Source organism: Streptomyces sp. NPDC026659, assembly GCF_040638245.1.
In the GTDB taxonomy this organism is placed as follows: domain Bacteria; phylum Actinomycetota; class Actinomycetes; order Streptomycetales; family Streptomycetaceae; genus Streptomyces.
Window position 1 is genome coordinate 283,522 of sequence record NZ_JBEZXY010000007.1, and the last position, 55,008, is coordinate 338,529.

At 72.3% G+C, this 55,008-nt stretch carries 55 protein-coding genes and 1 other RNA gene (2 of these 56 cut by a window edge); 31 read left to right on the top strand and 25 right to left on the bottom strand.

Annotated features, from left to right (window positions below; translation table 11 throughout):
• Positions 1-257: the end of a globin domain-containing protein gene (locus AB0E91_RS19700; RefSeq protein WP_361783131.1), read on the top strand. It extends 928 nt beyond the left edge of the window; only the last 257 of its 1,185 coding nucleotides appear in the window; the start codon falls outside the window, past its left edge; the stop codon is at positions 255-257.
• 43 nt (positions 258-300) lie between these two features.
• On the opposite strand, the gene AB0E91_RS19705 is transcribed toward AB0E91_RS19700, so the two are convergent.
• Positions 301-747, bottom strand: a complete 447-nt coding sequence (locus AB0E91_RS19705) for an Rrf2 family transcriptional regulator (protein ID WP_361783557.1) — start codon at positions 745-747, stop codon at positions 301-303.
• A gap of 141 nt (positions 748-888) precedes the next feature.
• On the opposite strand from AB0E91_RS19705, the gene AB0E91_RS19710 reads away from it, so the two are divergent.
• The 4 genes from AB0E91_RS19710 to AB0E91_RS19725 all read left to right on the top strand — a co-directional run bounded on the left by AB0E91_RS19710 (position 889) and on the right by AB0E91_RS19725 (position 6,206).
• Entirely contained in the window at positions 889-1,599 is a 711-nt protein-coding gene (locus AB0E91_RS19710) for a DUF3105 domain-containing protein (RefSeq protein ID WP_361783134.1), read from the top strand.
• On the top strand, positions 1,596-2,222 hold the full coding sequence (locus AB0E91_RS19715) for a DUF305 domain-containing protein (protein WP_361783137.1): 627 nt from the start codon (positions 1,596-1,598) through the stop codon (positions 2,220-2,222). Before AB0E91_RS19710 ends, AB0E91_RS19715 begins: the two co-directional genes overlap by 4 nt.
• Before the next feature lie 203 nt (positions 2,223-2,425).
• On the top strand, positions 2,426-4,369 hold the full coding sequence (locus tag AB0E91_RS19720) for a S53 family peptidase (protein ID WP_361783140.1): 1,944 nt from the start codon (positions 2,426-2,428) through the stop codon (positions 4,367-4,369).
• 82 nt (positions 4,370-4,451) lie between these two features.
• Entirely contained in the window at positions 4,452-6,206 is a 1,755-nt protein-coding gene (locus AB0E91_RS19725; protein WP_361783143.1) for an NAD+ synthase, read from the top strand.
• An 89-nt stretch (positions 6,207-6,295) separates the two neighbouring features.
• Here AB0E91_RS19725 and AB0E91_RS19730 read toward each other — a convergent pair whose 3' ends face one another.
• The 5 genes from AB0E91_RS19730 to AB0E91_RS19750 form a co-directional block, all read right to left on the bottom strand.
• Entirely contained in the window at positions 6,296-7,069 is a 774-nt protein-coding gene (locus tag AB0E91_RS19730) for an MHYT domain-containing protein (protein WP_361783146.1), read from the bottom strand.
• A gap of 173 nt (positions 7,070-7,242) precedes the next feature.
• A complete protein-coding gene (locus AB0E91_RS19735; protein ID WP_361783149.1) occupies positions 7,243-8,484 on the bottom strand; it encodes an MFS transporter in 1,242 nt (413 codons plus the stop codon).
• Positions 8,485-8,609: 125 nt separating this feature from the next.
• Positions 8,610-9,659, bottom strand: a complete 1,050-nt coding sequence (locus AB0E91_RS19740; protein ID WP_361783152.1) for an endonuclease/exonuclease/phosphatase family protein — start codon at positions 9,657-9,659, stop codon at positions 8,610-8,612.
• 181 nt (positions 9,660-9,840) lie between these two features.
• Positions 9,841-10,476, bottom strand: a complete 636-nt coding sequence (locus tag AB0E91_RS19745; protein ID WP_361783155.1) for a TetR/AcrR family transcriptional regulator — start codon at positions 10,474-10,476, stop codon at positions 9,841-9,843.
• Positions 10,477-10,613: 137 nt separating this feature from the next.
• On the bottom strand, positions 10,614-12,200 hold the full coding sequence (locus AB0E91_RS19750; protein ID WP_361783158.1) for an MFS transporter: 1,587 nt from the start codon (positions 12,198-12,200) through the stop codon (positions 10,614-10,616).
• Between the two features lie 219 nt (positions 12,201-12,419).
• Here AB0E91_RS19750 and panB point away from each other — a divergent pair, with 219 nt between their 5' ends.
• Positions 12,420-13,283 carry a 3-methyl-2-oxobutanoate hydroxymethyltransferase gene (panB, locus tag AB0E91_RS19755; protein ID WP_361783161.1) on the top strand — a complete coding sequence of 288 codons (864 nt, stop codon included), beginning with the start codon at positions 12,420-12,422 and terminating at the stop codon, positions 13,281-13,283.
• 109 nt (positions 13,284-13,392) lie between these two features.
• Here panB and AB0E91_RS19760 read toward each other — a convergent pair whose 3' ends face one another.
• The gene (locus tag AB0E91_RS19760; protein WP_361783164.1) at positions 13,393-14,127 is read right to left on the bottom strand and encodes a helix-turn-helix domain-containing protein; all 735 of its coding nucleotides are present in this window, start codon (positions 14,125-14,127) and stop codon (positions 13,393-13,395) included.
• A gap of 246 nt (positions 14,128-14,373) precedes the next feature.
• Here AB0E91_RS19760 and AB0E91_RS19765 point away from each other — a divergent pair, with 246 nt between their 5' ends.
• The 3 genes from AB0E91_RS19765 (at position 14,374) to AB0E91_RS19775 (ending at position 16,780) form a co-directional block, all read left to right on the top strand.
• Positions 14,374-15,039: a DUF4097 family beta strand repeat-containing protein gene (locus tag AB0E91_RS19765; RefSeq protein ID WP_361783560.1), complete on the top strand. Its 666-nt coding sequence runs from the start codon at positions 14,374-14,376 to the stop codon at positions 15,037-15,039.
• A gap of 172 nt (positions 15,040-15,211) precedes the next feature.
• Positions 15,212-15,655 carry an ankyrin repeat domain-containing protein gene (locus AB0E91_RS19770; protein WP_361783167.1) on the top strand — a complete coding sequence of 148 codons (444 nt, stop codon included), beginning with the start codon at positions 15,212-15,214 and terminating at the stop codon, positions 15,653-15,655.
• Between the two features lie 132 nt (positions 15,656-15,787).
• Positions 15,788-16,780, top strand: coding sequence for a helix-turn-helix domain-containing protein (locus AB0E91_RS19775; RefSeq protein WP_361783170.1), 993 nt, complete (start codon positions 15,788-15,790; stop codon positions 16,778-16,780).
• Between the two features lie 93 nt (positions 16,781-16,873).
• On the opposite strand, the gene AB0E91_RS19780 is transcribed toward AB0E91_RS19775, so the two are convergent.
• A complete protein-coding gene (locus tag AB0E91_RS19780; protein ID WP_361783173.1) occupies positions 16,874-17,371 on the bottom strand; it encodes a hypothetical protein in 498 nt (165 codons plus the stop codon).
• Positions 17,372-17,632: 261 nt separating this feature from the next.
• On the opposite strand from AB0E91_RS19780, the gene AB0E91_RS19785 reads away from it, so the two are divergent.
• Both AB0E91_RS19785 and AB0E91_RS19790 read left to right on the top strand, forming a co-directional pair.
• The gene (locus AB0E91_RS19785) at positions 17,633-18,664 is read left to right on the top strand and encodes an ATP-binding cassette domain-containing protein (RefSeq protein WP_361783176.1); all 1,032 of its coding nucleotides are present in this window, start codon (positions 17,633-17,635) and stop codon (positions 18,662-18,664) included.
• Positions 18,661-19,485, top strand: a complete 825-nt coding sequence (locus tag AB0E91_RS19790; protein ID WP_361783179.1) for an ABC transporter permease — start codon at positions 18,661-18,663, stop codon at positions 19,483-19,485. The genes AB0E91_RS19785 and AB0E91_RS19790 overlap by 4 nt, the downstream gene beginning before the upstream one ends.
• An 11-nt stretch (positions 19,486-19,496) precedes the next feature.
• On the opposite strand, the gene AB0E91_RS19795 is transcribed toward AB0E91_RS19790, so the two are convergent.
• A complete protein-coding gene (locus AB0E91_RS19795; RefSeq protein ID WP_361783182.1) occupies positions 19,497-22,778 on the bottom strand; it encodes a BTAD domain-containing putative transcriptional regulator in 3,282 nt (1,093 codons plus the stop codon).
• Positions 22,775-23,239, bottom strand: a complete 465-nt coding sequence (locus AB0E91_RS19800) for a DUF6578 domain-containing protein (RefSeq protein WP_361783185.1) — start codon at positions 23,237-23,239, stop codon at positions 22,775-22,777. Before AB0E91_RS19800 ends, AB0E91_RS19795 begins: the two co-directional genes overlap by 4 nt.
• A 169-nt stretch (positions 23,240-23,408) precedes the next feature.
• Between AB0E91_RS19800 and AB0E91_RS19805 the strand changes: the two genes are divergently transcribed.
• Positions 23,409-24,209, top strand: a complete 801-nt coding sequence (locus AB0E91_RS19805; RefSeq protein ID WP_361783188.1) for a site-2 protease family protein — start codon at positions 23,409-23,411, stop codon at positions 24,207-24,209.
• On the opposite strand, the gene AB0E91_RS19810 is transcribed toward AB0E91_RS19805, so the two are convergent.
• Together AB0E91_RS19810 and npdG are read right to left on the bottom strand one after the other, a co-directional pair.
• The gene (locus tag AB0E91_RS19810; RefSeq protein ID WP_361107641.1) at positions 24,199-24,384 is read right to left on the bottom strand and encodes a hypothetical protein; all 186 of its coding nucleotides are present in this window, start codon (positions 24,382-24,384) and stop codon (positions 24,199-24,201) included. The two genes, AB0E91_RS19805 and AB0E91_RS19810, sit on opposite strands and share 11 nt — an antisense overlap.
• A gap of 75 nt (positions 24,385-24,459) precedes the next feature.
• A complete protein-coding gene (gene npdG, locus AB0E91_RS19815) occupies positions 24,460-25,185 on the bottom strand; it encodes an NADPH-dependent F420 reductase (RefSeq protein ID WP_361783191.1) in 726 nt (241 codons plus the stop codon).
• A 116-nt stretch (positions 25,186-25,301) separates the two neighbouring features.
• Here npdG and AB0E91_RS19820 point away from each other — a divergent pair, with 116 nt between their 5' ends.
• The gene (locus AB0E91_RS19820; protein ID WP_018545419.1) at positions 25,302-25,898 is read left to right on the top strand and encodes a hypothetical protein; all 597 of its coding nucleotides are present in this window, start codon (positions 25,302-25,304) and stop codon (positions 25,896-25,898) included.
• Positions 25,899-25,940: 42 nt separating this feature from the next.
• Here AB0E91_RS19820 and AB0E91_RS19825 read toward each other — a convergent pair whose 3' ends face one another.
• Positions 25,941-26,180: a hypothetical protein gene (locus tag AB0E91_RS19825; protein ID WP_361783194.1), complete on the bottom strand. Its 240-nt coding sequence runs from the start codon at positions 26,178-26,180 to the stop codon at positions 25,941-25,943.
• Positions 26,181-26,238: 58 nt separating this feature from the next.
• Between AB0E91_RS19825 and map the strand changes: the two genes are divergently transcribed.
• On the top strand, positions 26,239-27,096 hold the full coding sequence (map, locus tag AB0E91_RS19830; RefSeq protein WP_361783197.1) for a type I methionyl aminopeptidase: 858 nt from the start codon (positions 26,239-26,241) through the stop codon (positions 27,094-27,096).
• A gap of 6 nt (positions 27,097-27,102) precedes the next feature.
• Here map and AB0E91_RS19835 read toward each other — a convergent pair whose 3' ends face one another.
• Both AB0E91_RS19835 and AB0E91_RS19840 read right to left on the bottom strand, forming a co-directional pair.
• On the bottom strand, positions 27,103-27,735 hold the full coding sequence (locus tag AB0E91_RS19835; RefSeq protein ID WP_361783200.1) for a 2'-5' RNA ligase family protein: 633 nt from the start codon (positions 27,733-27,735) through the stop codon (positions 27,103-27,105).
• A 12-nt stretch (positions 27,736-27,747) separates the two neighbouring features.
• The gene (locus AB0E91_RS19840) at positions 27,748-29,139 is read right to left on the bottom strand and encodes an XRE family transcriptional regulator (protein ID WP_361783203.1); all 1,392 of its coding nucleotides are present in this window, start codon (positions 29,137-29,139) and stop codon (positions 27,748-27,750) included.
• A gap of 433 nt (positions 29,140-29,572) precedes the next feature.
• Between AB0E91_RS19840 and AB0E91_RS19845 the strand changes: the two genes are divergently transcribed.
• The 3 genes from AB0E91_RS19845 to AB0E91_RS19855 are packed head-to-tail and all read left to right on the top strand — an operon-like array spanning position 29,573 to position 31,528.
• Positions 29,573-29,731: a hypothetical protein gene (locus tag AB0E91_RS19845; RefSeq protein WP_361783206.1), complete on the top strand. Its 159-nt coding sequence runs from the start codon at positions 29,573-29,575 to the stop codon at positions 29,729-29,731.
• 41 nt (positions 29,732-29,772) lie between these two features.
• Positions 29,773-30,357 (top strand): hypothetical protein, encoded by a 585-nt coding sequence (locus tag AB0E91_RS19850; protein WP_361783209.1) that lies wholly within the window; start codon positions 29,773-29,775, stop codon positions 30,355-30,357.
• A gap of 1 nt (position 30,358) precedes the next feature.
• Complete coding sequence (locus AB0E91_RS19855; protein WP_361783212.1) at positions 30,359-31,528, top strand: methyltransferase domain-containing protein; 1,170 nt, start codon at positions 30,359-30,361, stop codon at positions 31,526-31,528.
• 128 nt (positions 31,529-31,656) lie between these two features.
• On the opposite strand, the gene AB0E91_RS19860 is transcribed toward AB0E91_RS19855, so the two are convergent.
• Positions 31,657-32,301 (bottom strand): PhzF family phenazine biosynthesis protein, encoded by a 645-nt coding sequence (locus tag AB0E91_RS19860; RefSeq protein ID WP_361783215.1) that lies wholly within the window; start codon positions 32,299-32,301, stop codon positions 31,657-31,659.
• A gap of 213 nt (positions 32,302-32,514) precedes the next feature.
• On the opposite strand from AB0E91_RS19860, the gene efeO reads away from it, so the two are divergent.
• From efeO to AB0E91_RS19880, 4 genes are read left to right on the top strand one after another with little or no spacing between them, the layout of a single operon-like run.
• Positions 32,515-33,651, top strand: a complete 1,137-nt coding sequence (gene efeO, locus AB0E91_RS19865; protein WP_361783218.1) for an iron uptake system protein EfeO — start codon at positions 32,515-32,517, stop codon at positions 33,649-33,651.
• Positions 33,652-33,677: 26 nt separating this feature from the next.
• Positions 33,678-34,937, top strand: coding sequence for an iron uptake transporter deferrochelatase/peroxidase subunit (gene efeB, locus AB0E91_RS19870; RefSeq protein WP_361783221.1), 1,260 nt, complete (start codon positions 33,678-33,680; stop codon positions 34,935-34,937).
• Positions 34,938-34,940: 3 nt separating this feature from the next.
• Positions 34,941-35,789 carry an iron uptake transporter permease EfeU gene (efeU, locus tag AB0E91_RS19875; RefSeq protein ID WP_361783224.1) on the top strand — a complete coding sequence of 283 codons (849 nt, stop codon included), beginning with the start codon at positions 34,941-34,943 and terminating at the stop codon, positions 35,787-35,789.
• Between the two features lie 32 nt (positions 35,790-35,821).
• Positions 35,822-36,805 (top strand): hypothetical protein, encoded by a 984-nt coding sequence (locus AB0E91_RS19880; protein WP_361783227.1) that lies wholly within the window; start codon positions 35,822-35,824, stop codon positions 36,803-36,805.
• Between the two features lie 33 nt (positions 36,806-36,838).
• On the opposite strand, the gene AB0E91_RS19885 is transcribed toward AB0E91_RS19880, so the two are convergent.
• The 5 genes from AB0E91_RS19885 to AB0E91_RS19905 all read right to left on the bottom strand — a co-directional run bounded on the left by AB0E91_RS19885 (position 36,839) and on the right by AB0E91_RS19905 (position 42,861).
• Entirely contained in the window at positions 36,839-37,582 is a 744-nt protein-coding gene (locus AB0E91_RS19885) for a bifunctional DNA primase/polymerase (protein WP_361783230.1), read from the bottom strand.
• A gap of 143 nt (positions 37,583-37,725) precedes the next feature.
• The gene (locus tag AB0E91_RS19890) at positions 37,726-38,730 is read right to left on the bottom strand and encodes a small ribosomal subunit Rsm22 family protein (RefSeq protein ID WP_361783233.1); all 1,005 of its coding nucleotides are present in this window, start codon (positions 38,728-38,730) and stop codon (positions 37,726-37,728) included.
• Positions 38,731-38,776: 46 nt separating this feature from the next.
• Positions 38,777-39,907, bottom strand: a complete 1,131-nt coding sequence (locus AB0E91_RS19895; protein ID WP_361783562.1) for a serine hydrolase domain-containing protein — start codon at positions 39,905-39,907, stop codon at positions 38,777-38,779.
• Entirely contained in the window at positions 39,904-41,253 is a 1,350-nt protein-coding gene (locus AB0E91_RS19900; RefSeq protein WP_361783236.1) for a multidrug effflux MFS transporter, read from the bottom strand. Before AB0E91_RS19900 ends, AB0E91_RS19895 begins: the two co-directional genes overlap by 4 nt.
• Positions 41,254-41,538: 285 nt before the next feature.
• Complete coding sequence (locus tag AB0E91_RS19905; protein ID WP_361783239.1) at positions 41,539-42,861, bottom strand: serine hydrolase; 1,323 nt, start codon at positions 42,859-42,861, stop codon at positions 41,539-41,541.
• Between the two features lie 285 nt (positions 42,862-43,146).
• Here AB0E91_RS19905 and AB0E91_RS19910 point away from each other — a divergent pair, with 285 nt between their 5' ends.
• Genes AB0E91_RS19910 through AB0E91_RS19920 form a run of 3 tightly spaced genes read left to right on the top strand, consistent with a single transcriptional unit; the run spans position 43,147 to position 44,827 of the window.
• A complete protein-coding gene (locus AB0E91_RS19910) occupies positions 43,147-43,692 on the top strand; it encodes a DoxX family protein (RefSeq protein ID WP_361783242.1) in 546 nt (181 codons plus the stop codon).
• Between the two features lie 59 nt (positions 43,693-43,751).
• Entirely contained in the window at positions 43,752-44,078 is a 327-nt protein-coding gene (gene cutA, locus AB0E91_RS19915; RefSeq protein WP_361783245.1) for a divalent-cation tolerance protein CutA, read from the top strand.
• Positions 44,075-44,827 (top strand): hypothetical protein, encoded by a 753-nt coding sequence (locus AB0E91_RS19920; protein ID WP_361783248.1) that lies wholly within the window; start codon positions 44,075-44,077, stop codon positions 44,825-44,827. The genes cutA and AB0E91_RS19920 overlap by 4 nt, the downstream gene beginning before the upstream one ends.
• A gap of 66 nt (positions 44,828-44,893) precedes the next feature.
• Here AB0E91_RS19920 and rnpB read toward each other — a convergent pair.
• An RNA gene (gene rnpB, locus AB0E91_RS19925) (RNase P RNA component class A) lies at positions 44,894-45,296 on the bottom strand.
• A 196-nt stretch (positions 45,297-45,492) separates the two neighbouring features.
• Between rnpB and yaaA the strand changes: the two genes are divergently transcribed.
• The gene (gene yaaA, locus AB0E91_RS19930) at positions 45,493-46,275 is read left to right on the top strand and encodes a peroxide stress protein YaaA (RefSeq protein ID WP_361783249.1); all 783 of its coding nucleotides are present in this window, start codon (positions 45,493-45,495) and stop codon (positions 46,273-46,275) included.
• Between the two features lie 65 nt (positions 46,276-46,340).
• Entirely contained in the window at positions 46,341-46,979 is a 639-nt protein-coding gene (locus tag AB0E91_RS19935) for a bifunctional 4-hydroxy-2-oxoglutarate aldolase/2-dehydro-3-deoxy-phosphogluconate aldolase (protein WP_361783252.1), read from the top strand.
• 34 nt (positions 46,980-47,013) lie between these two features.
• Here AB0E91_RS19935 and AB0E91_RS19940 read toward each other — a convergent pair whose 3' ends face one another.
• From AB0E91_RS19940 to AB0E91_RS19950, 3 genes are all read right to left on the bottom strand, one after another.
• Entirely contained in the window at positions 47,014-48,516 is a 1,503-nt protein-coding gene (locus tag AB0E91_RS19940) for a bifunctional RNase H/acid phosphatase (RefSeq protein WP_361783255.1), read from the bottom strand.
• 70 nt (positions 48,517-48,586) lie between these two features.
• Positions 48,587-49,330: a C4-type zinc ribbon domain-containing protein gene (locus tag AB0E91_RS19945; protein ID WP_361783565.1), complete on the bottom strand. Its 744-nt coding sequence runs from the start codon at positions 49,328-49,330 to the stop codon at positions 48,587-48,589.
• The gene (locus tag AB0E91_RS19950) at positions 49,327-50,193 is read right to left on the bottom strand and encodes a Nif3-like dinuclear metal center hexameric protein (protein ID WP_361783258.1); all 867 of its coding nucleotides are present in this window, start codon (positions 50,191-50,193) and stop codon (positions 49,327-49,329) included. Before AB0E91_RS19950 ends, AB0E91_RS19945 begins: the two co-directional genes overlap by 4 nt.
• A 198-nt stretch (positions 50,194-50,391) precedes the next feature.
• Here AB0E91_RS19950 and AB0E91_RS19955 point away from each other — a divergent pair, with 198 nt between their 5' ends.
• From AB0E91_RS19955 to AB0E91_RS19975, 5 genes are all read left to right on the top strand, one after another.
• Positions 50,392-51,594, top strand: coding sequence for a hypothetical protein (locus AB0E91_RS19955; protein ID WP_361783261.1), 1,203 nt, complete (start codon positions 50,392-50,394; stop codon positions 51,592-51,594).
• A 103-nt stretch (positions 51,595-51,697) separates the two neighbouring features.
• Positions 51,698-51,892 carry a hypothetical protein gene (locus AB0E91_RS19960; protein ID WP_361783264.1) on the top strand — a complete coding sequence of 65 codons (195 nt, stop codon included), beginning with the start codon at positions 51,698-51,700 and terminating at the stop codon, positions 51,890-51,892.
• A gap of 320 nt (positions 51,893-52,212) precedes the next feature.
• Positions 52,213-53,481: a sensor histidine kinase gene (locus AB0E91_RS19965; protein ID WP_361783267.1), complete on the top strand. Its 1,269-nt coding sequence runs from the start codon at positions 52,213-52,215 to the stop codon at positions 53,479-53,481.
• Positions 53,482-53,506: 25 nt separating this feature from the next.
• Positions 53,507-54,118, top strand: coding sequence for a response regulator transcription factor (locus AB0E91_RS19970; protein WP_361783269.1), 612 nt, complete (start codon positions 53,507-53,509; stop codon positions 54,116-54,118).
• A 138-nt stretch (positions 54,119-54,256) separates the two neighbouring features.
• Positions 54,257-55,008, top strand: the 5' end (the start) of a protein-coding gene (locus AB0E91_RS19975; RefSeq protein WP_361783272.1) for an MFS transporter. The gene runs 994 nt beyond the window's last position; the window shows 752 of its 1,746 coding nt (coding positions 1-752); it begins with the start codon at positions 54,257-54,259; the stop codon falls past the right edge of the window.

Here is a 55,008-nt window from a genome sequence, read left to right on the forward strand (position 1 = left end):
CCGACCACGAGGCGTACACCGCCAAGCTGCCCGACGCGGCCTGCCACTTCTTCTACGAGAACGACGCCCCCGCGAACGCCCGCACCGGCCGGGTCGACCTCACCGGCATCCCCGTGGCCTCCGGGACGCGCGCGTACCTGTGCGGTCCGCTGCCCTTCATGCGCGCGGTGCGCGCCCAGCTGCTCGAGAGGGGCGTGGCCCCGGCCGACATCCACTACGAGGTGTTCGGCCCCGACCTCTGGCTCGCGCAGGGCTGAGCCCCGGCACGTCCGGGGCGGCTCCCCCGGCGCTCGCGCCCCGTCAACTCCTCGGCGGGCCGCTGGAGATGCCCAGCAGGACGGGCCCGGTCGGGTCCGCCACCATGTCCTCTATCGTCAACGGGTCCAGCGAGGCGAAGAACGCCTCCTGGGCCCGTCGCAGTGCGCCCCGCAGCCGGCACGCGGAGTTGAGGGGGCAGGGGGTCGGGCCCTCGCACTCGACCACGTCGCCGTCGCCCTCGAAGACACGGACCACCGAGCCGACGGACGCCTTGCGGCCGCGCTCGGTCAGGGTGAGCCCGCCGCCCCGGCCCCGGCGGGCGTCGACCAGGCCGAGGTGCTGGAGTTCGGCGACGACCTTGGTGGTGTGCGTGTAGGGGACGCCCATGTCGGTCGCGACCTCGCGGGTCGTGGGGTTCGCGTCGGCACCGGCGACCGCGAGTCGCATCAGGACCCGCAGCGCGAGATCGGTGGAGCGCAGCAGCCGCATACCGGAAGCGTAGGTAATACGCATTCCCGGTTCAAATTATCTGCTTGTCACCACCGAACCCTCCCGTCCGAGCCCTGCGGCCCCGCGTCCCGCACTACGATCAACTGGCCCTCAGATCACTCCTGCCGAAGGACACACCCCATGGGTCCGGTGAAGAACAGCAACAGCGCGACCCGCAGCGCACGCGTGGAGGAGATGCGGCGCGCGGAGCGGGCCCGTGAGCGGCGCAACCGGATACTCACCGTCGCCGCGAGCGTGGTGGTCGTCGCCGGGCTCGTGGTGGGCGGTGTGGTGCTGGTGCGGTCGCAGTCGGACGGCTCGGACGCGGCAGGGAAGAAGGACACCGCCGCGAGCGGGGACGCCAAGAACAGCGGCAAGAACAGCGCGGGCGACTCGGGGCACTTCACCACCGGCAAGGACGGCGTGCGGACCTGGTCCGGCAAGCTCTCGCGGACGCACGTCACGACCGACGTGACGTACCCCATGCACCCGCCGGTCGGCGGCAACCACAACCCCGTGTGGCTCGACTGCAACGGCACGGTCTACGACAAGCCGGTGCACGACGAGAACGCGGTGCACGCGCTGGAGCACGGCGCGGTGTGGGTGACGTACACCGACGCGGCCGGCAAGGCGGACGTGAGCGCGCTCGCGGCCAAGGTGAAGCAGACGCCCTACTCGCTGATGAGCCCGTACGAGAAGCAGGACGCCCCGCTGATCCTGTCGGCCTGGGGGCACCAGGTGGCGGTGAAGAGCGCGAAGGACCCCGAGGTGGACAAGTTCTTCGCCGCCTATGTGCAGGGCGAGCAGACGCCCGAGCCGGGGGCCTCGTGCACGGGCGGGGTCATGCAGTGAGGCGTGCGTTCGCAGGACTGGCCGCCGGGGCCGCGGTGCTCGCGGTGGTGGCCGCCGGGGCGGCCGGGTACGCCGCCGGAGGGGAGGAGCCCTCGACGGGGACTCCCGCCGCCGCCTCCGCCGACGCCGGGTTCGCGCGGGACATGGCCGTGCACCACCAGCAGGCCGTGGAGATGTCGTACATCGTGCGCGACCGCACGAAGGACACCGAGGTGCGGCGGCTCGCCTACGACATCGCGCAGACGCAGGCCAATCAGCGCGGGATGCTGCTCGGCTGGCTGGACCTGTGGGGGCTGCCGAAGGTGTCGGCGGATCCGCCGATGACCTGGATGGGCATGGGCGGCATGCCGCCGGGCCAGGACGGCGCGCTGATGCCGGGCATGGCGACCAACTCCGAGCTGCGCGAGCTGGGTTCGCTGAGCGGGAAGAGGGCGGAGGTCTTCTATCTCCAGCTCATGACGGAGCATCACCGGGGCGGCGTGCACATGGCCGAGGGGTGCGTCCGGCGGTGTTCGGTCGCGCCGGAGAAGCGGCTCGCGCGGGGCATGGTCGCGGCGCAGCAGTCCGAGATCCAGCTGATGGCCGACATGCTCAAGGCGCGTGGCGCACAAGCCCGTTCTTAAGCCGCTCGGCGGACGAAGTACTCAAATCCTCTGTAACCAAGGCCACTTGAGCTTCTCTTGACCCTCCCGTTTACCTGACATGAACGGTTCATCACCAGAGTGGCTCCATCGTGTGATCGCTCCGCCGGTCCCAACCGCCGCGGGCAGGCGCGTCGCGCACGACGATCCGGCCACTACATGCGAACCGCATCGCAGGGGGTTTTATGAGATCCAACCGCGCCAGGACGCGCGCCGGTGTGAGCATGGCGGCGACGCTTCCGATGATCGCGGGCGCGCTGGCGCTCGGCATGCCCGCGGCCCACGCCGCGGACGGCCCGGCCCGTGACGCGCTGGCGGGTACCCGCCCGGCCTGGGCCACGGCCAAGGCGGACAAGGGTGCCACCGCCGACAGCGCCCGGGTGCAGGCCCGCGTCTACCTCGCGGGGCGTGACGCCGCGGGGCTCGCCGCCTACGCCAGGGCGGTGTCGGACCCGGCCTCGCCGCAGTACGGCAAGTACCTCGGCGCCAAGGAGGCGCAGGCCCGCTTCGGAGCGAGCAGGGCCCAGGTGTCCGCCGTGAAGTCCTGGCTGAGGTCGGCCGGGCTCGACGTCACCGGGGTCACCGCGCACTACGTCTCCGTGTCCGGCGATGTCGCCGCCGCCGAGAAGGCGTTCGGCACGCAGCTGCACAACTTCGCCAAGGGCAAGCGGACTTACCGCGCCCCGCAGAGCACCGCCTCGGTCCCGGCCGCCCTCCGGGGCGCCGTGCTGACGGTCACCGGTCTGGACAGCGCGCCGCACATCGCGCACCACGACGACGAACTGCCGCCGCCGGACGGGGTGTTCAAGAACGCCGGGCCGTTCTCCTCGTACTTCGGCTCGAACGTCGCGAGCACGCTGCCGGACGCCTACGGCCACAAGATCCCGTACGCGATCAAGGGCTACACCGGCAAGCAGCTGCGTGCCGCCTACGGCGCGGGCGACTACACCGGCAGGCATGTGCGCGTCGCGATCACCGACGCGTACGCCTCGCCGACCATCGCCGCCGACGCGAGCACGTACGCGAAGACGAACGGCGACGCGGCCTGGAAGGCCGGGCAGCTGCGCCAGGTGCTGCCCCAGGACTACACGAAGACCGAGGAGTGCGGGGCGGCCGGCTGGTACGGCGAGGAGACCCTCGACGTCGAGGCCGTGCACGCGGTCGCGCCGAACGCGGACGTGACCTACGTCGGCGCCGCCTCCTGCTACGACGACGATCTGCTGGACTCGCTCAGCAAGGTCGTCGACCAGCACCTGGCGGACATCGTCTCCAACTCGTGGGGCGACATCGAGGCCAACCAGACCCCGGACCTCGCGGCCGCCTACGACCGCGTCTTCCAGCTGGGCGCGGTCCAGGGCATCGGCTTCTACTTCTCCTCCGGCGACGACGGCGACCAGGCCGCCGCCTCCGGCACGAAGCAGGTCGACACCCCGGCCAACTCCGCCTGGGTGACCGCGGTCGGCGGTACGTCGCTGGCCGTGGGCAAGGGCGACGCCTACCAGTGGGAGACCGGCTGGGGCACCGAGAAGGCGACCCTGTCGGCCGACGGCAAGAGCTGGGACTCCTTCCCCGGCGCCTTCACCTCGGGCGCGGGCGGCGGCACGAGCAAGAACGTGCCGCAGCCGTACTACCAGAAGGGCATCGTCCCGAAGGCACTGGCCACGGCCAACAACGCCACGGGCAACCGCGTGGTCCCGGACATCGCGGCCGTCGCCGACCCGAACACCGGCTTCCTGGTGGGCCAGACCCAGACCTTCCCCGACGGCACCCAGCAGTACAGCGAGTACCGCATCGGCGGCACCTCGCTGGCCGCCCCGGTGATCGCGGCGGTCCAGGCGCTGGCGCAGGAGGCGCGCGGCGGATCGGCGATCGGCTTCGCCAACCCGGTGATCTACCAGCGGTACGGCAAGAAGGGCGTCTTCCACGACGTCACCGACAACCCGACCGGCTCCGGCCTCGCGGTCGCCCGGCTCGACTTCGCCAACGGGGTCGACGCCGCCGACGGCCTGCTGACCTCGGTCCGCAGCCTGGGCAAGGACAGCTCCCTGTCCGCGGTGAAGGGCTACGACGACGTGACCGGTGTGGGCTCGCCCGCCGGTGGTTACGTGACGTCGTACGAGCGTTACTGATCTAGCGCGCTGCCGTGGGGGCGTGAGGTGTCAGACACCTCGCGCCCCCACATCGCGTCGCTCTGACGATTACACTGGGCGCGTGCCTCAACTTCGTCTCGCCCTGAATCAGATCGACTCGCGCGTCGGCGACCTCGCGGGGAACGCCGAGGCGGTCGTCCGCCGGACCCGGGACTCCGCCGAGCGCGGAGCGCACCTGGTCGCGTTCCCGGAGATGGTGCTGACCGGGTACCCCGTCGAGGACCTGGCCCTGCGCTCCTCCTTTGTCGAGGCCTCCCGCACCGCGCTGCGCGACCTGGCCGCCCGCCTTGCCGAGGAGGGCCTCGGCGAAGTGCCGGTGATCCTCGGCTATCTGGACCGTTCGGAGTCCGCGCAGCCGAAGTACGGCCAGCCGGCCGGTGCCCCGCGGAACGCGGCCGCGGTGCTGCACCGCGGCGAGGTGGTCCTCACCTTCGCCAAGCACCACCTGCCGAACTACGGCGTCTTCGACGAGTTCCGCTACTTCGTGCCCGGCGACACCATGCCGGTGATCCGGGTGCACGGCGTCGACGTGGCCCTCGCCATCTGCGAGGACCTCTGGCAGGACGGCGGCCGCGTGCCCGCCGCCCGCTCGGCCCACGCGGGGCTGCTGCTCTCCATCAACGCCTCGCCGTACGAGCGCGACAAGGACGACACCCGTCTGGAGCTGGTCCGCAAGCGCGCCCAGGAGGCGGGCTGCACCACCGCCTACCTCGCCATGACCGGCGGCCAGGACGAGCTGGTCTTCGACGGCGACTCGATCGTGGTCGGCGCGGACGGCGACGTCATCGCCCGCGCGCCGCAGTTCGAGGAGACCCTGCTGCTGCTCGACCTGGACCTGCCCGCCGCCGACGCGGACGCCCCGGCCGGTGTCGTGGACGACGGCCTGCGCATCGACCGGGTCGTCCTCTCCGAGGACCCGCTGCCCGCGTACGAGCCGGAGTTCCCCGGCGGGCTCGCCGAGCACCTGGACGACGACGCCGAGGTGTACGGCGCGCTGGTGACGGGCCTGCGGGCGTACGTCGTCAAGAACGGCTTCCGCTCGGTGCTGATCGGGCTGTCCGGCGGTATCGACTCGGCGCTGGTGGCCGCGCTCGCGTGCGACGCGATCGGCGCGGAGAACGTGTACGGCATCTCCATGCCCTCGAAGTACTCCTCGGAGCACTCCCGGGGCGACGCGGCCGAGCTGGCCCGGCGCACCGGCCTCAACTTCCGTACGGTGTCGATCGAGCCGATGTTCGACGCGTACATGGGCGCGCTGGGCCTGACGGGCCTCGCGGAGGAGAACCTCCAGTCGCGGCTGCGCGGCACGCTGCTGATGGCGGTCTCCAACCAGGAGGGCCACATCGTCCTGGCGCCGGGCAACAAGTCCGAGCTGGCGGTGGGCTATTCGACCCTGTACGGCGACTCGGTGGGCGCGTACGGCCCGATCAAGGACGTGTACAAGACCTCGGTGTTCCAGCTGGCGCGCTGGCGCAACAAGGCCGCCGAGGAGCGCGGGGAGACCCCGCCGATCCCGGAGAGCTCGATCAGCAAGCCGCCGAGCGCGGAGCTGCGCCCGGACCAGGTGGACACGGACTCGCTGCCGGACTACCCCCTGCTGGACGCGATCCTGGAGCTATACGTGGACCGGGACCAGGGCGCGGACGCGATCGTGGCGGCGGGCTTCGACCCGGCGCTGGTGACGAAGACGCTGCGGATGGTGGACACCGCCGAGTACAAGCGGCGCCAGTACCCGCCGGGCACGAAGATCTCCGCGAAGGGCTTCGGCAAGGACCGCCGCCTGCCGATCACCAACGGCTGGCGCGAGACGGCGTAGGAAGGCGCGGTACCGCGAACGGCGAAGGGGCGCCCGGTCTTTCAGGACCGGGCGCCCCTTCGTTCTGCCGTGCGCGGTGCGCCGTGCCGTCAGCCGACCGGCGTGCGCGGGCGGGAGAAGCGCGGGGCGGGCTCCTGCTCGTCGCCCGCCACGAGCAGCGGGTCGAACATGACGACGACGGCCGCGAGGATCAGGAAGACGGCCGGGCCGAGCAGCATGGGCAGCACCAGCGAGGCGGCGTTGTCGCCGTAGCCCGAGGCGGCGGAGTGGACGTGGACGTCGACCGCGGCCATGCCGGTGTAGTGCATACCGGTCACGGCGACGCCCATCACGAGGCTGGCGCCGAGCGCGGGCACGAAGCCGCGGATGGAGACGGCGGCCCACAGCGCTGCCGTCGCGGCGGCCACGGCGATGATCACGGAGAGCGCGACCGTCGGGTTGTTGTAGGTGATGGTGCCGTTCACCTGCATCGCGGCCATGCCGAGGTAGTGCATCACGGCGACGCCGAGGCCGGTGATGATGCCGGCGGTGGCCAGGGGCATCGGGGAGACGCCCCGGTAGCCCACGATGAACATGCCGATGCTGACCATGACGATCGCCACGACCAGGCTGAGCACGGTCAGCGGGGCGTCGTAGGTGATGTCCGCGCCCGGGACCGAGAAGCCGATCATGGCGATGAAGTGCATGCTCCAGATGCCGCAGCCGAGGGCCGCCGCGCCGAGGCCGAGCCAGGCGGCCTTCCTGCCCTTCTCCGCGTGCACGGTGCGGACCACGCAGCGCAGTCCGAGAGCGGCGCCGAGGCAGGCCATGAGGTAGGCGGCGAGCGGCGTCAGCAGCCCGTAGTCGAATCCGGCCGAACCCATCGGGGTCCTCTCCCTATGTCCAGTTGTGACATGCGTGTCTGATGTGACAGGTGTGTCTGGTGTTACTGGAGTGTCATGTGTTGGTGGTGTGAAGCTTTACGGGAGAGAGGGTCAACTTCAAGCCACCTTGGCCGGAAACGAACGAATGTTGCACAACTGTAGTTTGTGCGACTTCACCGCCGTGAACGCTCGTTCTCCTGCGGAACATGGGTCGCCACCAGCCGTCCCGTGGCACCCGGAATCGCGCCGGTTTGCTGGTGCGTCGCCGCCCGGCTGCGGTCCACTCCGTAGGCCACCGCGGCCACTCCGATACCGAGGACGGCGAGGGCCGCTCCGGCGAGCGCCGGGGAGGTGGCGCCGAGGCCCGCCGCGAGGGCGAGGCCGCCGATCCAGGCGCCGCCCGCGTTGGCCAGGTTGAAGGCCGCCTGGTTGGCCGAGGAGGCCAGCGACGGGGCGGCCGCGGCCTTGTCCATCACCATCAGCTGGAGCGGCGAGCCGGTGACGAAGGCCGCCATGCCGAGCAGGGCCACCGCGAGCGCCGCGCTCCACTCGGCCCGCATCATCAGCGGGAACAGCAGCAGGACCGCGCCGAGCGCGGCGAGGCCGCCGAAGAGGGTGCCGCGCATGGCGTGGTCGGCGAGGCGGCCGCCCAGCAGGTTGCCCGCCGTGGCGCCGACGCCGAACAGGGCGAGCAGCAGGGTCACGCTGGCCGGGGCGAACCCGGCGGCGTCGGTGAGCATCGGCGTGACGTAGCTGTAGGCGGCGAAGAGCGCGCCGAAGCCCGCGACCGTGGTGCCGAGCGCCAGCCAGACCGGCAGGGACCTCAGCGCGGCCAGTTCGCCGCGCAGGCCGGCCGGGGAGGCGTGGGTGTGGTCGTGCGGGATGAGCAGCGCGAGCGAGGCGATGGCGGCCAGGCCGATGACGCTCACGCCGAGGAAGGTGGCCCGCCAGCCCAGGTGCTGGCCCACCAGCGTGGCGACGGGGACGCCCGCGACGTTGGCGACGGTCAGGCCGAGGAACATCAGCGAGACCGAGCGCGCCTTGCGTTCGGGGGCGACCATGGAGGTCGCGACGACCGCGCCGACGCCGAAGAACGCGCCGTGCGGCAGCCCGCTCAGGAAGCGGGCGGCGAGCAGGGAGTCGTAGCCGGGGGCGAACGCGGAGAGCGCGTTGCCCGCGACGAACAGGGCCATGAGGCCGATCAGCACCGTGCGGCGGGACATCCGCGCGGTGACGGCGGCCAGCAGCGGGGCACCGATGACGACGCCGAGCGCGTACGCCGAGACCAGATGACCGGCGGTCGGGATGGATATCCGCAGGTCGTCCGCGACATCGGGCAGCAGGCCCATCATCACGAACTCGGTGGTACCGATGCCGAAGGCGCCCACGGCGAGGGCGAGCAGAGCCAGGGGCATGAGGGGACCTCTCAGAGAAGTGCCGTACAGGGATGGGATCGCCTATGTTCCCGTACGGAACAAAGTCTCTCAGGTCCAGTATTCCAGCGGGTACGAACCGGGTTAAGACTCCGTGTCGAGTCGGGTCAGGACTCCGTGTCGAGACGGAGCCGGGCGGCCACGGGGAGATGGTCGCTGTCGGTGCGCGGCAGGGTCCAGGAGCTCTCCGGCTCGACGCCCTTGACCATGATCTGGTCGATCCGGGCCATCGGGAACGAGGCCGGCCAGCTGAACCCGAAGCCGCTGCCCGCCGCGCCCTGCGTGGAGCGCAGCTGGGAGGTGACGGCGTTCAGCGAGCGGTCGTTCATGGTGCCGTTGAGGTCGCCCAGCAGCACGACCCGCTTGAGCGTCTCGTCCGCGATGGCCTCGCCGAGGGCGTCGGCGCTCTTGTCGCGCTGCCGGGCGGTGAAGCCCGCCTTCAGCTTCACCCGCACCGAGGGCATGTGGGCGACGTACACCGCGACGAGCCCGTCGGGCGTGGCCACGGTGGCGCGCATCGCGCGCGTCCAGCCGAGCTTGATGTCCACCGAGTGGACCTGGCTCATCGGGTACTTGCTCCACAGCCCGACGGTGCCGGCCACCGCGTGGTACGGGTACTGGCCCGACAGCGCCCGGTCGTACGTGGCGACGGCGGTCGCGGGCAGTTCCTCCAGGGCGAGCAGATCGGCCCCGGAGGCGGCGACCTGCCGGGCGGTGGCGGCGGGGGCCGGGTTGTCGGCGTTGACGTTGTGGGTGGCCACCACCAGGTCGCCGCCGGTGCCGGACTTGTCGGTGAGCAGCCCGCCGAAGAGGTTCAGCCACACGATGGCCGGGAGCAGCACCGCGATCAGCGCGGTCGCGGACTTGCGCAGCAGGCCGACGAGCAGCAGCACCGGGACCGCGAGGCCCAGCCAGGGCAGGAAGGTCTCGGTGAGGCTGCCGAGGTTGCCCACCCGGTTGGGGATGCGCGAGTGCAGCAGCATCACGAGGGCCAGCAACAGCGCCAGGACGGCAGTGACGACGCCCCGGCGCCAGATGCGCGGATCGTCGCGCCAGCCGCCGAGCAGACGGTGCGCCAGGCGCCGAAGCCGGGATGTCGGCCGCTCGGGTCCCGAGCCGTCGTTGTCCGTCTCCGTCATGTACGCCTGCTGCGCCATACCGTCTGCCTCACTGCCTGCCGTGCACTCCGTCGTCCCCCCGGTGTCCGGTTAGACCCTAGGGGATGAACGGCTCCGTTCCGCCGTCCCATGACGGCCGTTCGGAAGACGAGGACGAACGGATGGGCCGGGTAGTTCCGTTACGGCCGTTCCGCGTGGGTTCTGTGACGAAACGCGTACATCAGCGCTGCTCGGGCGGCGTACTGACGGGGCGTAGGCCCGCGAGGACCGTGTCGACGATCTCCTCGGCCAGGCCCTCGGGCAGATCGGCGTCGGGGCGCAGGACGGTACGGGCCAGCATGGGGCCGACGAACATGTCGTTGGCCAGTTCCACGTCGATGTCCGGCCGCAGCTCGCCCTCGCGCTGCCCCCGGCGCAGCACCTCCATCGTGAGGGCCCGCCGGGGCGCTATCACTCCGGCCTGGTAGGCGGACCAGATGCGCGGGCTGCACTTCGCCTGGACGAACACGTTGTGCATGATGGCCGAGGAGCGGCTGACCAGGCCCCGGCGGCGCAGGGTCTCCAGGAGGACGACGAGGTCGTCGCGCATGGAGGTGCCGGGCAGCTCGGGGTCGGCGGGTTCGGCGGCGCGCATGACGTCGACGAACAGCTCCTCCTTGCCGCTCCAGCGGCGGTAGATGGTGGCCTTGCCGACTCCGGCGGTGCGCGCGACGCGCTCGATGGAGAGCTCCGCGAGGGGCACGCCCTCCTCCAGGAGCTTCATCGCGCCTTCCAGGATGGCGCGTTCCACGGCCTCGCTGCGGGGCCGGCCCCGGGCGGGGCCGGCCTGCGGGGGCCGGCTGTCGGCAAGGCTCACGTCGTCTCGTCCTCTCGCTGTGCTGCGGCAATTCTCCCGCAGCCGCCTCCTCCCCCGTTCTCGCTTCCGTCCCTACCCCGATGCGTGGCGCGATGATCGGTCCGCCGCGCGGTGCGGTGATCGGTCCGCCGCGGTGATCAGTCCGCCGCGGCGACCAGTTCCTTCTCGCTGTCCTGCTGCGCCCCGGCCGGCGGCCTGCCCGGCAGGAAGAGCGCGGTGACCACGGCGCCGAGCAGCGCGACGCCCGTACCGCACAGGGCGGTGATGTGCATGGCGTGCAGGAAGGCGTCGTGGGCCGGGACGACCAGGACCTGGCCGCGCGGGCCCAGCTTCTCGGCGATGCCGAGGGTGGCCTCGATGGACTCGCCCGCCGCGCCGCGCAGACCGGGCGGGAGCAGGCCGAGCTTGCCCTCGATGCCGTTGCGATAGGCCGCGGAGAGCACCGAGCCGAGCACGGCGATGCCGAGGGCGCCGCCGACCTGGCGGAAGGTGTTGCTGAGCGCGGAGGCGGAGCCCGCCTTCTCGCGGGGCAGCGCCTGCATGATGACGACGGAGGTCGGCGTCATGATGTGCGCCATGCCGGTGCCCATGAGGAAGAAGACGACCTCCAGGAGCCAGATCGGCGTGTCGGCCTCGAAGGTCGCGAACGCGGCCAGCGTGGCGGCGATCAGCACCAGGCCCGCCGTGGTGGTGGCCTTGTTGCCGAACCGGTCGACCAGGAGCCGGGCGCGCGGCGCGAAGATCATCTGCGCGGCGGCCAGCGGAAGCATCAGCACACCGGACTCCAGCGGCGAGTAGCCGCGCACGCTCTGGGTGTAGAAGACGCCGAAGAACGTGACGCCCATGAGGGCGAAGAAGACCAGCGCGATGGCGCTCATGGCGGCAGAGAAGACCTTGTTGCGGAAGTAGGTGACGTCCAGCGAGGGGTGGTCGCTGCGCTTCTCGAAGATCACGAACGCGGCGAGGACCACCAGACCGGCGATGATCGTGGCCAGCACCTTGGGATCGGTGAAGTCGGCCAGCTCGCCGCCCTTGATGATGCCGTAGACGAGCAGCACCAGGCCGACCACGGACAGGACCACGCCGACGGGGTCGAGGCGGCCCGGCTTGGGGTCGCGGGAGTCGGGGACCAGCCAGAGCATCAGGCCGAGGGCGAGGATCACGATCGGCACGTTGATGAGGAAGACCGAGCCCCACCAGAAGTGGTCGAGCAGCGCGCCGCCGGTGATCGGGCCGATGGCGATGCCGAGGCCGACACCGCCCGCCCAGATGCCGATCGCCTTGGGCTGCTCCTCGCGCTCGAAGACGTTCATCAGCACGGCGAGGGTCGCGGGCATGACGAAGGCGGCGCCGAGAGCCATCACCGCACGGAAGGCGATCAGCTGGCCCGGGGAGCCCGCCTCGGCGGCCAGCGCCGAGCCGATGCCGAACACGGTGATGCCGCCGAGCAGCACCTTCTTGCGGCCGAGGCGGTCACCGATGAGACCTGCGGTGAACAGCAGCCCGGCGAAGACGAGCGTGTACGAGTTGATCGCCCACTCGATCTCGCTCTGGGTGGCGCCGAGGCCGGTCGGCGCCGGGGTGGCGATGGTCTTGATGGCGACGTTCAGGATCGAGTTGTCGAGCACCACGATGAGCAGGCTCAGCATCAGCACGCCGAGGATCGCCCAGCGGCGCTTGTGCACCGCCTCCGGTATCCGGGGTGCGGGGACGGAAGTTGTCATGCGTTCGAGCCTAGGGCCATTTCAATACGGAACCGTCTCGTATCTGAATTACTTTACCCAGCCCTTACGCACGGGGGCTTGCACGGGGGCCTGTACGGGGCTCGTACGGGGCTTGTACGGGGACCTCCCTCTGGCCAGGTGCGGCACGAGGTGCCACCATGGAGGCGATCCGGGGACGCCGAAAGGGCGCCTCGAGATGACTTGTAAGGAGCCGTTGCCATGACGCAGCTCTCGGCTGCCCAGACGAAGCCCTCCGACGGCAAGACGCTGTACGGAGGAAAGGGCACCCGTCGCATCACCGTCCGCGACATCGCACTCGCCAAGGAGCGGGGCGAGAAGTGGCCCATGCTCACCGCCTACGACGCGATGACCGCGTCCGTCTTCGACGAGTCCGGCATCCCCGTCCTCCTCGTCGGCGACTCGGCGGGCAACTGCCATCTCGGCTACGAGACGACCGTGCCCGTCACCCTCGACGAGATGACCATGCTCTCCGCCGCCGTCGTACGCGGCACCAGCCGCGCCCTCATCGTCGGCGACCTCCCCTTCGGCTCCTACCAGGAGGGCCCGGTGCAGGCGCTGCGCTCGGCGACCCGGCTGGTCAAGGACGCCGGGGTCGGCGCGGTGAAGCTGGAGGGCGGCGAGCGCTCGCACGAGCAGATCAAGCTGCTCGTCGAGGCCGGCATCCCCGTGATGGCCCACATCGGCCTCACCCCGCAGTCCGTCAACGCCATGGGCTACCGCGTCCAGGGCCGCGGCGAGGAGGCCGCCCAGCAGCTCCTCCGCGACGCCAAGTCGGTCCAGGACGCGGGCGCCTTCGCGGTCGTCCTCGAACTGGTCCCGGCCGAGCTCGCCGCCGAGGTGACCCGCGTCCTCCACATCCCGACGGTCGGCATCGGCGCGGGCCCCGACACCGACGCCCAGGTCCTCGTCTGGACCGACATGCTCGGCCTGACCTCGGGCCGCGTGCCCAAGTTCGTCAAGAAGTACGCCGACCTGCGCGAGGTCATGGGCAACGCGGCCAAGGAGTTCGCGGAGGACGTCGTGGGCAGCACGTTCCCGGCGGAGGAGCACTCCGTCCACTAGCGCCACCGCGCGCCGGCACCACCTGGACCACTGCGGAAACACCAAGGACAGCCCCGTCGACTTCCCCCATCGACGGGGCTGTCCCCTGTTTTAGGGGCTGTCCCCCGTTTCAGGGGATGTCGTCCGAAGCCGTCGCGGGCTTGGTGTGGAGGACTTCGCGGGCCTGTTCGGCGGCGCGGATCATGCTTTCGCCCAGGAAGTCGAGGAAGCGGGCGATGTTCTCCAGGCGGGCGGCGGCGGGGGTGTCGCGGCCGAGGACCGCCACTCCTTCGCGTGCGGTCCTGACGAGCAGTTCGTGGGACCGGGCGGCCGCGATGGTCGACTGGTAGAAGAGTTCGTTGTCGACGGTGTAGCGGTCGCGGCGGCGCTCGTCGCGTTCCCGGCGGACCAGGCTCTGGCTCTCCAGGAAGGCGATCGCCTTGGAGATGGACGCCGGGCTGACCTGGAGGTGCCGGGCGAGTTCGGGCGCGGTGAGGCTGCCCGCGTCGGAGATGTACAGGCAGGTCAGCACCCGGGCCGTCATCCTGGGGAGGCCCGAGGCCATCAGGACGGTGGTGAACGTCTCCTCGTACTCGACCACGGCCGCGGCGTCGCGTCCGTGCGGCTGGGGGGCCGCCTGGGACTCCCCCGGGGAGGCGGGCCTGCGCCGGTGGGCGCGGCGTTCGGTTGCGCGGTGGGCCAGGTCGGCGCGGTAGGCGGTGGGGCCGCCGTTGCGCATCACCTCGCGCGTGACCGTCGAGGTCGGACGGTCGAGGCGGCGGGCGATCTCGGCGTAGGGGAGGCCGTCGGCCAGCCCCAGCGCGATCTGCTGGCGTTCCTGCTGGGTGAGTCTGCCTCCCGGCATCGCGATCTCCTCGCTCGTTCCTCGGAGTTGTCCCTGATCGGCCCAACTCCCCCATCGTAGCGTTCACTTCTCACTCATTGCAATGGATGGCGCGACGTTCGTTGCGTTGACTTCAGAACCGTTGCAACACTTTCCCTGCGTCTACCTGCATGAATGCCAATGGAGTGCAACAAGGCCGTTGTCGTCACATGGAAAGCAACGTAGCGTTTCCAATGTCAGAAAGAGCGAGCGACACGGGAGAGCATGATGCAGAAGTTCGACACCACCGCCCCGATCTCCGCCGTCCTGGACGTCCCCGCCGGACGCGTGCAGTTCATCGCCGCCGACCGCGCCGACGCCACTGTCGACGTCCGGCCCGCCGACCCCTCCAAGAGCCGCGACACCAAGGCCGCCGAGCAGACCACCGTCGCCTTCGCCGACGGCGTCCTGCGGGTGACCGCCCCGGCCGGCGACAAGCAGCTCTTCGGCCCCTCCGGCTCCGTGGAGGTCACCGTCCAGCTGCCCGCCGGCTCCCGCGTCGAGGTCAAGGCCGCCGCCACCGAACTGCGCGGCGTCGGACGCCTCGGCGACGTCGTCTTCGACGGCGCCTACCACCGGATCAAGCTCGACGAGGCCGCGAACGTCCGCCTCACCGTCACCGACGGCGACGTCGAGGTCGGCCGGCTGAGCGGCTCCGCGGAGATCAGCACCGCACGGGGTGACATCCGCATCGCCGAGGCCGAGCGCGGCACCCTCGTCCTGAGCACCCAGTCCGGCGACATCTCGGTCGGCGCCGCCCCCGGCGTCTCCGCCGCCCTGGACGCCGGTACCGGCTACGGCCGCGTCAGCAACACCCTCAAGAACGACGGCACCGTCGAACTCGACATCCGCGCCACCACCGCCCACGGCGACATCACCGCGCAGAGCCTCTGAGAACGCCTGCAACACCTGAGAAGCAGCACCTGAGAAGCACCACCCGGACGGTACGGCCGCGTTCACCGCGATCGAGATCCCCTCGGTCGTCGCCGAGGGCGCGGCCGCCCGCCCCGGGGAATCCGCGTATGTGAGTGGCCCTCATCCACCCCCCTCGCTAGCCTCACCGGCCATGAAACAGCGGCAGCGCAAGAAGCTCTCCCGACGGCTCTTCCAGGCAGTCCTGGCAGGTGATGTCAGGTGTGTGAAGGCGGTGTTGGGCAACGGGGCGAGCCCGGGGTGGAGGGACGGCGACGGCACCACTCCGCTGTACCTGGCGTCAGTACAGGGAGAGGCCGAAGTGGTGCGGTTGCTCCTGGCGGGCGGGGCTCGGCCCGATGAGGAGAGCGGCGGGGCCGGGGCGGAGGGGACTCCGTTGTGCGCGGTCGCCTGCTGGGGGCACACGGAGGCGGTCCGGGAGCTGTTGGCGCATGGCGCCGATCCCGAGCTGCGCGAGGACCGAGGGACAGGCTGGTCTCCGCTGGAGTGGGCGGAGCGCGGCGCGCACTCCGAGACCGCCGAAGTTCTCAGGGCGGCGAAAACGCACAGAGCGACCGAAGTCCACCCGGTCCCGTAGCCGACAGGCATGCTCCCGCTCGTGCAGAGCTATTCGGACAACTCTTGCCGCCTCCGAAACCGTCCGCCCTCGCCTGTCCGTCTGCCCCAACGGTAGGTCTGGGGGCGGACGTACCACGGGGAGCGTGGGGACATGCTGCGTATCGGCTTCGGCACGGACGACCTCAGTCGGCTGCGGGTGGCGGCGGGCAGCGACTTCATGTGGGAGGTGGTCCTCAGCCTCCATCTGCTCCAGAACCGGCACGCGGCCCTCGTCTTCGACCCCTGGCGCAGACAGGTCCGCGAGGATCTCGCGCGGGCGGGGCTGATCCGGACGACCCGGGCGCTGATCGAGGTGAACCCGTGCGCCTCCTACTTCCCGGACTTCCTCACCCCCGGCCTCGGCGACCCCGACCCGGACACCGGACTGGACGCGGTGCTCTCCACACCCCGCGGACGCCTGCGGTCCGAACTGGCCCGGCTCTACCCGGACCGGCCGATGCCGTCGGGCGCCCGGCGGCTGGCGGAGGGCGGGAGCGAGGCGCTGCGCCGACTGGGGAGGGCGGTGCGCGCCTATCACGCGGTGGCCGTCGCGCCGTACAGGACGGTCATCGACCGGGCCGTCGGCGCGGACCTGGCCAGACGCGCCGACTCGGCGCTCGCGGCGGGGGCGGAAGGGCTGCTGGGCAGTTACCAGCCGGACCTGCTGTCCCGGCGGGACGGCCGCCTCGAATGCGGCTACCCCTTCGACCGGGGCCTGGAGCTGAACGGCCGCCCGCTGACCCTGGTCCCGTCGTTCTTCTGCGTCCGGCAGCCCGTCGCCCTCACCGCCCGCGAACTCCCGCCCGTACTGGTGTATCCGCTTCCGCTCGCGCCGGGCTGCCTCACGGTGGCCGGGTCCGGCGGCGCACCGGGCCTGCAGCGGCTGCTGGGCCCCACCCGTGCCCGCGTGCTGGAACTGCTCGGCCGCCCGATGTCCACCAGCGGCATCGCCGCCGCCCTCCATCTGTCGCCGGCCAACGCCAGCCGCCACGCCACCGTGTTGCGGGAGGCGGGCCTGGTCGGCTCGTTCCGGGACGGGCACCGGATGCTGCACCGGCGCACCGGGCTGGGGGAGGCACTGCTGAACGGGAACTGGGGGGTGTGAGAGGCGCGGAAGCGCCCGCCCCGGGCCGGAGTACGGCCGCGCGGCGGGCGCTGTGGGGTGTGGTGCGTGGTGTGGTGTGTGACGCGGTGTGGGTCAGCAGTTCTTGATCTTCCAGATCGGGTCCCAGTTCCATCCCGTGGGGGCCACGCTGTACGCGGTCGAGCTGTGGACGACTCCGCCGCTCTGGTTGTAGAACCGTGCGACCGTACCGGTGGTCTGGTTGTTGTAGAAGCCACCGCCGCCGCCCCAGTAGGACAGCGAGTAGGTGTGACAGGCCCACAGGTCGAACACCTTGTACCTGCCTGCGTTCGGGTCCCACACGCGGGCGCACAACCGGCCGGACGGGCAGTCGTAGGTGTCGCCGTCGACGTACCGGATGCGTTCGGCGGCCGGTGAGATCACCGGCGAGTTCGCCGGTACACCCGCGTTCACGTGCCCGTCCACCTGTTGCGCGACGGAACCGGTCCGCCGGGCGGCCGAGTCGGCCGCCTGCGCCGGTGCCGCACTCAGCAGCATGACGAGCAACAGGCCCGCCCCCGCGACGAGTCCGGCGAGCTTTCTGGGTATCGGCTGGGTCCGGGGTAAGTGCATGGACTGTCCTCCGTGTCCTGGTCGCGCTCCGCGAAACGAACGGCCGTCCGTCCGCGCCCCATCGTGGGGTGGTGGGCACCGGGCGGACGAAACATTCGACGCATACGCAATCAAGGCATACGCGATCAAGGCGGCTGATACGGAGGGCATCCACCGCCAATACGAAGGGCGTCCACCGCCGACACGAGGGCGTCCAGCGGCGTCGGCGGGCTGTCGGGCGTCTGTCGGTGGATTGTCAGTGGGGCGTGCGACCTTATGGCCATGACGCGAATCGATGAGAACTCCGGTGGACGCCGGACGACGGTCTCCGTGCGGGGGCTGGTCAAGCACTACGGCGAGACGAAGGCCCTGGACGGGGTCGACCTGGACGTGCACGAGGGCACGGTGATGGGTGTCCTCGGGCCGAACGGCGCGGGCAAGACCACCCTCGTACGCATCCTGTCCACCCTGATCACCCCGGACGCGGGAGAGGCGGTGGTCGCCGGGTACGACGTCGTACGGCAGCCCCGCCAGCTGCGCCGGGTGATCGGCCTGACCGGCCAGTACGCCTCGGTGGACGAGAAGCTCCCCGGCTGGGAGAACCTGTACATGATCGGCCGGCTGCTCGACCTGTCCCGCAAGGACGCCCGCGCCCGCGCCGACGAGCTGCTGGAGCGGTTCTCGCTGACGGAGGCGGCCAAGCGCCCCGCGTCGACGTACTCCGGCGGTATGCGGCGGCGCCTGGACCTGGCCGCCTCGATGATCGGCCGCCCGCAGGTGCTGTTCCTGGACGAGCCGACCACCGGGCTCGACCCCCGCACCCGCAACGAGGTGTGGGACGAGGTGAAGGCGATGGTCGGCGAGGGCGTGACCGTGCTGCTGACCACCCAGTACATGGAGGAGGCCGAGCAGCTGGCCTCCGAACTGACCGTGGTGGACCGGGGCAAGGTGGTCGCCGCCGGTCGGATCGACGAGCTGAAGGCCCGCGTCGGCGGTCGCACCCTGCGCATCCGCCCGGTGGACCCGCTCCAGCTGAACCCGCTCGCCACGATGCTGGACGAGCTGGGCATCACCGGCCTCGCCACCACCACCGTGGACCGCGAGAACAACACGCTGCTGGTGCCGATCCTGAGCGACGAGCAGCTGACCGCCGTCGTCGGCGCGGTGACCGCGCGCGGCATCACCATCTCCTCCATCATCACCGAACTCCCCAGCCTGGACGAGGTGTTCCTCTCGCTCACCGGCCACCGCGCCAGTGCCCCGCAGGACGCCACGCCCGCCGACGCCGACACCCGCGAAGAGGTCGCCGTATGAGTGCCGTCACCACCACCGCTCCGGCCACCCTCACGGCCGACTCCCGGATCACCCTGCGCGGGCATCTCCGGCACACCGGCGCCCTCATCCGGCGCAACCTGCTCTGGATCAAGCAGGACCCGGAGTCGATGTTCGACGCGCTGCTGATGCCGATCATCTTCACGCTGCTGTTCGTGTTCGTCTTCGGCGGCTCGATCGGCAAGGCGCTGGGCGGCGGTCAGGACCAGTACGTCCAGTACGTCATCCCCGGCATGCTCGCGATGATGAGCATGACGATGTCGCAGGGTGTCGGCACCGGCTTCAGCCAGGACTTCAACAGCGGTGTCATGGACCGTTTCCGCTCGCTGCCGATCGGCCGCGGCTCGGTGCTCTTCGCCAAGATCGGGGTCGAGCTGGCCCGGATGCTGTTCGCGACGGTCGTGCTGATGATCGTGGCGGTGCTGGTCGGCTTCCACATCACCAGCTGGTCCGGCCTGCTCGCCACGGTGGGCCTGTCCACGCTCTTCGCGTCCTCGATCATGTGGGTGTTCCTCACCCTCGGCGTCGTGATGAAGAGCGCGCAGTCGGTGCAGGCGATGGGCTTCCTGGTGCTGTTCCCGCTCCAGTTCGGCTCGTCCATCTTCGCGCCGACCAAGTCGATGCCCGGCTGGCTCCAGGCGTTCACCGACTACAACCCGCTGTCCACGCTCGCGGACGCCGCGCGCGGCCTCATGGTGGGCGGTCCGGTGACGCACGACCTGTGGGTGACGGTGGGCTGGTCGGTCGCGATCACCGCCGTGATGGCGCCGGTCGCGATCCACAAGTTCCGCACCAAGAGCTGACCTTGGCGCGCTCACACCAGGGCGGTGGCCTCCGCGAGGGAGAGGCCACCGCCCTCGGCGTACGCGGACGCGTAGGACGCCTCGTCCAGGGCCGCACGGACCCGCGCCTCGGTGAGGTCCCACGCCCGCTGCTCGACGCCGGGCCGGATGTGCCCGGCGGGCAGCAGGGCCACGGAGGCGCCCAGACAGCGGGCGGCATCCCGCGCGCGGTCCTCGTCGCCGGCGTGGGCCAGGGCCCTGGCGGCGACGGTGAGGGCAAGGCTGGGCAGGTGCGGGACGACGACGTCGACCAGGGGATCGGTGACCATTCCGAGTGAGCGGCGGATCAGCTCCAGCGCCCGTTCCATCTGCCCGTCCACCGCGTCCAGCCAGGCTTCCTGGGCGAGGATCATGGCGTCGAAGACGCCGAACCGGGTCATCGCGAACTCCTCGCGCAGCACCCGGAGCTGTTCGCGCGCCTCGGCCGTCTCGCCGGACACCCCGAGCCAGACGGCCAGGAACATCCGGGCCATCATCTTCGACTCGTCCAGCGAGGCGTCGTCGTTGTCGATGGCCGCGCGCAGCAGCCGCTCCCCCCGCTCCCGCTCCCCCGCCTCGATGAGGACGTTGCCCAGGCGCGCGCCGAGGACGATCATCTGCATCCGGGCGCCCAGCCGGCCCGCGTACTCCATCGCGGCCTCGTAGTCGGCGGCCGCCTCGCGGCTGCGGCCCTTGCGCTCATGGGCCTCGCCGCGCGCGGACAGCGCCTCGGCGGTGCCCCAGGCGTCCCCGAGCCGCCGGAAGATCTCCAGTGCCTCGTCGGCGTCGCGGGCGGCGTCGCCCGCCCAGGTGGAGCGGTTGGCGAGCAGATTGGCGCGCATCTGGAGCGAGGTCGCCAGCTCCCACTCGTAGCCCGGGGTCTCCCGGGAGGTGCGCACGGTGGCGTCAATGATCTCGGGCAGCCGTACGGCGCCGTTGGTCAGCAGCTCCGCGAACCACCACAGCATGCCCGGCGTACGGCAGGTCTGCGGCAGTCCCGGCTCGTACACCGTGGTGACGACGCGCAGCTTGGCCTGGATCTCGGGGGCCTGCCAGAGGGCCGGGTCGTTGTCCTGGCAGGCGAGGTGGGCGAGGTGCAGCCCGCGCCGCGCCTCGGCGAGGAGTTCGCCGGTGAACGGCGGCGGGGCCTGCGTGAAGCGTGCGTACACCGGCCGGGCCCGCTCGGCGGATTCCGTGAACGGGTCGGGGCCGAGTGCCATGACGTCCTCGCACCAGGCCCGGGTCTCCAGGCGCTGGTCCCGCATCTGCCAGTACCAGAGCAGGGACAGCACCAGGCTCAGCCCCTCCTGTTCGTCCCCCACGGCGACGGCGTGCCGGAAGGCCGTGCGCAGGTTCTCGTACTCCAGCTGGAGCAGGTCGATGGCCTCGCGCTGGCCCGGGCCGCGCAGCAACGGGTCCGTGGTGCGGGCGAGTTCGCGGTAGTACGTGAGGTGGGCGCGCTCGGCCGCGTCCCGGGCGCCGGCCTCGTCCAGCCGTTCGCGCGCGTACTCCGCGACGGTCTCCAGGAGCCGGTAGCGCATCCCGCCGTCGGCCGAAGGGGTGGCCACCACAAGGGACTTGTCGACCAGGGAGCCGAGCGCGTCGAGGGCGACGGGTCCGCAGACGGCCTCTGCGGCGGCGAGGTCGCAGCCGCCCGCGAAGACGGACAGGCGCCCCAGGACGTCGCGTTCGTCCTCGTCCAGCAACTCCCAGGACCAGTCGACCACAGCACGCAGGGTCTGCTGGCGGGGCAGCACGGTGCGGCTGCCGGAGGTGAGAAGGCGGAAGCGGTCGTCGAGCCGGTCCGCGATCTGACGCGGGGTCAGCATCCTGAGCCGGGCGGCCGCCAGCTCGATCGCGAGGGGCAGCCCGTCAAGACGGAGGCAGATCTCGGCGCACGCCTCGGTGTCGTCCTCGATACGGAAGCCGGGCCGGGCGGCCGCACCCCGGTGGCCGAGCAGCCGTAGCGCGACCGGCTCCGGCAGCGGCTCGACCGGGCGCACCAACTCCCCCGGTACGCCCAGGGGTTCGCGGCTCGTGGCGAGCACGGTCAGCCCGGGGCAGGCGGCGAGGAGGCGTTCGGCGAGCCGGGCGGCGGCGTCCACGACGTGTTCGCAGTTGTCGAGGATCAGCAGCATCCGGCGCCGCGCGCAGTGCTCCACCAGGCGCTCGACGGGGTCGCCGTAGCGCTCGGAGACGGCGCGGGCGCCCTCGACGCCCGCGCCGTGCAGCACGGTCTCGCGGGCGCCGATGGCGGTGAGCACGGCCTGCGGGACGGCCTCGGGCTCGTCCACGGGGGCGAGTTCGGCGAGCCACACCCCGTCGCGGACGGTGTCCCGGACCGCCTCGGCGGCCTCCTGGGAGAGCCGCGTCTTGCCCGCGCCGCCGGGGCCGAGCAGGGTGACCAGGCGGGAGGCGGCGAGGTCGGCGCCGATGGCCTCGATGTCGCTCTCGCGGCCGACGAAGGAGGTGAGCCGGGCGGGCAGGTTGCCCGGCGCGGGGCGCGCGGCGGCGGCCGGAGCGGGCATCGGGCGCGGCGGCGGGGCGCCCTCGGTGAGCAACTCGGTGTGCAGCGCGCGCAGTTCGGGCCCGGGGTCGGAGCCGAGCCGGTCGGCGAGGAGCTGTCGTACGTCCTCGTAGGCGGCCAGTGCCTGGGCGGGGCGGCCCGCGTCGCGCAGGGCGCGCAGGCGCAGCGCCTGGAGGGGTTCGTCCAGCGGGTGGCTGTCGCACAGGGCGGCCAGCTCGGGCAGGGAGCGCTCGGCCTGGCCGAGGGCGAGGGCGGCGGTGTGCCGGGCGCGCAGGGCGTCCAGGCGGCGCGCCTCCCAGCGGGCGGCCTCGGCGGTGCGGTCGGGCAGGTCGGCGACGACCGGGCCCTGCCAGAGGGCGAGGGCGTCGTCGAGGACCCCGGCGGCCTTGGCCGGGTCGCCGTCGGCGAGGGCGCCGAGGCCGTCGGCGGTGAGCCGGTCGAAGCGGGTGAGGTCGATGTCGTCGGGGGCGGCGGCGAGCCGGTAGCCGCCGTCGGCGGAGGCGATGGCACCGGCGCCGAGGGCGCGGCGGAGGCGGCCGATCAGGGCCTGGAGGGCTCCGGCCGCGTCGGCGGGCGGGTCGGCGCCCCACACCTCGTCCACGAGGACGGCGGCCGGTACGGTCCGCCCGGCCCGCAGCGCGAGCACGGTCAGCAGGGCACGCAGCCGCGCCCCGCCGACGGGGACGGCCGTGCCGTCGGGGCGGAGTGCCTGGGTGGTGCCGAGAAGCCGATAGCGCACGGGGTTCATTGTCTCCGGTCGGACCGCTTGGTTCGGCGGCGGGCACGGGATGCCGGGGGCGGGGGCCCGGCGGGCCCGTCCGGGACCTCCAGGGTGACGAGGGCGCCGGAGGTGCGGTGGACCAGGGCGCCGGACACGGGGTCCGGCTCCTCGGTGTCGGGCGCGAACCACTTGGGGCAGGCGTCGACCGTCTCCAGGGTCCAGGCGCCGGGGACCGGCTGGTGGGTGGGCGACTCCTGCGGGCGGTACAGGTAGGTCACGTGGACCAGTTCGACGGCACGGACCCGGCCCTCGGTCGCGGGGCCGCGCCCGCCGTGGTTCTCCACCCAGGACCCGGCGCCGTAGGTCCGGCCCGGATCTCCGGTCTTCCGCACGGGGACGAGGTTCCAGCCGACCCGGTCGCCGACCGAGAAGGGGTCGCCGCAGCACTCCAGCTGCCAGTCCTCGTAGAAGACCTTCATCAGTGCCATCCCCCCAGCCTCTCGGAACCGGGGGCCGGTGGCGAGGCGTTTTCCCGGCGCGTCCCGGCCGGGTACGGTCGGGCACCCGACCGTCCGTCCGATCCGCGCGGCGCGCCGCCCGATCCGTACCGCCCGATCCGTACCGCTTCGCCCGGTAAACACTCTTCAGGAGCCGCCCATGACCACCGCAGCGACCCGTCCCGGCGACCGCCGGGTCAGTCCCGTCTTCGTCGGAATCCTCGCCGTGGCGGCGGTGACCGGCTGGGCGACCTGGACCGGGTTCGCCGCGAAGCCGGGGCTCGCGGTGTTCCTGTTCGTGACGGCGGCCTGGATCGTCTCGCTGTGCCTGCACGAGTACGCCCACGCGCGCACCGCGCTGCACGGCGGGGACATCTCCATCGGGGCCAAGGGCTATCTGACGCTGAACCCGCTGAAGTACACGCACGCCCTGCTGAGCATCGTGCTTCCGGTGCTGTTCGTGATCGCGGGCGGAATCGGCCTGCCCGGCGGCGCGGTGTTCATCGAGCGCGGCCGTATCCGGGGCCGCTGGCGGCACAGCCTGATCTCGGCGGCGGGCCCGCTGACGAACGTGGCGTTCGCGCTGGTGTGCGCGGCGCCGTTCTGGCTGGGCGCGGCGGGCAGCGTGCCGCGCGACTTCCGGTACGCGCTGGCGTTCCTCGTCCTGCTCCAGGTGAGCGCGGCGATCCTGAACTTCCTGCCGGTGCCGGGCCTGGACGGCTACGGCGTGATCGAGCCGTGGCTGCCGTACGGGATCAAGCGGCAGCTGGAGACGTTCGCCCAGTTCGGCATGTTGCTCGTCTTCGCGCTGCTGTGGGTGCCCTCGGTCAACGCGGCCTTCTTCGACCTGGTCTACGACGTGCTGCGCGCCCTGGGAGTGAGCGACGGGGCCTCCGACTGCGGCTACTGGCTCTACCGCTTCTGGAGCGAGGCCCCGGCGTACTGCGCGGTCAGCCCGTGACGGACTTGGCGGCTCCGGCCCGGCTCCGCTTGAAGTAGAACCAGGTCATGTTGGAGGTCAGCCCCGCGAGCAGCACCCAGACGATCCCGAGCCAGCTGCCCTGGACGAACGAGACGACGGCCGCGGCCACGGCCAGGAGGCAGACGGCGAGGGTGACGAGGGCGATGCGGGGCATGGGGTCGGCTCCTGTCGGGGGACACTGCTACGCGCACCAGTGTCCCCCATGGGCCGCCCCCGCCCGGCGCCGGTCTCAGACGTCGGTGACGCGCAGCCCGGCGTGCGCCTTGTAGCGGCGGTTGGTGGAGATCAGGTTGGCGACGAGCCCCTCCACCTGGTGGGCGTTGCGCAGCCGCCCGGCGAAGACGCCGCGCATGCCGGGGATGCGCCCGGCCAGCGCCTGCACGATGTCGGTGTCGGCGCGCTTGTCGCCGAGGACCATCACGTCGGTGTCGATCTCGTCGATCTCCGGGTCCTCCAGGAGGACGGCGGAGAGGTGGTGGAAGGCGGCGGTGACCCGGGAGTCCGGGAGCAGCGCCTCGGCCTGCTGGGCGGCACTCCCCTCCTCGGGCGTGAGCGCGTAGGCGCCCTGCTTGTCGAAGCCGAGCGGGTTGACGCAGTCCACGACGAGCTTGCCCGCGAGGTCCTCGCGGAGCGACTTCAGGGTGTCGGCGTGGCCGTCCCACGGCACGGCGACGATCACGACGTCGCTGCGGCGCGCGGTCTCGGCGTTGTCCGCGCCCTCGACACCGTGGCCCAGCTCCTCGGCGGCCGCGTGGGCGCGCTCGGCGGAGCGGGAGCCGACGATCACCTTCTGCCCCGCCTTGGCGAGCCGGTACGCGAGCCCCTTGCCCTGCGGCCCGGTGCCGCCGATGACGCCGACGACCAGGCCGGAGACGTCGGGCAGGTCCCAGGGGTCCTTGGCCGGGGCCTTCGCGGGGGTCGGGGCGGCGGTCTGTGCGCTGTCGCTGGTGGTCATGGGGCCGACTCTACGTCCGCGCGGCCTCGCGCACCCGCGCGGGTGAGTCCTCGGTTCGGGCGAACCTCAAGTGAACTGCGGGACGAATGGGACCGGTTGAGGCAGGATGCGGGCGCATGGACGCCGTACGGGTCGCGCTGCTGCGCGAAGTGCTCGCCGGGACGGAGTGGTTGGGGGCCACCCGCCGGTTCGCGGGGGTGCTGCGCGGATCGGTGACGGCACACGGCGGCGGGCTGCTGCTCGCCGGGACGCCGGAGTACGAGCCCTGGCACCTGGCGGCCCATCTGGTGGACGAGGCGGCCTGGTCGGGCACGCCGGAGCTGGCCCCCGTCCTGGTACGCCACCACGCCCGCCCCTCCGACCCCGCGCATCTGGCGGTCGGCCCGGGCCGGATCGCGGAGGCCCGCCGGGGCGAGACCCTGCTGGTGGTGGCCCCGGACGAACCGGCGGCCCTGCTGGAGCGGGTCCACACGGCCCGCCGCGCCGGGGTGACCGTCCTGGCGCTCGGCGCGGGCGACGGCGAACTGGCCGCGATGGCCCACGACGTCCTGGCCGTCCCCGAGGGCGCCGAACTGGACCTGGACAGCGTGCAGCACCTGGTGAGCGCGGCGGCGGGCGAGAACGCGGGGCCGCCGAGGGCGCGGCGGGGCTTCAAGGACCGGCTGTCGCGGCTCGCGGAGATCCTGACGGCGCCGCCCGCGGCGCCCTGGTAGGGCGCCGCGGGCGGCACGTCGATGCGCGTACGGGTACGGCCGTCAGGCCTTGTCGCTGCCCTCGTCCTCGCCGGACTGGGCGTCCTGCCAGCGGGGGTCGTGCTCCCACTCCTCGTTGCGCTCATGGGCGGTCTCCATGGCGTGCCGGGCCTGCTCCGGCGTGGCGTACGGGCCGAAGCGGTCCTTGCCGGGGCAGTCGGGGCCCTCCTCGACCTTCTTGTGCTCCAGGCAGTAGTACCACTCGCCCGGCTTGCCCTGGGTGCGCTTCTTGAACACGGACATCAACGGCTCCTCTCGCCACACACATGTTCCCCCATGCCCGCTGGTTAGACTCGCTGGCATGTCTGGCCAGTCGCTGCTCGTACCAGGGGAGCTGTCTCCCACCCGTCCGGTGCCCGGAAACATCCGCCGCCCCGAGTACGTCGGAAAGCCCGCGCCCACTCCGTACACCGGACCGGAGGTGCAGACCCCCGAGACGATCGAGGCCATGCGTGTCGCCGGCCGGATCGCCGCCCGGGCGATGGCGGAGGCGGCGAAGATCATCGCCCCCGGCGTCACCACGGACCAGCTGGACAAGGTCGCGCACGACTATATGTGCGACTACGGCGCCTATCCGTCCACTCTGGGCTACCGGGGCTTCCCCAAGTCCCTGTGCACCTCGGTCAACGAGGTCATCTGCCACGGCATCCCGGACTCGACGGTCCTCAGGGACGGCGACATCGTCAACCTGGACGTGACCGCGTACATCGGCGGGGTGCACGGCGACAACAACGCCACCTACCTGGTCGGCGAGGTCGACGACGAGTCCCGCCTGCTGGTCGAGCGCACCCGCGAGGCCCTGAACCGCGCGATCAAGGCGGTCCGTCCCGGCCGTCAGATCAACATCATCGGCCGGGTCATCGAGTCCTACGCCAAGCGCTTCGGCTACGGCGTCGTACGGGACTTCACCGGACACGGCATCAACTCGTCGTTCCACTCCGGCCTGATCGTCCCGCACTACGACTCCCCGCACGCCACCACCGTCATCCAGCCGGGCATGACCTTCACCATCGAGCCCATGCTGACGCTCGGCACCCACGAGTACGACATGTGGGACGACGGCTGGACCGTGGTCACCAAGGACCGCAAGCGCACGGCCCAGTTCGAGCACACGCTGGTGGTGACGGACAGCGGGGCGGACATCCTGACGCTGCCGTAGGAGCCCTCACCGGTCCGGCCGCCCCAGGGGCACCGAGGCGAAGGGCTCCCACTCGTACATCCGGTTGTCCCGGTGGATCACGATCAGGTCGGCGCGGGCGATCCGGGCCCGGGCCGGGGCGAAACCGCCTGTGCCGAGTGCCTTGAAGACAGGCTCGGCCGGTCCGTCGCTCGCGCTGTAGGCCACCGACACGTGCGGGGTGAAGCCGTCCGCGTTCTCCGGGATCCCGGGCAGCACGTCACCGATCGCGCTGCGGATCGCACTGCGGACGGCGTGCACGGGACCGTCCGGATGGACGTGCAGGAGGATGGCCTCCGGGTCCGGCTCGTGTGGTCCCACCTGGACGTCGAAGGCGGGGATGGCGGCCAGGTGTTCGCCGGCCGCGTCGACGACGGCCCGCACGTCCTGTTCCCCGACCTCGCCGACGAACCCGATCCCTTGCATGGTGAGGTGCAGCCACCGGTCCGGGACGAGGGTCAGGGCGTCTCCGAACGGGGCCAGTGCGGAGCGGTACTCGGCCGCGAGCCGGTGCACGTCCTTCTGCCCCTCGAACGTCAGGTGCCAGGTGTAGAAGCGGCGACCCACGTTCCAACCGGGCCGCCACCACCAGTGATTTCGCATGGCGTCGAACGAAGTCATGCGGCGATCAAATCAGGCTGCCTCTGTGCCTGGCGAGAGCGCGAGGCGGCGCGGAGCCGAGTTCACGCACCACTCCTCGATGGCCGCCCGCAGTCCGGCCGACGCGGCACCGCCCATGCTCATGCCGCTCGTGAGTTCGCCGAGACGCCGAGTGACAGGTGCCATGCGCTGGTCAGGCGGGAGGGCCAGTACCGGTGTGAGCGCTTCGAGCGCCCCTTCGGCTTCCCCGGTAGCAAGGTGTGCCGCAGCCTGGCTGATGTGAATCTGCGCCGCAGTGCCGTACGCCCTTACTGGCTGGGTGGCCAGCAGCTCCAACGCTCGCTCAGCGGCGCCCAGTGCATCGGCCGGGCGTCCGACACGGAGATGCACAGCCGCCGCGTAGTTCTCCTCCCTCGCAGGCTGGCACGCGAAAACGCCCCCGATCAGATCCTGGCCCGAAGAGATACTCCGCGCCTCCTTGGCCTGGGAGATCGAGAGCATCGCCTCATCGCCGGCGCCCAACTCCGACCAGGCGTCCGCCTCCTGGCATGCGAGGAGGACGGCGACGGAGCCCGAGGCGCGGTACGTGGACCCGCGCCGTGCAAAAGCGATGGCATCACGATGGCGTCCGTCCCAGAAAGCCACCTTCAAACGAGTCGACAGTACCCATGTCCGCAGGTCGTTCTGTCCGGCCAGCTCGGCGCACAACCACGCCGTACGGCCCTGTGTTTCCGCATCGCGCAGCTGCCCCAGGTCCGAGGACATCCAGGCGAGCAGGCCGCACAGGTAACCGGCACAGACGTAGAGGTCTGCGGACTGGCGGGGGTACTGGTGGCCTTCGAGCAGGGAGAACACCCGGTCCCGCAGTGTGCGGGTCCGCTGGAACAGCCCGAGAGGGTCCGAGGTGAGGTAGTCGGAAGCCAGGGCCCGGGTCTCCGCCATCAGCTGTTCGAGGGCGATGTCCCCGACGTTCGAGCCTTCGGCCCAGGCGGCCCAGGTAGCCGACTCGTCAGCCGCGAGGTGCACCAGGTCGGGCCCGGTGGGCTCCACAGCCGTCGCGCTCTGCGGGGCTTCGATGGCGGTGGGGGCATCAGTGGCGACGCCTCGCGTTCCGCTGATGACCTGAAGGTCGGCATCCGGCAGGGAGTTCCGGTCGTCCAGGTCGAGAAGATCCGCGGCCGTGCACTCGTAGGCATCAGCCATCGAGAACAGGACCGGCAGGCTCGGCCGCCGGGAGGACATGCTCGGCCACTTCTCCCATTTTCCGACGAGCGAGGCGTCTGCGGCGACGGCTTCGCCGGGGCGCCTGACGCTGGTCTGGGTGATGTGGTCGGCCGCCTCTTGGAGTGTCCAACCGCGGGCGTGCCGCCATGCCTCGCGCGGACGCATTCGATAGCGGGTACGCATCTCCACCGCGATGTCCATGTGACTGGCTCCTTTGGCCAGCATCGCGGTGCGCAGGGCATCTCGGTCGGCCTTCGAGCCAGCTTTCATAGGGGCGTTCACGATGTGCTCCCTACACAGGTGCTTGGTGAGCTCAAGGTAGCGGCGCCGTAACTCTCCTGAGTGACGGCTGACCGCAACGGACCCTGGATTCAGCCCACTTCCGAGCCCAATTTCCGGTATCCGCGCCGGCAGTACGGGCGTGAGGTGTCCAGAAAACTTGGCCACGGGCGCCCGTGACGCCGAGGGCGGAAGACGGAACCGTAGAAGGGCGCCGGGGCCCGTGCTCCGGAGCGGATGCGCTTGCCGGATGCAGGCACCTCTGCGACGGCGGTGACCGGTCCGGGGGCATGGTCAACACCGCCCAAGGAGCGTCGACATGATGAACCATACGGCCTCGAGCGGAACGCCGGCGATGACGATCAGGGTGTACACGGTCACGCACGACGGGGTTGTCACCGCGCGGCGCCCCACCGTGGTCGTCACCTACGACCGCAAGGCCGTGCCCTCGCCGATGAGCACCGCACTGCCGCCCTGCGCCTGCCCGATCCACCGCGGGGAGACCAACCGGTGAACGACACACGGACGAGAACCGGAGACGCTCCCAGCCGCGCCATGACGCGCGCCGCCGCTTCCGTCTTCTTGGACCAGAAGACGCTTCCGCGCCACGGCACCGTGAAGGCATTCGAAGCCGACTTCCGCACGGCGCTCGCCGAGGCCCGGCACCGGCTCGCCGCGCAGGAAGCCCAAGGACTGCAAGGCGAGTTCGTGCGGGTGAAGCAGCTCGCCGCGTCGGTCGTCTCCATGTGCGCCCACCTCGACGTACTGAGCGGCCTGGGACGTGCCCGCTGCACGACCAGCCGGGCGAGCCGGGCGAACTGGACGCCCGCGTCGGCCCCGTTCGCTGCCCCTGCGCGGCCGCCGCCCGCCGATCCTGACGGCGACCGCTTTGCCCGGCATCACCGGCCCCATGGCGACCGCTTCGCAAGCACTTGGAGGACCGGGGCGCCGCCGACCCAATCGGGGTGGGTGGCAAGGAACATGAACACACCGAAGGAGAACACGATGAAGGAAACGCTCACCTGGCGGATGGCCAAAGGCGGCGGTGGCGGTGAAGGCGGGGACGGCCTGCCCGGTGAGCCGTGGCCGGGGCCGGAGGAGCCGCCGTCCCCCGACGGCGGACCGAGGGGCATCGGCTGAGATGACACTCACCGGAGTGGAGGAGGGACGGTCCGAGCTGGGCCGCTCCCTCCTGGAACGCAAGCACATGTCGGCCGATTGGCTACCGACGTTCGCCGCCGTGCCCCGGTCCGCCTTCCTGCCCGATGTCATGTGGCCGCACGACATGGACACCGGCGCCACCGTCACCGTCGACCGACGCGAGGAGCCGGAACGCTGGACCTCGTACGCCAACGCCGACGTACCGGTCGTCACCCAGTGGGACGACGGCGCGGGAGAAGGACAAGGCGACGTGCCCACCTCGTCGGCGTCGATGCCCTCGGTCGTCTTCCGGATGCTGGCCGCCCTGGAAGCCGAGCCCGGGCACCGCGTCCTGGAGATCGGCACCGGGACCGGCTGGAACGCGGGACTCCTGGCCCACCGGCTCGGCACGGACAACGTGGTGAGTATCGAGGTCGACCCGAAGGTGGCCGACGCCGCCCGGGAACGCCTCGCCGCGCAGGGGCTGCTCGGTACGGTCCTCACCCGGGACGGCCTGGAAGGCGACGAGGCGGGCGCCCCGTACGACCGGATCACCGTGACAGCCGGAGTCCGGGAGATCCCGGGGGATTGGCTTCGCCACACCAGGGAGGGTGGGATCATCCTCGCGCCCTGGGGGACACACTTCGGCCACGGGGACGCCCTCGTACGGCTCCGCCGGAGTGAGGACGGCGGCCGCGCCGAGGGCCGGTTCCTGGGACCCGTGGAGTTCATGAAGCTGCGGTCCCAGCGGTCCCCGTTCGCCGGGCACGCCGCCTACGTGCCGGACGGGGTGGGCGATGCCGACCGCAGCACCACCACCGTCACCGAGGAGCAGCTGCTCGGCGACGGCCGGTTCGCTGTCGCGCGGTTCGCCGTGGGACTGCGGGTACGCGACTGCCACCACCAGGCGTCGGACAAGCGCGACGGCGCCCGGCCGGTGTGGTTCTACGGCCTGGCCGACCGGTCCTGGGCCTGCGTGATGTTCCGCGACGGCCATCCCGCGGCCACGGTGTGGCAGTCCGGTCCCCGCAGGCTGTGGGATGAGGTGGCGGACGCGCTCGCCTGGTGGGAAGCAGCCGGCGAACCGGGCTACGAGCGGTTCGGACTCACCGTCACCGTGTACGACCAGTCCGCGTGGCTGGACCGCCCGAAGAACGCCTGGACCCTCTGAAACCGGCCCGCCCAGCTGCTTCCCCCCGCAGCAAAGGGGCGGGACCTCCCCAGGCCGTCAGTCGATGAGGCCGGCTCCGGGGACGGCTCCCTGGACGCGACCCGCCCGAGAACCCGCCGTACGGGCGCTCACCGCTCCAGATACACCCGCCCGCCGACCTCCACCCACCCGTGCGGCTGTGGTGCCGTGAGGATCTGGGAGCCCGCGCCCTGGGTGATGTTGAGGGCGCGGCCGAGCTGGTCGGTGAGGAGGAGGGCGGCCGCGCCGGTCGCCTCGTCCTCGTCGATGCCGTCGTTCCGGCCGGGGAAGGCGCGGGCGCGTATCCGGCCCGCGGCCTCGTCCTCCCAGGCCCAGGCGTAGATCCACTCGCCGGACGGCGGCACCTCCAGGGCGTTCACCTCGGCCGCGCTCGGGTACTGGCGCAGGGTGCGCGGCGGGGCCCACTCCGCGCGGGCCTCGATCCAGGTGAACTCGCCGTCGAGGCGGGTGCCGACCTCCCCGGCGGGCGTGACCAGTTCGGGCACGTCGAGGAGCCAGGCGGTGCCGACGCAGGGGTGGCCCGCGAAGGGCAGCCGTGAGGTGGGGGTGTAGATGTCGATCACTCCGCGCTCGGGGTCGTCCACGAACACGGTCTCGCTGAAGCCGAGCTTGGCGGCGAGCTCCTGCCGGTCGTCCCGCTCGGGCACCAGCGAGCCGTTGCGGACGACACCGAGTTCGTTGCCGTAGCCGCCGGTGGGTCCGCAGAAGACGCGGAGAACGTCGTAGTCAGTCACCCGCGCATTGAAGCATCGAGACCGCTTGGGGTGCTCTTTACCTTTCGTTGGCATCGCCTTTGGGGCGCCGACATCAAGTCGTGTCTGTGATCTTTTCGTGCGGTTCGAATGCCGTACCGGACGGGTACGACCGAACTAAGGCTCGGGTAAGTTAGGCAAGCCTCACCAAACCGAATGGGCCGGTTCGTCCCGCCCCGACTGCCTGGAGCCCGTATGCGAGCCGTCCGCCCGATCGCGATCGCCGCCACCGCGGCGGCCGCACTGACCGCCCTGTCGGCCTGCACGGCCAAGAGCGACGCCAAGGACGGCGACGCCATCCAGGTCACCGCCGCCGACTCCACGTGCGAGACCTCCACGAAGTCGGTCCCGGCGGGCCAGGTCACGCTGAAGATCGAGAACAAGGGCTCGCGGGCCACCGAGGTCGAGATCCTCTTCCCGGACGACCGGATCGTCTCCGAGAAGGAGAACATCGGGCCGGGCACCAAGTACACGCTCACCGCCGAGGTGAAGGCGGGCTCGTACGAGATCGCGTGCCGCCCCGGCATGCGCGGCCACGGCGTCCGGCAGAAGCTCGCCGTGACCGGTTCCGGTACGGCCGCCAAGCGGAACCCGGAGCTGGACAAGGCCGTCGCGGGCTACCGCGAGTACGCCCAGGACCAGGCCGACGAGACGCTCCCCCGCGTCGAGGTCTTCACCAAGGCGATCCAGGCCGGCGACCTCGCCGCCGCGAAGAAGGCGTACGCGCCCTCGCGCCTCGGCTGGGAGCGCACCGAGCCGGTCGCGGAGTCCTTCGGCGACATCGACCCCAAGGTGGACACCCGCGCCGACGGCCTGGAGGACGGCCAGAAGTGGACCGGCTGGCACAAGCTGGAGAAGTCCCTCTGGGAGGACAAGAAGATCACCGCGGAGGACAAGAAGCTCGCCGCGGAGCTGGTCACCGACCTCACCGACTGGCAGAAGCGCGTCGGCAAGGCCGAGATCACCCCGACCTCGATGGCCAACGGCGCCAAGGAACTCCTCGACGAGGTCGCCACCGGCAAGATCACCGGTGAGGAGGACCGCTACTCGCACACCGACCTGGTGGACTTCAAGGCCAACGTGGAGGGCGCGCAGCAGGCGTACGAGCTGCTGAAGCCGGCCGCCGCCAAGAACGACCCGGCGCTCACCGCCGAACTGGACAAGCAGTTCGGGGCGTTGGACAAGCTGCTCGACAAGTACCGCGCGGACAAGACGTCCTACGACTTCGTCTCCTACGACAAGGTCGCCAAGGCGCAGCGCAAGGAGCTGTCCGACGCGGTGAACGCCCTGGCGGAGCCGCTGTCGAAGCTCGCCGCCGCGGTCGTCAAGTAACAAGGAAAGGCACGGGAGTCGAGGCGATGAACGAGAGCGAGCCGAGCGGCCCCTCGCGGCGTGCGCTGATCGGCTGGGGCGGTGCCGGGCTCGCGCTCGGCGCCGCCGCCACCGGCGGCACGATGGCGCTGACCGGGACGGACGACCACCTGGGCCTGACGGCCGCCGACACCGGCGGCGCGGTCGCCTTCCACGGCGCGCACCAGGCGGGCATCGCCACGCCGGTGCAGGACCGGCTGCACTTCGCCGCGTTCGACGTGAAGACCGACGACCGCGCCGAGTTCGTCCAGTTGCTGAAGGACTGGACGGAGGCGGCCCGCCGGATGACCGCCGGAAAGGCGGTCGGCGAGGGCGCCTACGGCGGGCTCGCCGAGGCCCCGCCGGACGACACCGGGGAGGCGCTCGGCCTGAAGCCCTCGCGCCTCACCCTGACGATCGGCTTCGGGCCCTCGCTGTTCGAGCGGTTCGACCTCGCGGACCGGCGTCCGGCGGCTCTTTCGGACCTGCCCAAGTTCCCGGGCGACAACCTGGAGAAGTCCCGCACCGGGGGCGACCTCTGTGTGCAGGCGTGCGCGGACGATCCGCAGGTGGCCGTGCACGCGATCCGCAATCTGGCCCGCATCGGCTTCGGCAAGGTCGCGGTGCGCTGGTCGCAGCTCGGCTTCGGCAAGACCTCCTCGACCACCCCGGACAGCCAGACGCCCCGCAACCTCATGGGCTTCAAGGACGGCACCCGCAACATCGCGGGCACCGAGACCGACCGGCTCAAGAAGCACGTGTGGGTGGCCGGGTCGGACGGGGACGCCAAGTCCGCCTGGATGACCGGGGGTTCGTATCTGGTCGCGCGGCGCATCCGCATGAACATCGAGACCTGGGACCGTACTTCGCTCCAGGAGCAGGAGGACGTGTTCGGGCGGGACAAGCGCGAGGGCGCACCCGTGGGCAAGGCCAAGGAGCACGACGCGCCGTTCCTGAAGGCGATGAAGCCGGACGCCCATGTGCGCCTGGCCCACCCGGACTCCAACGGCGGGGTCACCATCCTGCGCCGGGGCTACTCCTTCACCGACGGCACCGACGGGCTGGGCCGCCTGGACGCGGGGCTGTTCTTCCTGGCCTACCAGCGTGACGTGCGGACCGGGTTCGTCCCGCTCCAGCGCCGGCTGTCCGCGCAGGACGCGCTCAACGAGTACATCCAGCACGTGGGTTCGGCGGTCTTCGCGATCCCGCCCGGTGTCCGGGACTCCGCCGACTGGTGGGGCCGGACGCTGTTCTCCGAGGAGGCGTAGTCCGTGTTCTCCAACTATCTGATCGGTCTGCGCGAGGGACTCGAGGCGTCGCTCGTCGTCTGCATCCTGATCGCCTATCTGGTCAAGACCGGCCGCCGGGACGCCCTGCGGCCGATCTGGCTCGGCATCGGCGTGGCGATCGTGCTCGCGATGGGCTTCGGCTGCGCGCTCGAATTCGGCTCCCAGGAGCTGACGTTCAAGGCTCAGGAGGGGCTCGGCGGCTCGCTGTCCATCGTCGCGGTCGGGCTGGTGACGTGGATGGTGTTCTGGATGCGGCGCACCGCCCGGCATCTGAAGAGCGAGCTGCACGGGCGGCTGGACGCGGCCCTCGCCATGGGCACCGGCGCGCTGGTCGCCACCGCGTTCCTCGCCGTGGGCCGTGAGGGCCTGGAGACCGCGCTGTTCGTGTGGGCCTCGGTGCACGCGGCCGGTGACGGCACCCCGCGCCCGCTGATCGGCGCCGCGTTGGGCCTCGCGACGGCCGTGCTCCTCGGCTGGCTGTTCTACCGGGGCGCGCTGCGCATCAACCTGGCCAGGTTCTTCACCTGGACCGGCGGCATGCTGGTCGTCGTCGCGGCGGGCGTGCTGGCCTACGGCGTCCACGACCTCCAGGAGGCGGGCATCGTCCCGGGCCTGACCGACCTCGCCTTCGACATCAGCGGCGTCATCCCGCCGGACAGCTGGTACGGCACCCTGCTCAAGGGCGTGCTCAACTTCCAGCCGGACCCGACGGTCCTCCAGCTCACGGTCTGGCTGCTGTACCTGGTCCCGGTGCTGACGCTGTTCCTGCTCGATCCGGGCGTCACGGCGAAGCTGCGCGGTCGCAAGCGGGCGGAGAGCACCTCCGGGTAGGGTTCGCCTCCGGGAAGGGGTGAGCGGTACTCATGCGCAGGAATCGGGTTGGGCGCCGGGGGCGGAAGGCCGTCATAGCGGCCGCGCTGACGGCGGCCGTGTCACTGACGGCGAGCGGCTGTGTGGTGGTGCACGGCGAACGCGCGATGATCCCCACCGCCACGCACACCGACGCGGCGCAGGCGCTGGACCGGTTCGTCGAGGCGTACAACAAGGCCGACCGGGCCTACGACACCTCCCTGGACGCGGACCATGTCACCGGCGCCCTCGCCGACATCGACTCGGCCCGGCTGCGCGCGGGGCACGCCAACCATCCGGCCGGGAACCCCGCGCACACTCCGCTGAAGCTGACGGACGCGAAGTTCACGATCCCGAGGAAGCCCGGCTGGCCGCGCTGGTTCGTCGCGGACGCCCTCGGCAACAAGGGCGGTTCGGTCCGCTGGCTGCTGGTGTTCACCCGTCATTCGCCGGGCGAGCCCTGGCAGGTGGCGTATCTGACCGTGCTCGCGCCCGACGCCGTACCGAAGTTCAAGCTGGACGCGGACGGCTGGGCGGAGGCGGTGCCCGCCGACGCCACGGGCCTCGCCGTGCCGCCGGCCGAGCTGAGCGGCAAGTACGCGGAGTATCTGAGGAACGGCGGGACGAGCTTCGCGAACGGCCCGAGCACCAGTGGACTGCGCACCCTGCGGCAGCAGAAGGCGCGCAGGCCGGGCCTGGTCCGCCAGTACATCGACGAGACGCTGGACCGGGGCGACTACGCGCCGCTCGCGCTGCGCACGGTGGACGGCGGCGCGCTGGTCTTCTTCGCCTCCCGCTACTACGAGAAGCAGACCGCCGCGGCGGGCACCTCCGTGCCGGTGACCGACCAGGACGTGCGCGCCCTGACCAAGGGCGAGGTCAAGCAGTCCCTGACGATGGAGTTCGTCTCCAACGAGACCGCGCTGGTCCCGGCCGGGAGCGGGCGGGTGTCGATACTGGGTCGGGTGCAGGGGCTGACGTCGGCGCGGGGGGCGTAGGCGTTCACCGGCGGGGGAAGCGCGGCGCTCCGGTCAGTGGCGCAGCGGCCAGGCGCCGGTGGAGTGGCCGGCCTCGTCCGTGCCCGCGTGCCGGGCGCAGGCGTCGGTGAGCGACTCCAGCAGGGTCAGCGGCTCGGGCAGCGGGTGCTCGGGGCCGCGTACCCAGCGCACTTGGCGGTCGCCGTCGCCGCCCGGGAGCCGGGCCGGGGGTACGAGTACGTAGGAGCCCCGGCAGTGCCAGCGCATCCCGGGGTGTTCGTCCATGGTCTCGGGGTGGCAGTCCAGTTCGCAGGGCCACCACTCGTCCTCGTCCTCGGGGGTGCCCCGGGTGAGGGTGAAGAACAGCATCCGGCCGTCGTCGCTCTCGGCGACCGGGCCGACCTCGACGCCCGAGGCGAGCAGCCGCTCCAGCGCCTCGCGCCCGGCGGCCAGGGGGACGTCGAGGACGTCGTGGACCATGCCGGTGGCGGTGATGAAGTTGGCCTCGGGCTGGTTGCGGGCCCAGCGCTCGATCTGGGCGCGGTCGGTGGTCGACTGGGTCTGCCAGGCGAAGGACACCGGGTGGCGGCCGGGGGTCGGGCAGCCGACGCGGTCGCAGGAACAGCCGTAGCCCGGGGCGGGGTGGGCGGCGGGGGCGAGGGGCAGTTTGGCCCCGGCGGCGGCGAGCAGCAGCGCCTCACGGCCGTCGTCGGCGGACGTCTCCTTGGGCCGGCGTCCGCGCAGCCACTGGGAGATCTTGCCCTCTCGGCCGGACCGGCCGCCGAACGTCGCGCTCATCCATCCCCTCGCATCGCTGTGGTGCGGACAGCATGTCTCATCGTCCCATCTTCCAACTCCCCGGGTGACCGGAGCGCGAATGCGAAGGAATCCGGCGAGACATACCTCACAATCCAGGGGATTTGCCGACTTCGACCCGATGTTTACGAGGCGTCCTCGTGGTCCTCGTGTGGGGGCCAGGCGTCGCCCCACTCGGCGTCGCGGGCGGCCCTGTAGAGATCGCCGTGCCGCTTGGTGACCGTCGTACGGCCGAGCCGGTCGTCCGCCTCGCACAGGTCGAGCAGCACCTGTCCCTTGCGGATCTGCGGGCGCCGGACGACGCGGTTGAGCGCGGGTTCGGCGGGCAGCCGGGTGGCGGCGACGTAGCTGAACTTCTCGTCCTCGTACGCCAGGGAGCCGCCCTTGACCTGCCGGTGCAGCGAGGAGCGGCTGACCCGGGCGGAGAAGTGGCACCAGTCGGTGCCGGGCACGATCGGGCAGGCGGCGCTGTGCGGACAGGGCGCGGCGATGCGGAACCCGGCCGCGATCAGCCGGTCCCGGGCCTCGATGATCCGCTCGTACCCGGCCGGGGTGCCCGCCTCCACGATCACCACGGACCGCGCGGCGGCCGCGGCGGCGTCGACGAGCGCGGCCCGGTCGGCCTCGGCCAGCTCGTTGAGGACGTACGACACGGTGACCAGGTCGGTGTCGCCGAGCTGGAGCGCGGCCCCGATCCGGGCCCGCTCCCAGCGCGCCCCGGCCAGGCCGGGGTGGGCGGCGGCGATCTCGCGCCCGAGGGCGAGCGCGGGCTCGGCCCAGTCCAGCACGGTCACCGGCCGGGCGCCGTCCCAGGTGGCGGCGACGGCCCAGGTCGCGGCCCCCGTACCGCCCCCGATGTCCACATGGCTCCCGGGCGTCCACTCCGGCACGGCATCCGCGAACGCGCCCAGCGCCGACCGCACGGCCTCGAAGGTCGCGGGCATCCGGTACGCCGCGTAGGCGGCCACATCGGCGCGGTCCCGCAGGATCGGCGCGTCCGTCGGGGTGTCTCCCCGGTAGTTGGCGATCAGCCGCTCGACGGCGGCGGACGCCTGCCGCGGCGGCAGCCCGTCGAGCACTCCGGCGAGGGTGGTGCGCAGGGTCTCGGCTGGGGAGGTGGGGGCGTTCACCCGTCGATTGTCGCAGGTGGCGGGTGGGGTCGGCGGCGCGCTGGGGTCAGGCGTCGCGGACCGCCCGGGAGAGGTGGGTGGCGAGGCTCGCGCGGGGGCTGTTCGCGGGTGGGCGGCGGACGGGGTGGACCGTGTTGGCCAGGAGGATCAGATAGGTGTCGGTGGCGGGGTCCAGGACCAGGGAGGTCCCGGTGAAACCGGTGTGCCCTGCGGCGCCGCGGCCCGACAGTTCGCCCATGAACCAGGGCTGGTCCACGGCGAAGCCCAGGCCCGGCGCGGTCAGCAGGAGTTCCACGAAGTCGGGGCCGAGGATGCGCGCGGGGCCGTAGCCGCCGCCCGCGAGGAGGGTGCGGCAGAAGACGGCGAGGTCGGGGGCGGTGGAGAACAGGCCCGCGTGGCCCGCGACCCCGCCGAGCGCCCACGCGTTCTCGTCGTGCGCCACACCCCGCAGCATCCCCCGGTCCGCCTTGGCCCACGGCCGCCGCTGGTCCTCGGTGGCCGCCGCGCCGGGGCACGGTCCGAAGCGGGTCGCGGTCATCCCGAGCGGGCGGGTGATGCCGTCCGCGATCAGGGTGTCCAGACCGCGTCCGGTGATCCGCTCCAGGACGAACTGGAGCAGGATCATGTTGAGGTCGGAGTAGAGGTACCGGCCGGGCTCCGCGCTCGGGGCCTCGGCGCGCAGCAGGTCCAGCCGCGCGGCGGCGTCCGGGCAGCCGTACAGCGGGAGTTCGGGGCGCAGTCCCGAGGTGTGGGTGAGCAACTGCCGTACGGTCACGCCGTGTTCGGCGACACCGGTGAACTCCGGGAGATACGCGCCGATCCGGGCGTCGATCCCGAGCGTGCCGCGCTCGATCTGCTGCACGGCGGCGACCGAGGTGAAGAGCTTGGTGAGCGAGGCCAGGTCGAAGGGGGTGTCCACGGCCGCCGGAACCCTTGCGGCGGCCGGGAGTTCGACACCGGTGCCGGTCTCCGGGTCGTACGACGAGTAGCGCACCGCCCAGCCCGTGGCCTCGGCGACCGCGATCACCGGCCCGCGCCCGGCCACCGCGACGACACCGGCCGCCCAGGGGTGCGGGCCCTCGGTGAGGGTGCGCAACTCGGCTTCGAGGAGCGCGAGTTCGACGGGGTCGAGCCCGGCTCGCTCGGGGGTGCCGGTGCGCAGTCTCGGGGTGCTCAGCTGTCCGCTCCGTTCGGGTGCGTGGTCGTTTCGGCGGCGGGGTGCGGGTGCGTGTCGGCGGGTGTGACCTCGGTGAGCGTCGGCTCGGCCGTCCGCCACGGCCGGACCAGTCCCACGAAGCACGCGGCGGCGACCAGCGCGCCCGACAGCTGGACGACCGCCATCGGAACGGCCGTCCGCTCCCCCGCGATCCCCACCAGCGGGGACGCGACCGCGCCGATGAGGAACGAGGACGTGCCGAGCAGCGCGGAGCCGGAACCGGCCGCGTGCCGGGTGCGCAGCAGGGCGAGGGACTGGGCGTTGGGCAGGGTGAAGCCCATCGCGGACATCAGCACGAAGAGCGCGGCGGCGACGGGCGCGAGCCCCACCCGGCCGAGGGCCCCGGTGGACATCAGCAGCAGCGCGGTCGCCGCGAGCACGATCACCGCGAGGCCGCCGGCGAACACCCGGTCCAGCCTGACCCGTCCGACCAGCAGCTTGCCGTTGATCTGTCCGGCGGCCACGAGCCCCACCGAGTTGAGCCCGAAGAGCAGGCTGAAGGTCTGCGGGGAGGCGCCGTAGACCTCCTGGACGACGAAGGGCGAGGCGGAGACGTAGGCGAACAGCGCGGCGAAGGCGAAGCCGCCCGCGAGCATGTACCCGGTGAAGGGAAGGTCGGCGAGGAGGCCGCGCATCGTACGCAGTGACTCCCCCACTCCGCCCCGGTGCCGTTCGGCGGGCGCCAGCGTCTCGGGCAGCCGCCACCACACCAGCGCGGTGAGGACGACCCCGATGCCGGTCAGCACGACGAACACGCCCCGCCAGTCGGTGAACCGCAGGATCTGCCCGCCGATCAGCGGGGCGACGATCGGCGCGGTGCCGGAGATCAGCATGAGGGTGGAGAAGAAGCGGGCCATGGCGACGCCGTCGTGGAGATCGCGTACGACCGCCCGGGCGATGACGATCCCGGCGGCGCCCGCGAGGCCCTGTGCGAGCCGGAAGGCGACCAGTGTCTCCACGTCGGGCGCGAACGCGCACAGCGCGGTGGCGACCAGGTAGACCCCGAGGCCGGTGAGCAGCGGGCGGCGCCGCCCCCAGCGGTCGCTCATCGGCCCGACGACCAGCTGTCCGAGCGCCATCCCGGCCAGACACGCGGTGAGCGTGAGCTGCACGGTCGCGGCGGGGGCGTGCAGGGAGCGGGTGACCTCCGGCAGGGACGGGAGGTACATGTCCATCGCCAGGGGGGTGGTGGCGGTCAGCGCGCCGAGCAGGAAGGTGACGAGCATCCGGTTCCCCCGGCTGCCCTGTACGAGCGCGACGCCGCTGGAGGCGTGCCGTGTCCCCGGCGCCGCCGTGTGCTCGGTCATGTGTCCCCTCCTCGGACTCCCGGACGACCCCGGAGGCCATCCATGTTCTCAGCTCCCGGGAGTGCGGGAGTCGTGGTCGGGCGGGCCGGGGGTGGGCGGGTGCCTGGCGTGCGCGACGTACCCGGGGTGCCTGGTGGGCCGTCGCCCGGCCGCGCGAGGGGACGCCCTCGTGCGCGGGGTGCGCGGCGTACGGGCCGGTCCCACCTGCGCCCGGGCGACAGGCGGGCAGGCGCACTCATCCGGGGAACCCGCCCCCCACGGCCGGATCCTCGACTCCGGAGCCCCTCAGCGGCGGTGGCGCCCGCCGGACTCGGTCTCCTTCGGCTCCTTCGGCTCCTTGGACTCCTTGGACTGCTTGGAGTCCTTCGCCGCGGGCGCGGACTCGGCGGCGGGCGCCGCCTCGGCACCGTCGGCCGCCCCAGTCCCGGCTGCGGCTGCGGCTGCCACTGCCGTCGTACGACCGCGTCGCCGCCGCAGCACCGCCCACGTGCCGCCACCGAGCAGCAGCGCCGTGAGGGCCGCGCCCTCGGTGATCCGCAGGCCGGAGGAGCCGGTGGCGCCCGTGGCCGACGCGCGGTCGGCCGCCGCGGCCTTGCCGCCCGCGGGTGCCGGACGGGCGGTCGCGGGAACGCCGGGCTCGACGAGCGTGCCGACCGCGCGGGCCGAACTCCCGTGGGTGAAGCCCCAGTCGAGGAGCGCGGCGGTCTGCTCGTAGACGGCGTTGCTGCCGGTGGCGGGGTGCATCACCGTGACGAGCAGGGTGCGGCCGCCCCGGGTGGCGGCGCCGGTGAAGGTGTTGCCCGCGTGGCTGGTGTAGCCGTTCTTGACGCCTATGAGGCCCTCGTACGGGGTCAGCCCGTACGCCCCGGTGAGCAGGCGGTCGGTGTTCTGGATCTGGAAGGTCTTCTTGCCGCCCGCCGGGAAGTCGGCGGTGCGCGTGCCGCAGTAGGCGCGGAAGTCGGGGTCCTTCAGGCCCGCGCGGGCGAAGAGCGTGAGGTCGTACGCCGAGGAGATCTGGCCCGGGTGGTCGAAGCCGTCGGGGCTGACCACATGGGTGTCGAGGGCGTGCAGGTACTCGGCGCGCTGCTGCATCTCGGCGACGGTCCTGTCGATGCCGCCGTTCATGTGGGAGAGCACGTGGACGGCGTCGTTGCCGGAGCGCAGGAAGACGCCCTGCCAGAGCTGGTCGACGGTGTAGGTGATGCCGGGCTTGATGCCGACGAGGCTGGAGCCGGAGGGGACGTCGGCGAGGTCGGCGTCGGTGACCTGGTAGCGCCGGGTGCGGTCGAACTTCTTCAGCACCGTGTCCGCGAACAGCATCTTCAGGGTGGACGCGGGGGCGAGGCGCTGGTGCGCGTTGTACGAGGCGAGGACCTCCCCGCTGTCGGCGTCGGCGACGACCCAGGAGCGGGCGGTGAGCTTCTTGGGCACTCCGGCGGCGCCGCGCACCTGGACCCCCTTGCGGGCCAGTTGCTCACCGCCGACGACACCGGTGGCCTCGGCGGCGTAGGCCGGGGCTCCGCTCTCGGAGACGCTCAGGGAAACGGGGAGGGCGGCCGCAGTGAGCCCGAGGACGGCACGTCGGCTGAGCCGGGAACATTCACGCACCCCGGGACCGTACACCGGCTCGAACAGCCGTTTCCCTCCGGGAGGTGGGTTCCGGCCCAGGAATTTGCTCTCTTATGAAGATCGGCCCGAAGCACCGCCGTCACCTCGGCATCGCCTTTTCCACCCGGCACTTCCGCATGTCTCTCGACATGTCCGTCCCCATCCTCCCCCCTCCCCCTCTCCACTCCCCCCTTCCACCCGAACGCCCGCCCCGACGGGCCCGGCGCCCCACGCCCTGCGACGGTGGAACGGTGGAAGAAACGCGGAACCCGTAGGGGAGTCATCATGGGCTGTTACGACCGACGCGATCTGGGCCTGCTGCTGCTCCGGCTGGGCACGGGCGGGGTGCTGGCCGCGCACGGCGCGCAGAAGCTGTTCGGCTGGTTCGGCGGGCACGGGCTGGAGGGCACGGGCCAGTTCATGGAGTCCGTCGGCTTCGCGCCGGGCCGCCGGAGCGCGACGATGGCGGGCCTCGCGGAGGCGGGCGGCGGCGTCCTGCTCGCGCTCGGCCTCGCGACCCCGGCGGCGGGCGCGGCGGCGGCCGGCGCGATGGCCGGCGCGGCTGCGGTCCACGTCCCCAACGGCTTCTTCGCCCAGGGCGGCGGCTACGAGTACGCGGCCAGCCTCGGTCTCTCCGCCACCGGCCTCGCCGTCACCGGCCCCGGCCGCCTCTCCCTCGACCACGCCCTCGGCCACGCCCTCGACCGAGGCTGGATGGTCCCCACCGCCCTCGGCCTCACCGCCGCCGCCACTGCCGCGGTGATCGGCGCCCGCAACAAGCGGCTGCGCGAGAGCGTGACGGTGGAACAGGAGATGCTCTTCGAGGAGTGACGCCCCCGGACCCCGGGCCCCGGTACGGTCGCCGGACACCGTACGAAGGAGACGCGCCCGTGGCCGAGTACCTGACCGTCCTGACCACCACCGACACCCCCGACAAAGCCCACACCCTGGCCACCGGAGCGGTGGAGTCCCGCGTCGCGGCCTGCGCACAGATCGACGGCCCGATCACCAGCGTCTACCGCTGGGAGGGCGCGGTCCGCTCCGACCGGGAGTGGCGGATCCACTTCAAGACGACCGCAGAGCGGTACGAAGCCCTGGAGACGTACCTCCGGGATGCCCACGACTACGACACCCCGGAGATCATCGCGACCCCCGTCGTGCGGGGCAGCGGGGCGTATCTGGCGTGGGTGAGCGGGGAGACGGCGGCGGAGGGGTGAGCCAGGCCCAGGACCTGTCCGACGGGTCGCGCGACGGTGTTCACGGGCGCGACTGCTACGGGGATGTCGATCGCGTCCCCGACCTCCTGGCGCGGGTCGAGCGGGAGGACGATGCCGCGGCGTGGGACGAGTTGGGTCACCGGCTGGTCCTCGAGGGCGACCTGGTGTTCCCCGCCAGTTTTGCCGCACTGCCGCGTCTGGTGCGGCTGGCTTCGGGGAGCGCGCGGGCACGGGGGCTGGCCGGGGCGATCGTCCGGTGCGGGGCAGGGGGCCACGGCTGCGACGACCTGCTGGCGGCCTGTGCCCGAGCGATCGCGGAGTTCAGCGGGTTGCTGGACCGGCACCTGAGGTCGCGGCCGGACGACTACCTCTCGCCCTTCCGCGACTTGCTCGCGGCCGAAGGGCACTACCACTGGAGTGCGGTCCTGGGGGACTTCTCGGACGACTTCTACCAGGTCTCCTGCCCCCACTGTGCTGTCGAGGTGACCATCGCCATCGGCGGCTACGGCCGCTATTCGGCGATCCGGGACTGGCATCTGGGCGACGTGGACCGACGTGACCTGAGACCGGCGTCCCCCGAAGAGCTTTCCGGCACCGGTCGCTGGATGCACGAGACCACTGTCCGTGATGGGCAAGTCGTACTCGCCGACGGAATCACCCATCTCTTCGGCCGGGCAGAATGCCCACGCTGCGCCAGCGTCTTCGACATCGCGGACGAGTACGAGGCTTCCCATCGCCCTCTGATGTGAACCGGCGCGCTGGACGCTCAGCTCATGGTTCGAGGGGGCTGTGCGTGCGCCGGAGGGCCTGGGCGGCAGACGAGTCGGGCTGTACGCCGGATTTTGTCGCCGGGCGGCCTCGCGGCCGGCCGGGAGACGGCCATCCATCTAGGACCGGCGTTGCCGCCGGCCTCATGCGGTCTACCCGCGGACTCGGGCGGGCAGCCCTCGATCGTCCGCGCAGAGCGCTTTTCACGGCGCTCCTTTTGACCTTGCTCCGGGTGGGGTTTACCTAGCTGCCCAGGTCACCCTGGGCACTGGTGGTCTCTTACACCACCGTTTCACCCTTACCGAGGACCGAGGTCCCCGGCGGTCTGTTTTCTGTGGCACTGTCCCGCGAGTCGCCTCGGGTGGCCGTTAGCCACCACCCTGCCCTGTGGAGTCCGGACGTTCCTCGGGAAGCCCCTCAGGGGCTCCACGCGGCCGTCCGCCCGGCTCGTCTGCCGTGCCGACCATGCTACCGGGCGCGGGAGCCGGAGCCGACCGGTGCGGGGGACGGCCGGTGCCGGAGCCGACCGGTGCGAGGGCGGCCGGCGGTCGGGGGCGGTACGGGCACCCGTCGCCGGGCCGGGGAGCGGCGCCGCCCCCCGCGTACGCCCCGTACGCTGGCGCGGAGGCGAGATGAAGGAGTACCCGTGCTTGTCCTGCTGCCGCCCTCGGAGGGTAAGGCGTCCTCGGGCCGTGGCGCCCCGCTGAACCTGGAGTCGCTGTCGCTGCCCGGACTCACCACCGCGCGGCAGGCCGTGCTCGGGGAGCTGACCGAGCTGTGCGCCGGGGACGCGGAGAAGGCGCGTGAGGTGCTGGGGCTCAGCGAGGGGCTGCGCGGGGAGGTCGGGAAGAACGCGGAGCTGCTCACCGCCGGGGCCCGTCCCGCCGGGGAGATCTACACCGGTGTGCTCTACGACGCCCTCGACCTCGGCTCCCTCGAACCGGCCGCCAAGCGGCGCGCGGCCCGCTCGCTGCTGGTGTTCTCCGGACTGTGGGGCGCCATCGGCGTCACCGACCGCATCCCCTCCTACCGCTGCTCGATGGGCGTGAAGCTCCCCGGCCTCGGCGCGCTCGGCGCGCACTGGCGGGCGCCGATGGCGGAGGTACTGCCCGAGGCGGCCGGTACCGGACTGGTCCTCGACCTGCGCTCGGCCGCGTACGCCACCGCGTGGAAGCCGAAGGGCGAGGTGGCGGGGCGCACCGCGACCGTACGGGTGCTGCACGCGCCCACCCGCAAGGTGGTCAGCCACTTCAACAAGGCCACGAAGGGGCGGATCGTACGCGCCCTGCTGTCCGCCGGGGCCGCCCCCGCCAATCCGGCCGAGCTGGTCGTCGCGCTGCGGGACCTCGGGTACGAGGTGGAGGCGGAGGCGCCGGGCAGGGGCGGCAGGCCGTGGGCGCTGGATGTCCTGGTGGACGAGGTGCACTGACCCGCCTGTTGCAGCATGTGCAACGTCCGTTGCGCGTGTTGATCGGGCTCGGCACGATGTCGGGCATGACCTTGCCCTCCTCGGTACTGGACCTCGCGCCCGTACTGCCCGTCGTGGTCCTCTCCGACCCGGCCGATGCCGTACCGCTCGCGCGGGCGCTGGTCGCCGGGGGCCTGCCCGCGATCGAGGTGACCCTGCGGACTCCGGCCGCGCTCGACGTGATCCGCGCCATCGCGGCCGAGGTGCCGGAGGCGGTGGTGGGTGCGGGGACCGTCATCACACCGGGGCAGGTCGCGGAGTGCGTGGCGGCGGGGGCGCGGTTCCTGGTCAGCCCGGGGTGGACGGACGGGCTGCTGACCGCGATGGGGGCGTCCGGTGTGCCGTACCTCCCGGGGGTCTCGACCGCTTCCGAGGTGGTCGCTCTACTGGAGCGCGGGGTACGGGAGATGAAGTTCTTCCCCGCCGAGGCGGCGGGCGGTGCGGCCTATCTCCGTTCCCTGGCAGGCCCGTTGCCCCAGGCCCGCTTCTGTCCTACGGGCGGGATCGGGACGGGGAACGCGGCGGAGTACCTGGCGTTGCCCAATGTGGGGTGCGTGGGCGGCAGTTGGATGGTTCCGGGGGACGCGGTCGCCGCGCGGGACTGGGGCCGGGTGGAGGAACTGGCGCGGGGCGCCGCAGGGCTCAGGGGAGCGAACTCCCGCTGAGGAGCCGCGCGTTGGCGTTGAGCCGCAGCCGAACTCAAGGACGCAGATGCGACGTGTCGTTGAACAGCCGCACGCTCGCGTTCCCGTCGGCGTAGTACGCCACCGCCGACAGCGAGGCCGCCGACAGCTCCATCCGGAACAGTGACTCGGGCGGGGCGCCGAGGGCGAGGCGGAGGAGGGTCTTGATCGGGGTGACGTGGGTGACCAGGAGGACGGTGCGGCCCGCGTGGGCCGCGACCAGCCGGGCGCGGGCCGTTTCGATGCGCTCGGCGGTCTCCGTGAAGCTCTCGCCGCCGCCGGTGGGGCGTACGGCGGGGTCGGCCAGCCAGGCGTTCAGGTCCTCGGGGTAGCGGTCCCGTACCTCTCCAAAGGTCAGTCCCTCCCAGGCGCCGAAGTCGGTCTCCCGTAGCCCGTCGTCGACGACGACCTCCAGCCCGAGCCGGGCCGCGACGATCCCCGCGGTCTCCCGGGTACGGGCCAGCGGAGAGGCGACAATCGCCTGAACCGTCCCCCGCCGGGCGAGCACCGCGGCGACCCGTTCGGCCTGCTCCCGCCCCACCTCGGACAGCGAGGGATCGGTTCCCCCGCTTCCCGAGAACCGCTTCTGCGGAGTGAGCGGAGTCTCCCCGTGCCGGAGCAGTACGAAGGTGGCGGGCGCCCCGAGATCGGGGGCCGCGCTCCACCCAGGGGTGGAAGTCTGCTCACCGGCAGCGGGGCGCGCCACGGCGGGGGACGCCTGCGGGGACGCGGCTTCTTCCGGCCCACCGGAAGTCGACGCCGGGCGCCCTACGGCCTCCCGATCCGCGCCGAGGGTCGATGCGGCCGACGCTCCCGCGTCAGCGATGTCGTCGGAGGACGCACCCGCGGTGGCAGGTCCGGCAAGCGTGTGTGCCGCGCGGGCGTCGGCGTCGACGGGCCACGCCAGTTGCCCATCCGTCACACCAGCGCGCCCGCCGGCAGCCGTGGACATCCGGGGCGCGGACACCTCCGGCACGGCAGCCCCGCTACCTCCACCCCGCAACGCCTCCCGAGCCCGAGCCGCCCCCGCGGCCGCGTCCCCCGGCGGGCCCGAAGGATCGAGAACCACAGGCGGCGTCGGCCGGGAACCCGACGGAGTCCACCGCTCCCCCCGGGCCCCCGCGTCCATCGCCTCGTTGGCCAGACGGTCCGCGTGCTTGTTCTCGGCCCGGGGCATCCATGTGTACGTCACCCGGCCAGGAGGGAAGATCCGCGCCGCCTCCATCGCCAGCGGCTTCATGTCGGGGTGTTTGATCTTCCAGCGGCCCGACATCTGCTCGACGACGAGCTTGGAGTCCATGCGGACGCTGACGCGGGCCTCGGGGTCCAGGGCGTGGGCGGCGTGGAGGCCGGCGACGAGGCCGCGGTACTCGGCGACGTTGTTGGTGACGGTGCCGAGGTACTCGGCGGCCTCGGCGAGGGTCTCCCCCGTCGAGGCGTCGCGGACGACGGCGCCGTAACCGGCGGGCCCGGGGTTGCCCCGCGACCCGCCGTCGGCCTCGACGATGAACTCACGCACCGCGCACTCCCGTTGCCGCGCCCGCTGTCCGCTGTCCGCTGTCCGCTGTCCGCTGTCCGTCAGGAAGGGCCTACAGGCCCGACTCGGAGGTGCGCACCAGGATGCGCGCGCAGTTCTCGCAGCGGACGATCTTGTCCGGTGCCGCCGCGCGGATCTCGCTCAGCTCGGTGATGGCCAGCTCCTGACGGCAGCCCTGGCAGGTGCGGGCGTACAGCTTGGCCGCGCCGATGCCGCCGCCCTGGACGCGCAGGCGGTCGTACAGCTTGAGCAGGTCGGCGGGGACGGACCCGGCGACGACCTCGCGCTCCTTGGTGACCGAGGCCGCCTCGGCGTCGATCTCCTGGAAGGCGGCGTCGCGGCGCGCGGTGGCGTCGTCGGTCTTGGCCTGGACGGAGGCGACCCGCTCGGTCAGCTCGGCGACCCGGGCCTGCGCGGACTCGCGGCGCTCCATGACCTCAAGGACGATCTCCTCGAGGTCGCCCTGGCGCTTGGCGAGCGAGGCGATCTCGTGCTGGAGGCTGGAGAGGTCCTTCGGCGAGGTGACCGCGCCGGAGTCCAGGCGCTGCTGGTCGCGGGTGGCGCGCTGGCGCACCTGGTCCACGTCCTGCTCGGCCTTGGTCTGCTCGCGGGCGCAGTCGCTCTCCTCGGTCTGCGCGGCCACCAGCAGGTCGCGCAGCTGGGTGAGGTCCTTGCCCAGCGTCTCGATCTCGGCGTGCTCGGGCAGCGACTTCCGCTTGTGCGCGAGCTGCTGGAGGCGGGCGTCCAGGGCCTGGACGTCGAGAAGGCGGATCTGGTCGGCGGGCGCGGCGTTCAGTTGGGGGCTCCCAGGGGACTCGTGGTGGTGATGGACGCCGCGTGGGCGGTCCAGGGGTCGGTGACCGTCGTGGAGACGTGGACCCGGAGGCCCCAGCCGTGACGGTCGGAGATCTGGTCGAGCTGGGCTGCGGCCAGCTCGCACCAGGGCCACTCGGTGGCCCAGTGCGCCGCGTCGAGCAGCGCGAGCGGTCGGTGGGCGACGGACGCCTCGAACTCGGATGCCGGGTGGTGGCGCAGATCGGCGGTGAGGAACGCGTCCACTCCGGCCGCGCGCACGTGGTCGAAGAGGCTGTCGCCGGAGCCGCCGCTGACGGCGACCCGGTGAACGACGGCCTCGGGGTCGCCCGCGACCCGGATGCCCTGCTGGGTGGCGGGCAGCCGCGCGGCGGCGCGGGCGGCCAGCTCGCGGACGGTCAGCGGGTGGTCCAGCTCGCAGATCCGGCCCAGGCCCCGGCGGCCCTCCGGATCGGTGGGGTCGGGGACGAGGGGTCCTGTGACGCGGAGGTCCAGGGCACCGGCGAGCGCGTCGGAGACGCCGGGGTCGGCGGTGTCGGCGTTGGTGTGGGCGACATGCAGGGCCACGTCGTTCTTGATGAGCGTGTGCACGACCCGGCCCTTGAAGGTGTCCGCCGCGACCGTGGTGGTCCCGCGCAGATAGAGCGGGTGGTGGGTGACCAGCAGTCCGGCACCCAGCTTCACGGCCTCCTCGACGACCTCCTGGACGGGGTCGACGGCGAACAGGACCCGGTCGATCTCCTGGTCGGGGTCGCCCGCGACCGTGCCGACCGCGTCCCAGGACTCGGCCCGCTCCGGGGGCCACAGGGTCTCCAGCGCGGCGATGACTTCAGACAGACGGGGCACGTGCCAAGGCTACCTGGCCGTTCCGGAAGGCCGTACCGGTCGGGCGCACGTACTCCCCCGCTGCCCGTCCGGGCAGCACATGGACCGCCCTTCCTCAGAGGAATCGCTTCTGCGCCACCCGTATGTGTGAAGCCTGGCTCCGTCGGCCCCCCGCCCGTGCGTACGAAAACTAGCTTCGTCGCCGGAGGTGACCGAACGATGACGGCCTGTGCGATCGAAACCACGTCGGCCGGCGCGGACGACGGTGATCCGGAGAATCCGGAGGACCGGGGTACGCGTCCGGCAGTACCGGCAGCGCCCGGGGTGCCCGTGCCGCCGTACGCCATCACGGCGGACGGCGCGTACGCGGCCCGCCTCGCGGCGGCCGGGGAGTCCTGGTTCCCCGAGCGCTGGACGCTGGACGGCCCGGAGCCGTACGCGGTCCCGCTGCCCGGGAACCAGCCGGAGGAGCCCGGCACCCAGGTGCAGCCGATGGGCGACGGGCGGGTGCTGATCCACCGCCTGGTGGACCGGCATCACGCCTTCTCCCTGCTGTATCCGACCGGCCCCGGCACCGGCGAGCTGCCGCTCGGCACGGTCGAGTGCCCCGAGCCGGACACCGCGCTCGCCCTGCTGCCCCCGGCGCCCTGCGGCACCCGCGCCTACGCCCTCGCGGTCGGCGCGCGGTCCACGGCGGTGTGGCTGGTGGCGGGCGGCGCGGGCGGACCCGAGCGGCTGGCGGAGCTGCCGGGCCGCTGCTCGGGCGGGGTGTGGCTGGACGCCGAGGGGCGGATGCTCGCGGTGGACCGGGAGCTGGGCGGGCGTACGAAGACGGTGGTGGTGGACCTCGGGAACGGGGGCGCGGTCTCGCCGCTGCTCCAGATCGCCCCGGACAGCGACGACCGGCTGCTGCTCGCCGATCCGGACAGCGGTCTGCTGGTGATCGCCTCGGACGCGCCCTCGCCGGGGGAGGAACGATTGGGCTGGGGCGTCCTGGGCAGCACCCTGCCGGTCCGTTTCCCCTCGTCGCTGCGGCTGCCGGACTGCGCGGTGACGCCGTTCGCGATCCAGCCGGGCCAGGTGCTGATGCCGGAGAGCTGCGCGGTCGCGCTGCGCGTCGACGGCCCGCTCGGCACCTGGGTGGGCACCTGGCGCCCGGCCGAGCGCCGGGTGCGCCACCTTCCGGCCCCGGAGGGCTGGCTCGCGGGGGCGGGGCTGTGGACGCCGGAGGGCGTGCTGCGGCTGCCGTACGCGACGGCGGAGACCCCGTGCGGGGTGGCGGAACTGGCGGTGGGCGGACCGGTCCCGGCGGCGGAGGAGGCCGACGGGACGCCGGAGAGGGCTCCCGAGGAAACGGAGGCGGCCCGACCGGTTCCCCTGCAAAAGGCTCCCCTCGCCTCCTCATCGGTGGCCAACTCGTAACCAAATGGCACCGATCGGCGTGGCCGCCTGGTTTCGCCCCCTGCCGTGCCGGTTAGACTCGCCCGGCCGAAAAAAGATCATGTTGACGGGGTGAACACTTCCGATGACCGAGACCAGTACGACGCAGGCGCCGTCGACGGCCACGGACTCCGCTTGGCCGCAGCCGCACCTGGACGCCGCCGAGCCGGACGGCCACGGCAGGCACCGGGGCCAGGTGGCCTCCCAGGACGGCGAGGCGGCCCCGCGCGGCCGCCACCGCCGACCGGGTGCGGGGGCCGAGGGGTCGACGCAGGCCTGACCGGGTCGCGAGGGCGGGGGTACGCACGCGTACCCCCGCCCTTCGTCGTACCCGGGCCCGCGAAGCGTCGTATCCGAGCCCTGCGAGGCGATGACATTCGTCCCACCCTCTCCCGGTACCCGTGTACCGCCACATTCCGTACGTCCGCCTCTGCCACCCGCGGGGCCCCCGCCCCTACCGTCGTAGGCATGACAGAGACGCGGGGCACCGAACCGGCCGGACGCGGACAGAGGCGCCCCTTTCCTACGCTGTACCGTCGCCCCGTCGAACGGACGGACGGGACAACGGCGGAAAACACGGGGAACACGGGGAACACGGACATGTCATGGTGGGCGCGGGCGCGGCGCGGGCTGCGCGCGGCGGGTGCGGCGCGGCGGCAGTGGAAGGCCGACATGGCGTGGGCGAAGGCCGCACGGAAGGCGGCACACGCGCGGGGCGAGATCCCGGCGGAGGAACGCCTGGGTCCGCCGCCCACCGGGTTCGCGCTGCTGCCCTGGCTGCTGCTCGGCCTCGGCTCCTTCTCCAACCTGCTCCAGGGCGACGCCTCGAACCCGCTGATCGGCGGCCTGGGCCTGCTCACCTTCAACTCGCTCTACATCTACGTCACCTTCCGCGCCTTCGACCGCGCCAAGCGCGAGGCGGTCTCCACCCGGGTCGCGCTCGTGCTGATGGGCGTGCTGACCACCGCTCTGGCGCTCGGCTACGGCGGCAGCTGGCTGATGTTCTTCCCGCTGTTCGGCCTCGCCACCGGGGCCACCCTGCGCGGCCGACTGCTGGCCCGGGTGGGGCTGCCGCTCGCGGCGTACGCGGCGGTGCTCACCGGGGTGAGCGGCGAGTGGTCGAACGCGCCGAGCATCGGGTACGGCACCTTCCTGTCCTGCATGGTGACGGCCGCGATCCTGAGCCTGTCCGAGGCCGTACGGCAGCTGCGCGCCGCGCGCGAGGAGCTGGCCCGGCAGGCGGTGGAGAAGGAGCGGCTGCGCTTCTCGCGCGATCTGCACGATCTGCTCGGGCACACGCTCTCGGTGATCGTGGTGAAGTCGGAGGCGGCCCGGCGCCTGGCCGGGCGGGACCTGGACGCGGCGCTCGCACAGATCGGGGACATCGAGTCGGTCGGGCGGCAGGCGCTGACCGAGATCCGCGAGGCGGTGACCGGTTACCGGGAGGGCAGCCTGGCCACCGAGCTGACCCGGGCCCGCTCGGCGCTGGCCGCGACGAGCGTGGAGCCGGTCGTACGGCAGTCGGGCGCGCCGCTCGCCCCGCAGACCGAGGCGCTGCTCGGCTGGGTGGTGCGCGAGGCGGTGACCAACGTGGTCCGGCACAGCGACGCGGGCCGCTGCGAGATCACGGTCGAGAGCGCCGCCGAGCGGGTCCGGCTCACCGTGACGGACGACGGCACGGGCACCCCGGTCCCCCGCCAGGCCGAGGGCATCGGCGGCACCGGCCTGAAGGGCCTGACCGAACGCCTCGCGGCGGCGGGCGGCACCCTCACGGCAGGCCCGGCACCCCAGGGCGGCTTCACGGTGACGGCGGAACTGCCGGCGGAACCGGCGGACCCATGCGCGGTGGCCGCAGCGGCGGAACGCTGAGCCCCCTCGCCACTACGCTGACCCGGTGACGAACATCCGCGTACTGCTCGCCGAGGACCAGGGCATGATGCGCGGCGCCCTCGCGCTTCTGCTCGGCCTGGAGGACGACATCGAGGTGGTCGCGCAGGTGGGGGCCGGGGACGCGATCGTCCCGGCCGCGCTGGAACACCGTCCGGACGTGGCCCTGCTCGACATCGAGCTGCCCGGGATGAGCGGCCTGGACGCGGCGGCGGAGCTGAGGACGCAGGCCCCCGGCTGCCGGGTACTGGTCCTGACCACGTTCGGCAGGCCCGGCTATCTGCGCCGGGCCATGGAGGCGGGCGCGGCGGGCTTCCTGGTGAAGGACGGCCCGGTGGAGGAGCTGGCGCGGGCGGTACGGCGGGTGCTGGCCGGGGAGACGGTGGTCGACCCGGCGCTGGCGGCGGCCGCGCTGAGCGCGGGACCGAATCCGCTGACGGCGCGCGAGCGCGAGGCGCTGCGGGCGGCGGTGGACGGGGCGACGGTGGCCGACATCGCCGTACGGCTGCACCTGTCGGAGTCCACCGTGCGCAATTACCTCTCCGCCGCCATCGGCAAGACCGGCACCCGCAACCGCGCGGAGGCGGTGCGGGAGGCGCGGCAGCAGGGCTGGCTGTGACCGGGGGCGGCCTCTGACTCCGGATCAGTAACCCATGGATCGGTCAAGGATTCATTAGAGGCCCGAAGCAACGGAATAGTTGCCCGTGCATACGACGTTGCTCCCGGTGATTCATTCACGCGGGAGGAACCTCACTCAATGCCCCACACGACCGATCGCCCCACCCCGAGGGCCGGCGGAGCCCTGGTCCCGGTGCTCGCCTTCGCGGGCATCGTGGTCGCGGTGATGCAGACCCTGCTCGTGCCGGTCATCAAGGACCTGCCGCAGCTGCTCGGCACCGAGCCGAGCAACGCCACCTGGGTACTGACCTCGACCCTGCTCTCCGGCGCCGTGGCCACCCCGATCATGGGCCGCCTCGGCGACCTCTACGGCAAGCGCCGGATGCTCATCCTGAGCCTCGCCGTGATGGTGGCGGGCGCCCTGGTCAGCGCGCTGACCAGCCAGCTCATCGTCATGATCGTCGGCCGTACGCTCCAGGGCTTCGCCATGGGCGCGATCCCGCTCGGCATCGGCCTGATGCGGGACATGCTGCCGCGCGAGAAGCTCGGCTCGGCCATGGCCCTGATGAGCTCCTCGATCGGCGTCGGCGGCGGTCTCGCGCTGCCCGCCGCCGCCCTGGTGGCCCAGCACACCGACTGGCACGTCCTGTTCTACGGCGCGGCGGGCCTCGGCGTGCTCGCCATCGCCCTCACCCTGCTCGTCGTACCCGAGTCCCCGGCGCGCGCCGAGGGCTCCTTCGACCTGCTCGGCGCGCTCGGCCTGTCCGCAGGTCTGGTGCTGCTCCTGCTGCCGGTCACCAAGGGCAGCGACTGGGGCTGGTCGTCCGGCACCACGCTCGGCCTGTTCGGCGCGGCCGTCGCCGTCCTGCTGCTGTGGGGCGTGTACGAGCT

What these genes read in the sequence shown, in the direction of transcription:
- AB0E91_RS19705 (WP_361783557.1), bottom strand. Translation starts at nt 747, where the DNA reads ATGCGGCTGCTGCGCTCCACCGATCTCGCGCTGCGGGTCCTGATGCGA.
- AB0E91_RS19710 (WP_361783134.1), top strand. Translation starts at nt 889, where the DNA reads ATGGGTCCGGTGAAGAACAGCAACAGCGCGACCCGCAGCGCACGCGTG.
- AB0E91_RS19720 (WP_361783140.1), top strand. Translation starts at nt 2,426, where the DNA reads ATGAGATCCAACCGCGCCAGGACGCGCGCCGGTGTGAGCATGGCGGCG.
- AB0E91_RS19730 (WP_361783146.1), bottom strand. Translation starts at nt 7,069, where the DNA reads ATGGGTTCGGCCGGATTCGACTACGGGCTGCTGACGCCGCTCGCCGCC.
- AB0E91_RS19735 (WP_361783149.1), bottom strand. Translation starts at nt 8,484, where the DNA reads ATGCCCCTGGCTCTGCTCGCCCTCGCCGTGGGCGCCTTCGGCATCGGT.
- AB0E91_RS19740 (WP_361783152.1), bottom strand. Translation starts at nt 9,659, where the DNA reads ATGGCGCAGCAGGCGTACATGACGGAGACGGACAACGACGGCTCGGGA.
- AB0E91_RS19750 (WP_361783158.1), bottom strand. Translation starts at nt 12,200, where the DNA reads ATGACAACTTCCGTCCCCGCACCCCGGATACCGGAGGCGGTGCACAAG.
- panB (WP_361783161.1), top strand. Translation starts at nt 12,420, where the DNA reads ATGACGCAGCTCTCGGCTGCCCAGACGAAGCCCTCCGACGGCAAGACG.
- AB0E91_RS19760 (WP_361783164.1), bottom strand. Translation starts at nt 14,127, where the DNA reads ATGCCGGGAGGCAGACTCACCCAGCAGGAACGCCAGCAGATCGCGCTG.
- AB0E91_RS19765 (WP_361783560.1), top strand. Translation starts at nt 14,374, where the DNA reads ATGCAGAAGTTCGACACCACCGCCCCGATCTCCGCCGTCCTGGACGTC.
- AB0E91_RS19770 (WP_361783167.1), top strand. Translation starts at nt 15,212, where the DNA reads ATGAAACAGCGGCAGCGCAAGAAGCTCTCCCGACGGCTCTTCCAGGCA.
- AB0E91_RS19775 (WP_361783170.1), top strand. Translation starts at nt 15,788, where the DNA reads ATGCTGCGTATCGGCTTCGGCACGGACGACCTCAGTCGGCTGCGGGTG.
- AB0E91_RS19780 (WP_361783173.1), bottom strand. Translation starts at nt 17,371, where the DNA reads ATGCACTTACCCCGGACCCAGCCGATACCCAGAAAGCTCGCCGGACTC.
- AB0E91_RS19785 (WP_361783176.1), top strand. Translation starts at nt 17,633, where the DNA reads ATGACGCGAATCGATGAGAACTCCGGTGGACGCCGGACGACGGTCTCC.
- AB0E91_RS19790 (WP_361783179.1), top strand. Translation starts at nt 18,661, where the DNA reads ATGAGTGCCGTCACCACCACCGCTCCGGCCACCCTCACGGCCGACTCC.
- AB0E91_RS19795 (WP_361783182.1), bottom strand. Translation starts at nt 22,778, where the DNA reads ATGAACCCCGTGCGCTATCGGCTTCTCGGCACCACCCAGGCACTCCGC.
- AB0E91_RS19800 (WP_361783185.1), bottom strand. Translation starts at nt 23,239, where the DNA reads ATGGCACTGATGAAGGTCTTCTACGAGGACTGGCAGCTGGAGTGCTGC.
- AB0E91_RS19805 (WP_361783188.1), top strand. Translation starts at nt 23,409, where the DNA reads ATGACCACCGCAGCGACCCGTCCCGGCGACCGCCGGGTCAGTCCCGTC.
- AB0E91_RS19810 (WP_361107641.1), bottom strand. Translation starts at nt 24,384, where the DNA reads ATGCCCCGCATCGCCCTCGTCACCCTCGCCGTCTGCCTCCTGGCCGTG.
- npdG (WP_361783191.1), bottom strand. Translation starts at nt 25,185, where the DNA reads ATGACCACCAGCGACAGCGCACAGACCGCCGCCCCGACCCCCGCGAAG.
- AB0E91_RS19820 (WP_018545419.1), top strand. Translation starts at nt 25,302, where the DNA reads ATGGACGCCGTACGGGTCGCGCTGCTGCGCGAAGTGCTCGCCGGGACG.
- AB0E91_RS19825 (WP_361783194.1), bottom strand. Translation starts at nt 26,180, where the DNA reads ATGTCCGTGTTCAAGAAGCGCACCCAGGGCAAGCCGGGCGAGTGGTAC.
- map (WP_361783197.1), top strand. Translation starts at nt 26,239, where the DNA reads ATGTCTGGCCAGTCGCTGCTCGTACCAGGGGAGCTGTCTCCCACCCGT.
- AB0E91_RS19835 (WP_361783200.1), bottom strand. Translation starts at nt 27,735, where the DNA reads ATGACTTCGTTCGACGCCATGCGAAATCACTGGTGGTGGCGGCCCGGT.
- AB0E91_RS19840 (WP_361783203.1), bottom strand. Translation starts at nt 29,139, where the DNA reads ATGGACATCGCGGTGGAGATGCGTACCCGCTATCGAATGCGTCCGCGC.
- AB0E91_RS19845 (WP_361783206.1), top strand. Translation starts at nt 29,573, where the DNA reads ATGACGATCAGGGTGTACACGGTCACGCACGACGGGGTTGTCACCGCG.
- AB0E91_RS19850 (WP_361783209.1), top strand. Translation starts at nt 29,773, where the DNA reads ATGACGCGCGCCGCCGCTTCCGTCTTCTTGGACCAGAAGACGCTTCCG.
- AB0E91_RS19855 (WP_361783212.1), top strand. Translation starts at nt 30,359, where the DNA reads ATGACACTCACCGGAGTGGAGGAGGGACGGTCCGAGCTGGGCCGCTCC.
- efeO (WP_361783218.1), top strand. Translation starts at nt 32,515, where the DNA reads ATGCGAGCCGTCCGCCCGATCGCGATCGCCGCCACCGCGGCGGCCGCA.
- efeB (WP_361783221.1), top strand. Translation starts at nt 33,678, where the DNA reads ATGAACGAGAGCGAGCCGAGCGGCCCCTCGCGGCGTGCGCTGATCGGC.
- AB0E91_RS19880 (WP_361783227.1), top strand. Translation starts at nt 35,822, where the DNA reads ATGCGCAGGAATCGGGTTGGGCGCCGGGGGCGGAAGGCCGTCATAGCG.
- AB0E91_RS19885 (WP_361783230.1), bottom strand. Translation starts at nt 37,582, where the DNA reads ATGAGCGCGACGTTCGGCGGCCGGTCCGGCCGAGAGGGCAAGATCTCC.
- AB0E91_RS19900 (WP_361783236.1), bottom strand. Translation starts at nt 41,253, where the DNA reads ATGACCGAGCACACGGCGGCGCCGGGGACACGGCACGCCTCCAGCGGC.
- AB0E91_RS19910 (WP_361783242.1), top strand. Translation starts at nt 43,147, where the DNA reads ATGGGCTGTTACGACCGACGCGATCTGGGCCTGCTGCTGCTCCGGCTG.
- AB0E91_RS19935 (WP_361783252.1), top strand. Translation starts at nt 46,341, where the DNA reads ATGACCTTGCCCTCCTCGGTACTGGACCTCGCGCCCGTACTGCCCGTC.
- AB0E91_RS19955 (WP_361783261.1), top strand. Translation starts at nt 50,392, where the DNA reads ATGACGGCCTGTGCGATCGAAACCACGTCGGCCGGCGCGGACGACGGT.
- AB0E91_RS19960 (WP_361783264.1), top strand. Translation starts at nt 51,698, where the DNA reads ATGACCGAGACCAGTACGACGCAGGCGCCGTCGACGGCCACGGACTCC.
- AB0E91_RS19965 (WP_361783267.1), top strand. Translation starts at nt 52,213, where the DNA reads ATGTCATGGTGGGCGCGGGCGCGGCGCGGGCTGCGCGCGGCGGGTGCG.